This is a genomic window from Candidatus Zixiibacteriota bacterium (genome assembly GCA_034439475.1).
Lineage (GTDB): Bacteria > Zixibacteria > MSB-5A5 > GN15 > FEB-12 > JAWXAN01.
Map to the genome: position 1 here is coordinate 115,344 of JAWXAN010000042.1, position 57,671 is coordinate 173,014.

The window sequence follows — 57,671 nt, forward strand, 5'->3', positions numbered from 1 at the left end:
GCCCTTTATCGTGAGTGGCAGTCGATCCATACAAGTCATCGCCAGCGGTGAATGCGGAGCAGATACCTGCGCGTTTACGATCTCAGCTACAATTAATAGGGCTCCGATTGTGACCCTTGGCAAAGACAGTGCTTTGACGGTCTGTACTTTGAACCAGATTTGTGTGCCTTTGACTATTCAAGATTTCAATAGTAATATTCGAACGATAACGACCACACTTGGGACAATTCAGGGCAGCCAGCTTTGCTTTACCCCAACCACATTCGGGACATTCACCCTAATTGTGACTGCCACCGACTCCTGCGGAGCAAGCGGCAAAGACACGATCAAAGTGACTATCAACAAAGGCGCCTCGGCTGTTATCACATGTCCCGATAATCTCCAGTTCGCATCGCTTTGCAAACCAGACACGATCTGTATCATTGCGCCCATAACACCCGCAAATGCCATTGTCACAATTCTCCCAGCTGGAACGTACAATCCATCAACCGGCACGATCTGTGTGTATGCTGACAAGAGCGGCACCTTTCCGATTAAGATTATCGCATCCGCCCCATGCGGCACTGATACGTGCGACTTCAATCTTCAAGTCACACTGAACCAAAAGCCGGTTATTTCCTGTCCCGGAGCAATTGATACGCTTCTCTGCATTGCTTCGCCGACGACGCTGTGCTTCCCAGTGACTGTCACAGGAACAGGAGTCAGTGTTACGGTCAAACCGTTTGGAACATACTCGGCCGGAACGGTCTGCCTGCCGATATCAGCTGTAGGGACATTCGCAATAAAAATCATCGGAACAGGCGTCTGCGGAGTAGACACCTGCGAAACTTCGGTGACCGTCCGCAAGGATGAGGCCCTTCGCTAACCGTCCCCTCTGGACTTAGTTTCGAACGCTGTCCCGAGGATTCGACTCCAATCTGCGTCGATGGAATATATGGCGATGACAGCCGTAGCGCCGTGACATTGAGCAAAACATGCGGCATAGGCTCGCTGGTCCTCAGCGGCTCAGATAGTGGCAAAATATGTTTTGTTCCAGACACGACCGGCATCTATACCTTCTGTGTTCAAGCTACCGACGGCTGCAATGTGACGAAAGACACCGTGTCTGTAACGATTTTGCCTAAAGATGATTGCGATGTTTGTGTCCGCTTCTCATTTGACTACGGTGAATGTTCACCTGTGGGCGTGCGCAAGAAAATAGCTCTTAATATCGAATCAAATCAGCCCATCGGCGGTTTTGAGCTTCTGTTGAGTTTCGATGCCTCGGTGCTCAGTTTCGTTGGAGCCTCAACAGTTGGAACCGCAATTAAGGATTGGGAGTATTTCACATGGAATCTTAAGAGCGCAGGTTGCGGCTCATCGTGTCCCTCGGGACTTATACGGTTTGTGGGAATAGCGGATATTAATAACGGAGCCAAACACCCACCCCTGTCGGCCTTCTCGCCCAATGGCGCGCTTGTATTCATTGAATTCCAGATTGCCAACAATCAGAACCTCGGAGATCAATTCGTTCCGGTTTCCTTTGTATGGTTTAGCTGCGCTGACAATAGTGTCTCCGACCCAACGGGAAGCACTCTGTATGTCGATAGCCGAATCTACAATCCGGGCGGCATTCTGCTGTGGGACGAATTCAATGATACCGTTTTCCCTGAAAGTAATCGACTGTTCGGTCTTGGAGCGCCAGACAACTGCTTTACCGGCGCTGGCAAGACGCCTCCGCGGCGGTGTATTGAGTTTATCAACGGCGGAGTTTGTATTATTCATCCGGATTCGATTGATGCTCGCGGCGATGTCAACCTTAATAATCTCGCGTATGAGATAGCCGATGCCGTGCTCTTCTCAAATTACTTCATCCACGGGCTCGGCGTTTTCACTCTTAGCGTCCCCGGACAGATTGCCGCGACCGATGTCAATGCTGATGGTTCCACGCTTACTGTTTCTGATTTGACATACCTCATTCGCGTTATTGTCGGCGATGCCGATCCGGTGCCCAAGACAGATCCGTATGCTGAAAACGCATCGGTAGAAACCGAAACAAGCAATGGGCAAATGACAGTTTCAACCGAAACAGTCGGGGATGTCGGCGGGGCCTATTTTGTCTACGCACTTTCAGAGAACATGGTGATAGAATCTGTGCAGTTGACCGATGCGTCCTCGCAGATGGACCTCATGTACGGAGTAGAGAACGGCCAGTTGCGAATACTTGTCTGGAATATTGGAACAGCACGAATCGAAGCTGGCAAGCATGATCTTCTCAAAATCAACTACGCTGGCGAGGCAGATGTACGGCTGGACAAGGTAGACATAGCCGATTATCATGGACGGCCATACGTCACAGGTAAGACCGCTGGAGCTGTTCCGGAAAGCTACACGCTCCAACAGAACTATCCGAATCCGTTCAATCCGACGACTACAATCTCATTCAGTCTGCCCGTATCCGGCGTGTGGAAGCTGAGCATATATAATATCAGAGGCGCGCTTGTGAGACAATATACCGGAAGTGACGAAGCTGGCTCAACGAATGTCGTCTGGGATGGTAGAACCGAACAAGGTGAAACGAGCGCATCTGGCATGTATCTCTACCGTCTGGAGGCGGCAAGCTTCTTGAAGACAATGAAAATGATACTATTGAAGTAAGCAATCCCCTCTTATCTTTCCTCTAAGGCGCCCTGCATCCGCAATCGCAGGGCGCCTTTTTTTATATCTGCTATTTGTGGTAGGCAGTACCGGCAAGAATGGTAAAGCCACGATAAAGTTGTTCAAGCAGAACCAGACGAACCACCTGATGAGACATGGTAAGGGGAGAGAGGGAAAGGACGGAATTTGCCGAGGTGAGAATCTTGTCGTCAAGGCCATATGCCCCGCCGATAAGAAAATTGACTCTCCCGCCGCTCTCGATGGACAGCCGCCTAAGCATATCTGCGAAAGCCAGCGAGTCGACGGGTTTGCCTGAATCGCTCAATGCAATCGTATAACCGCCCCGTGACATTTCCTTGGAAAACAGTTCGCCTTCCTGCCGCTTCAGTTCAGGCACAGGCAAGGCAGAGGCATTCTTGACAGAAGGCAAAATTGTAATTGAAAGAGCAGCGTATTTTAGCAGAAGCGTCTTGTAATGTTCGATACCCTCGGTTATCCAAGGATCTTTGTCCCGGCCCACAGCAATTATTGAAACTTTTAGCATGACTTCATGCCTTAAGCAGCTTGAGAATAACACGCCTCGTTCTTGGTCCATCGAATTCGCAGAAGTAAATCCCTTGCCACTGGCCAAGGATGAGTTTTCCACTTTCAACGATGACTGTGGCCGATGAACCCACAAGCGCCGTCTTGATATGCGCATCAGAGTTTCCTTCGCTGTGTTGGTAGCCGTCCTGCTGAGGAAACTCTCGTTTCAGTTTGTGCAGAATATCCCGTTTAACGTCGGGATCGCTGTCTTCGTTGATTGTGACCGCGGAGGTCGTGTGGGGAACAAAACAAACGACTACGCCGTCGGTGAATGCAGCGTCTTCGATTGCGTTCTCTACCTGCAAAGTGATATCAATCATTGCCTCGCGTGAGGGCGTCAATAAAGAAAATTCAATCATGAGGCGAAAAGGGCTTCGGCAAATTGTTTGGAGTCAAAGCGCTGGATGTCATGGATCCCCTCACCCAGCCCGACGAAATCGACCGGCACGCCTAATTCCTCGGCAATGGCTATAACCACGCCCCCTTTTGCTGTCCCATCAAGTTTGGTGATGATAAGTCCGTCACACCCGACGGCCTCCGTGAATACTTTCACTTGTTGCAGAACATTCTGTCCGGCGGTTCCGTCGACAATAAGTTTTGAAAGAATAGTGGCGTCGGGGGCGGCTTTTTCAATCACCCGTTTAATCTTTTTCAGTTCATCCATCAGATTGCTTTTGGTGTGAAGCCGTCCGGCAGTGTCGATGAGTAGAATATCTGTTCCACGTGCCCTAGCCGCCGATGCCGCATCGAAGGCCACGGAGGATGGATCCGCGCGTTCTTCGGAACGAATCATTTCGACGCCGCTCCGCTCAGCCCAAATTGCTATCTGGTCGATGGCGGCGGCTCGGAAAGTATCACAGGCTCCGATCATAACTTTTTTACCTTCGCATGAGAAGAGAGTTGCGAGTTTGCCAATAGTGGTTGTTTTGCCAACGCCGTTGACACCGGTGATGAGCCAAATGACCGGCTTACTATCGGATTTTCTGGCAAGCTGAGCGTCTTTGCGAGACAGGATTAGGGTGATTTCCTCTTTCAACAGCGCCATCAGCTCATCACCCTCGGTGATCTTTTTCTGCCTGGCGCTGATCTTTAGTTTGTCGATAAGCCTGTTGGTGGCCTGAAAACCGACATCGGCTTGGATAAGAATTTCTTCGATCTCATCGAGCAATTCATCGTCTATTTTACGGCGCAAGATGACTTCAGAAATTTTGCCAAGGATGGATTCCTTAGTTTTAGACAATGACTTTTTCAGTTTCTCAAAGGGATTAAACATTAGAGCCGCTTATGGTCTACGATTCGTGATCGCCGGATGGAGTCTTCACGCTCGGCTTGAGCCGATCTTGGATCGATTCAGGAACCGGTTCGCCATTGTCGTCGGCTACAGATCGGGTACGCTTCCATAACCTGTTTTCAAAGTTCTGAGGGTCAGATTCAATCACAGTCCGCACAGTGTTTGGTTGGCCATCTTCTGATTCTGTCTCGGCGAATTTTACTGCGACAAGCTTGGACACACCGGGTTGTTCCATAGTGATGCCGTAGAGGTTGTCCGCGGTTTCCATCGTTATTTTGTTGTGTGTGATGGTAATAAATTGCGTCTGCGATGAGAATTTGCGGATGATAGTCAGGAAGCGGCGGCAGTTGGCATCATCAAGCGGGGCATCGATTTCATCGAGAATACAGAACGGCGACGGCTTAACTAGATAGAGTGAGAAGAGCAGAGATATCGCCGTCAACGCCCGTTCGCCGCCGGACATCATGGTAATGGGCAGAAGTTTTTTGCCGTGAGGACGCGCGATAATTTCGATATTGGATTCAAGCGGGTCTTCGGGATTCTCAAGCCGAATCTCAGCCTCGCCGCCGTTGAACAATTCAACAAACAGGGCACGGAAGTTTACCTGAACCTTATCGAGCGTCTCATTGAACAACTGCTTGGCTGTCTGATTGATCTTAGTGATTGTAGTCTGAAGGTTGTTTTTGGCTGTTGTTAAATCCCTTATCTGTTCATCGAGGAATTTCTCGCGCTCGCTTGCTTCCTGATATTCATCCAGCGCAAGCAGGTTAACCGCGCCGAAGCTTTTGAGTTTTTCTTTGAGATCGACAAGATTTGCTTTGGCGGTTTCATCGGTCAGTTCACTTTCGGGCCGGCGAGACTCGATGGTTCTAATGTCAATATAGTAGTCATCGCGAAGTTTTTCGGTGATGCCTCGAGTCTCAGATTCATTTGTGTTAAGACGGATCTCAATCTGATGAAGCTGTTCGCCAAGCGTATCCTGTTCCTCGCGAAGGTTGCGAATTGTACGCTCCTGAGTTGACAAACGTTCGGCAAAACTGCTCTGCTGCTGACGGTACTCGTTCTGTTTTGCTGTATACGCCTCGCGGTGCTCAAAGGATGCTTTCAGTTCGGTTTCAAGCTCCGTGTTCGTCTTTGTGCCGACAGCAATCTCTTCGAGCAATTGGGCAATTTCCCGCTCTTTGACCAAACGGGTTTGCTCGAGTTCGGTTTTGATTTCCTGAACATGTTTCATGCGGCTTTCGGTCTGTTGTAGACGACTTTTGGCTTCGATATGAAGTACCTGAAGTTTAGCCACACGCTCCAAAGCATCGCTTGCGGCCTTTTCGACATCCTCGAGACGAGTGCCGGCCATCTTAATATTTTGAAGAAGATTATCCTTTTGATCGGATAACTGAGTGAAGTCCAATCCGAGCGAATATTGACGGTTTTGAATCCGTGTCAATTTGTCTTTGACACCTACTAATTCTTTCTCGAGGCGTTCGACTTCAGCGGTCAATGATCTCTGTTCAAAACCATGTTCATTGAGTTTATGCTGGACGGCGTCTATTTCTTCCTGGATTGATTCATTGTCAGCCGTCAATGTCCCAGACTGGGCGCGAGCTCCGGCGAGGGTAACTGCCTCGCGATTCTTTTTCTCACGAATATCAGCAAGCTGGCTGGTGAACTGAGTGATGAACTCTTCCTGCTCCTGAACCTTTTCACGACGGCGAAAAAGAGGGAAATGATCGTCGGAGCCGCCGGTGATAAGATTGTTGCCATAGAGGATGCCGTCGGTCGAGACGGCTGTAAATCCGTAGGGGAGATGGGGAAGAATGCTTTCGGGATTGGTTCCTTCGCGGAACACAAGTATGCGAGAGAGTACGGCGTCTTTTAGGGTCTTGAGATAGTCCGGAGCGGTAACAAAACTATCAAGCCAGCCAATCACGCCATCGACGTGGATTTCTGGACGTTTCACCGCCGAGTTGATAACGCCTGTATTGGGAACCAGAATGCCGATCTTCCCCTTTTTTTCAGTTTTCAAAAATGAAATAATTGCTTCGGCAGCGGACTTCTCCTGACAGATAAGAAACTGCGAAATCTCTCCCAATGCAGTCTCAAGAGCGACGTCCATTCCCGCGACCGGCACAAAATGTTCGGCGACAGTGCCCGCGATAGCCGGCCAGCGGCCTCGGTTTTGCATCGCAACGACCAAGCCTGATTCATACCCCTCATAATGGAGCATCATCTCCTCAAGAAGTGTCCTACGGGCCTGGCATGCCTCAAGCGAAGCTGTAAGGTTGGACGCCTCCATTGTAAGCTCGTTTCCATGTTCGACAAGCCGTTCCATCGTTTCAGTCAGAAAAGTTTGGGTCTGCTCAATTTCGGCGCGTTGACTCTGGAGTTCGTTCAGTCTTTTCTGATCCTGATCGACATGGGACAGAATGTCCTGACGAAGCGGATTTCCCTCAGCAAGACGCGCGGTCAATTCGGAGGCAAGCCGTTTTAGTTCATCTTCCTGTTCTTTGAGCGAGCTTTCTTCGGTCTTGCCGGAGGATAATTTTCCTTCGAGTTCAATTAACTGCTGGTTGTCTGTTTCTTTGCTCGAACGGGCGCTGTGCATCCGTCGGTCGGATTCGGCTTGACTTGTCTCGGCCTCGGCCAACTGAGCGGCAAGAATTGTGACTTCCTCTGATTGAGTCGCCAATTCGGTATCCGAGACAGCAAGCTGATCAGAGAGGGTGGCAACTCTCACGGCAGCAGTATTGATATCAGCTGTATTCTTCTCAATTATCTCATTGGCGTGGGCGGTACGGGTGCGAAGCACCGCAATCCTCTGTTCAAGCGAGTGGGCTGACTCAGATGCCGAGTAGATAAATTGTCCGACCTCGGTCAATTGTCGCTCAATCTCGCTCAATGACTGCCGATCCCCCCCAAGACTCGCTGCGGCGCTGTCCAGAGCAGTGGCCCTGCCCAGCTTTTGATCGGAGAGTTGTTTGGAAGAGCCTTTTAGCTCGCGCTTTTCCTTGTCAAGAGAGTGCACTCGCTGAGTGGCGAAGTACAGCTCCCAATCCTTTATTTCGTTGCGAACTTCGCTGTATCGCTCGGCCTTTTTCTGCTGGCGATGGAGCGAATTCACGCGAGTCTTGACTTCTGAATGAATATCTTTCAGACGAAGAAAATCATTTTCGGTTGCTTCGAGCTTTCTCAAAGCGGCGCGTTTGCGATGTTTGTATTTGGTGATACCGGCCGCCTCCTCGAACAGGAAGCGACGTTCCTCGGCTTTATCCGAAATGACTGATTCGATCATATCCTGTTGAATTACCGAATACGAGTGCGCGCCCATCCCCGTATCGACAAAAAGCTCGGTGATATCTTTCAGACGGCAGGGAATCTTATTCAGCAGATATTCGGATTCGTCGCTTCTGAAAAGCCGGCGGGTAATCTGAACCTCGTGGTATTCAGTTGGCAAAACCCCGCGATCATTGACAACGGTAAGCGTGACTTCGGCCATGCCCAACGGCTTCATTTCACGTGTGCCATTGAAAATAACCTCTTCCATCTTGCCACCCCGCAACAAAGTCGGTCTCTGCTCGCCCAGCACCCAGCGAAGGGCATCGAGGATATTGGTTTTTCCACACCCGTTCGGGCCGACAATAGCAGTCACACCCTCAGAAAACTTCACGACAGTTTTATTTGGAAATGATTTAAAGCCGAGTATTTCTAATTGCTTTAGGTACATGGTCCCTTTCTTCAGCCGTTGGTTGCCACAGGAGAGCCATCGAGAGTCCGATTCATAATGGCCGCCAACGTTTCAAGCAGCGAACGATAAATATTCCGTTCATCGCGAAGATATTTCGATTTGATTTCGAGGTTGTAAAATGGCTCTCCGATATGATTTCCTCGTCCGATACGAACGGCGTTTGGGAAATGGAGGAGAACCGTGGATGTAAAGTTCGTTTGTTCCAGACTCAAGTCCATCACAAGGTCAAATTTGTACTCCTGGAGTGATTTCAAAAAAGTCGGCTTCGGAAGTCCAGCCCAGGTCAGTTGGTCCATAGCAGGGGTGAGCAAGTGGAATCCCTTCCGTGGATAAATGTCCGTCACCTGTACCCCGGGCACAGCGAGGAGTGTGATGTCGGCGGTCTTAAAGAGACTTGCCAGTTGAGGAAGGAATTGCTTTACAAGAGTCAGCTCGCGCAACCCTGGAGGAAGACAAACAAGAATATGTTTTGTGACCATGAGATCGCCCGGAAAGGAGCGGCTGGTTGGCTGCATTTGCTTGCGGAAACGTCGCAGATAAAAATCGGCCACAATTTTCCTGATGTTGAATATAGGCTTTTTCATTTATCTCCCTGCTCCTTGTACGCCGCTTTGGAGTAGTGTGTCGCCCGCTCGTCCAAGCATCGTATCACTTTGGGATTGAGAAATCTCCTCGGGCATGAGGAAGGATGTATAATTGCTTCGATTGACTTCGACCCGGGTCGCCCTACGCGTGCCTGGATCGCTCAGATCAGCTTTTTTCCCGTTGAGACGAATATCCACAGCCTCCGGTATTCCAATACTGATTATTAACACCTCCTCGGCATCAATCTGATAGTCTTTGCCAATCACAAGGTCCCCGTTTATGACCGTGTCACCGTCGGCCAGAATCATCGCTGAGGACTGCACACGAGTCATGATGCTGAGGGTGAGTCCGCTTATTGAATCCAAGGGGGGATTGAAATTCTGTTCGTTTGAATTGCCCGCATTTGACGAAGATCTAACCCCGGGGCTGACAGAGCTGCCATTCGAGGCCTCTGTTTTATCCGTCACCGAACGGAACAATGCAAGCCCTAGTATACCTAACACGATAAAAATGAGAATCAGCACCCAACTGCTTTTCTTCGCTGGTTCAATAATATTCTCCTCGATCTTTTGGAATCTCGACTTCTTTGATCTTTCGGGGGGCGCAGGAGGCGGGGCGTTTGCTGCGCGCTCGGCGTCTTCTGCGGCCTCTCGTTCGCCAATCTCCTCGCGGATGGCATCGACAGTACGGGTGTAGTCGATACCAAGGTAGGTCGCGTATGATTTCGCAAAGAGCATGAAGTACAGTTCGGCAGGTAGTTTACTCGCCGAGCCGTCTTCGACATAGCCGAGATTCGTCTCGCTGATTTTCAGTTCATTAGAAATCGTGGACAACTCAAGTTTGCGATGGAGTCGCTCCTGCTTGAGAAGATTGCCGATTTTTCCATATAATTCATTCATGTCGCATCATTCTATCACCCAATTTTGAGAAGTACTTCCCCCGCCAGACGATTGAGCAGAACACGGGGTAGACCAATGACAGTATCAAGATTCCCCTCGATTCTGTCAACTAAAAACGTCCCCATCCCTTGAATTCCGTATGCCCCAGCTTTATCCATGGGCTCGCCTGTTGCCACATACTCCCACACTCTGTCGTTATCAAGTATATGAAACCGGACTTCGGTGGTATCGTAACCGCTCATGAGAGGAATACCGTCGGCGGCTAAGCTTAGGGCCGAAACGACAGTGTGAGATTGTCCCGATAGAGCCATCAGGGTGTGAAACGCATCAGCTTTTGTAACTGGTTTCCCGAGTATTTTGTTCGCCAGAACAACAATGGTATCACATCCAATTACCACAGCATTTGTGGTGATTCGCCCGAAAACTTCGCCAGATTTTTCCTCTGCCAAACGCACAGCGTATTTGCGCGGATCTTCCAAATCACGGGTGGATTCATCAATTTCGGGAGCAACTTGAGTGAATTCTATGCCTGTTTCCTGGAGCAAAGTGACTCGGCGAGGTGAAGCGGAACCGAGGATTACCGGGCGGAGAGTGGCGAGACGGCGAAGCTCTTCATACATCATGGTCGAGAATAATTGTCACAGGGCCATGATTTGTAAAGGTCAAATCCATTTTTCTGCCAAACTGACCGGTTTGGGTGTCAAGTCCCGAAGTTTTCATCTTTTCTACAAAGATATTATAGAGTTTCGCCGCTGCAACAGGTTCCATGGCGTCAGTGAAGGCCGGGCGTCTTCCTTTTCGGGTGTCGGCATAAAGCGTAAACTGCGACACAATCATAATTTGAGCCTGTAGGTCTAAAACCGAGAGGTTCATTTTTTGCTCGCTGTCTTCAAATATCCGCAAGTTTATTGCTTTGTCAGCCAGTGAGGTACACGATAGCTCATTGTCGCCCGTTTTGGTGCCAAATAATATTAGAAGACCTTGTGCGATAGAGCTATAAAGCTCTCCGCCGATCCATACCTGACATCCTATAACTCGCTGTAATACCAGTCTCATTAGCCTGATCGTTCCTTTGTGTTCAGTATAACAGCCCGCAAGGAACTAGGAAATGTTTATTCAGTGAGTTCTAGACAAGAAAAAGGCTTGCTGGAACCTTGTTTTCCTTGCATTGTTAGAGTAGTTAATAGGAAAGAAACACAATTAGCGTAGATAGCGAGGCATTTAGTATTTATGAAAAAACCGGTAGACATAACTGATGACAGCTTTGAGATGGAAGTTATCCAGTCAGGAACGCCCGTTATAGTCGATTTCTGGGCTACATGGTGCGGTCCATGCCGAATGATAGCCCCAATCCTGGAGGAAGTGGCCACCGAATTGGGTGATAAGGTGAAAATCGCCAAATTGGATATTGATCACAATCATGTGATAGCCGGGAAGTACAATATTATGTCGATTCCGTCGCTTCTCTTTTTCAAGAACGGCGAGGTTGTCGATCAAATGACCGGAGCTTTTCCAAAAGCACAGATTCTCGCCCGTCTTCAAAAGGTGCTCGTTTAACTCCAATCGGTTACAACGATCCAAAATAAAGCTGACCGCAGACTCCTAAATAGAGTCCGCGGCTGGCTTTTAGTATTCTCGATGCATAAACGACTCTCAGTCATGGCTAATGTATAGATCCGTCACAACAGATTTATGAATCTTAAAGAAAATACTCCTGAGTGAGAGTCAAAATCGGTCTAAAAATAGGATAAACACAAACCAGAAGACTTGGGCGGGACTGTATCTCGATGCTCAGACTGCCGATAGAGTAAACTATATGTGGAAGAACAACCGATATCGTCCTGAAGGCGGCCTGTCCATAGGCCCGGGAGCAATCTCTCCATTCATTAAAACGATGTTAATCTTTAACATCGCGGTTTTTGTCCTTCAAATACTCATTCCCGGACTGAGCGAGATTTTTGGACTGAGTCCGGCGGTATTCTTTGAGCGTTTTCCAAATCTGCTCTATCAACCGTTTACCTATATGTTCCTCCACGGCGGCTTCGGTCATATTTTCTTTAATATGTTCATGCTGTGGATGTTCGGCACCGAAGTCGAGCACTCGATGGGTAGCAAGTCATTTGGGCGGTTTTATATACTTGCTGGGCTGGCTGGAGCATTGTTGACTTTGATAGTTCATCCGAGCCAAGAGGCAGTCATGGTCGGAGCTTCAGGAGCAATAAATGGTGTACTCGTTGCCTACTGGATAATGTTTCCCACTCGCCTTCTCTATATCTATTTTCTTTTCCCGGTTCAGGTAAAATGGGCAATTCCAGGTCTTATGTTGATAAGTTTTCTCTTTGGAGGATCAAATATCGCCCATATGGCTCACCTCGGAGGAGCTGTGTGCGGATTCATTTACCTGAAAGAAAACTGGCGCTGGGCTTCTTTTGGAAGCAGATTTAAAAACTTGCGCTACCGTCGTCAATCCGCGAAGCTTGAAAAGAAGCGGCAGGAAGCGTCAGAGATTATGAAACGAGTAGATACGATACTGGATAAAATAAACGAAGTCGGCATAGAAAATATTAGCAAGGCCGACCGTAAGTTTCTCGAAGACGCCTCATCTGAATTGTCGAAACAGAAAAATTTGTCCAAAAACTGAGCCTGTCCCATGCGAAAAAAAGTTCTTCTTGCAGAAGCATCTGAGTCGACCCGCAGAGTCGCCGATTTAGTATTGAAGCAAAACGGCTTCGAGGTTATCGCCGTGGCAACCGCCGAGCGGGCCAAGGAAGTCCTTCAGTTCACGCGTCCGGATATTCTTGTCATTGGCTCAGGACTCACCGGTTCCGATATGCAACCTTTCTACGAAAAAGTGCAGGCCGATTCCAAATTGACATCAATTCCCATGCTTCTGATTCAGTCACCGCATTCGAGCGATCTTCCCTTTCCGCCAGAGGTTATAATTCCACAGCCGCTCGAACCACATGACTTCATTGCACGAATACAGACATTTATTGGACAGTCAACCTCGGGTGGGAAGGCCTCCGAAAAAATCTCTTTTGAATCTCCCCATATAGACGACAATACGCTTGATGAAGCGCTGGGAATAGGAAGTATCGAGGTGACAGACTCTGAGGTTATGGATCGGACATCCACTAGTACTCCGAGAAAGCCGAAGACTTCAGAGAAAATGATAGGATATGACCATATCGAGGAACACACTGATCAGCATATAGATTCGATGAGCATCAGAGACAACGATCTGAGTTCAATCCGCTCGACAAATTCTTCACGTTCCGCCGATCGTGGCACGGGCCAGATTGAAATTGTGAGAGATCAATATGGATTGGTTGATGCGCCGGAGCCGCAACGAGCCTCTCATGGCCCGTCGGATTATGATTGGTTTGTCAATTCAATGCAGCAGGACAATACCGTGGCACCGCCCAAGCCTGTTGCGCCGAAGCACGCCCGATCAGCGCCCGTAGTCGATTCGGGTAAGCTCCGCATCAAGGAAACGTCCACGATTATCAATCCTGTCACAAAGCCGATCACCCAACCAGTGCCTACCTCCCAGCCGCCTGTTCCACAGAATGATTCACGGCACACCACAGGTGTCGAAAAATTCATCGACGAATTCAAGAAAGAAATCGAATTATTCAAATCAACAGAACCTGAGAGCGTGGTGGTTCAGGAAACGGATTCACTCAAAGCGCCGCCCTCGGGTCCGACATGGGAAGAAAAGATAGAGATAACCAGTACCGACCAGATCTCTGTCTTTACCCGTCAACTTTCTGCAGACCTCGCGGAACGGTTGGCTGAAAAGATTGCCTCCAAAATCGATCCTGATAAATTGATTCAACTTATTAAGTCCGAGCTTTTGGCGCGTCATCTCAAGCCCTGATATTTTTTAACTGGTGACGCCTCTGCTATCTGAATCCCAACATTAGTTCGCTGCGTGACTTATGGGCGGCCATATATTTTGAGGAGGATTGTTCCATGGAATTATTTGTAAAAACATCTCATGACACTTGACTGAATCATAGTAGCTTTTTATATTCTTATCAGAAATAACCATCAACGTCTGGTATGGAAATGATGACTTCAAAGAAGAATGGATCAGTAATTGCAATCTGCGTTCAGGAGCCCTCCGAGGATGGTTCTCGAATGGATTTGGGCGCCATCAAAGGTGAGGATCTCCATTTTCTCCACCAGGCTTTTATTACCGACACCGTGGCCAATGCGCTGAGTATTATCGCGACAGAAGTGCGGCTTTATCATTCCGATCTTCAGGAACAGAAGCGCTTCATTGCCATGATCGACGATCACCTCTGTAAGAAATTGAATGGCGCGAAAGCGCAGGGACTTAAAGATAGATTTACCACCCACGAACTTTCGCATGAAGGATGGGGAAATCGAATTGAGAAAGTTTTCAAAGACTGTTTCAGCCAGGGATACAGCAGCGTGCTTGTCATTGGCAGCCGTACTCCGACGATCACGCCGAAAATGATGAAGACAGCCCTCAAGATGCTCAAAGAGTGCGATGCCGTCTTCGGACCTACACCGGAAGGCCGATATTATATTATCGGAATGTCCGGCTCTGCGCAGATAAATCTCTCTGAATTGGATTGGACGTCGCCGTCGGTTTACCACGACGTGGCCGCGGCCTTTACGCAAAAACATCTGACCTGGTCAGAGCTTGAGATCTGGTATGCTGTCGAAAGCGCCGATGAGCTTGAATTTTTGGCGCGCGATATCAATCAGTACCGGTTCGAAGGGGACGAGGAAACCGCGAGAGAGACCGAAGCCGTGATGGAGCGGATAATAGCCCGGATGTAATTTACATGGAAAGACAGCTTCAGAAACTAAGCTGGCTGACAGTCCAGAAACTTGTCCCCGCTTCGATAGACACGCTCATTCTGCCGGTCGGCACCGTCGAAGCTCATGGCTCGGCCTGTCTTGGAACCGACAATTTTATTCCCGAAACAATTTCAGATGGTATTGCCGAACAACTCAACGCGCTTATTGCGCCGACAGTGAACTACGGAATAACCCGTTCGCTGGCGCGCTATCCTGGCGGGTCAACAATCAAACCGGAAACATTCTCACTCTATATCAGAGATATTCTTGATTCTTCAGCTAACAGCGGATTTAAAAACATAATCATCATGAATGGACATGGCGGCAATAATTCGGCGCTGAAATCGACGGCACTGGATTTTCATTACGCCAAAAAATGTAACGTGGCCGTTATTCACTGGTGGGAACTGTGCGCTCAGATGACCGAGCAATTCTTCGGTCATGCCGGAGGACACGCAGGAACCGATGAAACGGCGATGGTTCATGCTGTCGACCCGTCCCTCGCCGGCAGATCGACCTACTCGCCTGAACTCGCTTACACCTTCAGGGCGGGCGCGGATATATATCCTGTCCCGGGCACTATTCTTCTCTATAAAGAAGGGGAAGGATATCCTGAATTTGATGAGGAGAAGGCACGCCAGTACCGCTTGAAAGTCATCGAGACTGTCGGTGCGTTTTGTGTGTCGGTGGTCGATCGCTGGCGCAAAGCCGGGTTTTAGCTCTTTATCCAATACTATGCCTTTATCCTGTCAGTCTCCCAGTGAGATAGAGTAGGACAAAGGGGCAGTTCAGTTTTAATCTATTCGCGCGGTACGTACCGGTTTGCGCGTTCAGATTAAAATCACACCACCAGGCAAGCCTGCCCGCTATGGCGGGGTTTGCCATAAGAAATCAAGATAGAATGTACATCTTAAAAATGGTCGATATAGACGATTCGCATCTCACGGGCGAAGGTCTCTGCTTCTCGTCGGTTCACAAAGAGATCGCGTGCCATGATTTCAATTTCAAGATTTTCAGTGAAAAGCCATTTGAGCGACATATTCATGTAGCCGCGTCCCCGACCTGAAATTTCAGAGAATGTCCCGTTGTCATCATTGAAGGCGGCATCGTATTCGACAAGGAAAGCCATGTTGTCGTAGAAGGTGGCATCGAATCCTGCAAAGAGATTTACTTCTTTGTCAGCGTCTATTTTATTCTCAAGCGAGTAATTTATGCCAAGGTGCCAGCCTGACGTCCAATTGAAGAAATAGAAATTGCGGCTCGCGACAGCGTAAAATCCGCGAGACTTAAAGGTATATCTCTCATAGAGGTCACTGTAGTTTCCCATCCCTTGGTCGGTGAAGCCGACGGTCATGGCGGGCAGATAGGCCAGTTCATCGACAATGCGGAATTTCAGACTAAATCCGATTCTCGGATTTGAATTTAGCGTTCTATTTGACAGGACATTGTCGCCCCCGAATGAAATGCCAAGCTGAAATCTATTGGAGAGGCCGATATCTGTATACCCAAGTCCGCCACCATTTTGATAGAGACGCACACCGATATTAAAGTTGGCGCGGGGAAGAGTGCCCGCGGTCGGCAAGTCGACCAATGTTCGGGGCGGAATGTCGTAAAGGGTGTGACGGCCGTCATTAACAGACGCAGGCTGACGATTGTCGTATGGCTCCTGGGCGCTGGAGAACTGGAATAGCGAGAGTAAAAATATTGTGCTCGCCCCAAGTAAAGACAGTGTTCGCTCTCTAATATTCATAATAATTGAGTATAGAGAGGATGCAAAAAGTTTGTCAATTAAAACAATTGAGGAAATGACCGTACAAAAGATTTTTTTGACTAAAGCCGGACAAGGTGCCTAAACTCTTGTGACAACGAATCGGTCACAGGCCCCGCCGGGAATAAACTTACTGTATTACTGTGCTTGAGCTTAGCAACCCCCACAATGAGTTTTAAAGAGCTCGATATGAAGATTTCATCCGCTTTGAGAATTTCTGTGAGGGTGCCGCTTTTCTCAATTAAACGAAAATTCAATTTCTGACAGGCCTTAAATACGTGCCGCCGCGTCACCCCGTCAAGACAGCCATCGTCAAGCGAGGGTGTGTAGATGCGGTTGCGTTTCACCCAGAAGAAATTAGCAGATGTTACTTCGGCGGCGTGTTTTTTTTCGTTGAGCATAAGCGCGTCATCGCACTTGTGTCGTTTGGCCTCATCGAGAGCGGTCGCCTGAATGGCGTATGAAATAGTTTTTATCCGTCTGAAAATTGATTTCTGATCGACCTTAAAAGTTGAGAGGAAGAGTGTAAACGGGTTGACAGGCATTGTGTGACTCGCCGCGCTGAGAATGATTTGCGGCGCGCCCTGCGTGCCGAGCCACCGGGCAGATTCTCCAGCGGTTATTGTCAATCGCAGTTTTTTGATTCGCGACGGATGTGCTTTCAACGTAAGATTCATCCACTCAATCAGCGTTGTCTTGCTGATCGGTATTTTGAGATCGATAACTTTCGCCCCTGTATACAGACGCTCCAAGTGGTCGCTGACAAATATGATTCGATTATCAATCACCAAAAAGGTTTCAAATAACCCCTGTGCATAGAGGAGAGCGTTGTCGAAGACAGAAACGACAGCCTTTTCATGTCTCACCAGTTTTCCATTTATCGAAGTGGCCACATCTATGCCGCGAAGTGAATCTTTCACAAGGTTGCTCCAACTGCCAGGAGTTGATTTTTTGCTTTGAGCATCATTTCGGCGTACTCCGAGTGAGCATCGCTATCGGCGACAATTCCGCCGCCTGCATGAGCGGTATAGATGCCGTTGCGGCAAGTCAGAGTTCGGATGGCGATATTAAATTCAGCGGTTTCGGCGGAAATATATCCAATTGCCCCGGTATATACCCCGCGAGGCTCGGATTCATTTTCCAACAGTATTTCCGCCGCGCGTTTTTTCGGTGTGCCCGTAATCGAGCCCCCCGGGGCAAGGGCTGTCATGATTTGACCGAGTGTCACATTGTCCGGCAATTCGCATGAAATATCGGCAACCAGGTGGATAAGGGATGAATATATTTCGCAGCCGTACAGACGGTCCACAGACACCGTGCCGGGCTTGGCGAATTTTCCCAAATCGTTGCGCACAAGGTCGACGATCATCAGCAGTTCAGCCCGGTCTTTGGCTGAACTTAATAAGGTGAGGACATTTGATTCCTGCGCTGCCAGTGTAGAGCCGCGCTCGATTGTCCCTTTGATGGGTGATGATGTCAGCCGTGTTCCATTTTTCTTCAGCAGTCGCTCCGGTGAAGAAGAAAGAATCTGGTAGGTGCCACAGTTGAGATAAGCCGAATACGGCGCAGGGTTTAATTGTCGCAGGCGATTGTAGACTGTCAAAGGATCGGTGTTGCTCCTAATATTAAAACCGGCGGTGAAATTTGCCTGATAGATGTCACCCTCGTATATATGTCGTTTAAGCAATTTTACCGAGCGTTCATATTCAGGCCATTTAGGGTGTGCCAATAGGGTGGCAGGAGATTGAGTCGGGTCGCCTGCGATTGACTCTTTTTCACCATGTTCATGACAAAAATTGTCGGAATGTGTAGTTGTTTTGTTTTGAGAACTTTCATGTGCTCTATGTTCGAAACTCATAACCGAATCATATAGATAAAAACATGCCGAAGGAAAAGAAGATTCACGCTGATTTGTTGTGAGGTTAATCAGTGGCAGCATACCTTCGTAACTGATAAAGCCAAGGGCAGTTTGTTTGGAATTTCGTATGATTGCTTCAAGATAATCAAGCAGTTGCGTTACCCCGCCTTTTGTAATTTCGCGCAAAACCCCTTTTCTTCTTTCAAGAACGCAACCGTTTTGAACTCTTAATTCGGCTGTTGGGTTACATGCAATAAACGACTGGCTCCCTCGATCGCCGATTTTCAGCGATGAGTCAAGCCACACCGCGCCGGGCCGGTGTGAAAGCGGACGAAAGAGTTCCAAGGGGCGGCTCTCTTGTACATTTTTGTCATGAGCAAATGTTCGCATAGTTGGGGAAATCTATCGCGCGTCACACGAATGTCAAGTTCATTCATATGATTCATTGACTTTGCGTTTTTGTGAGATTTATTGTCCCGATGGATGGACTCAAGCTTCTCGTAATTTTCATCGTTATCCTGTACGCCCTGTACCGCAAATTTTCAGTCGGTGTGACGATGCTCTTTGCCGCGGTACTGACCGCCTTGCTCTATCAGGTGGAATTTCCACGACTTGTGCAGGCTATGAAAATTTTGGTTCTCTCAGGAGATCTTCTTCTGCTGACAGCTATTGTCATTCTTGTCACTATCCTCGGCGCCCTTTTGAAAGACCTTGGTTATCTTCAGAGGCTTTCACATGCCTGTCAGGGACTCTATGGCGGCAAACGAACTGCGGTGACTATCTTGCCGCCATTAGTCGGTCTGATGCCTATGCCCGGCGGTTCGCTTCTATCTGCGCCGCTTGTTGAAAATGTGCTTGCCGACGGCAATTACTTACCGGAGTTTAAAGTATCAGCCAACTATTGGTTTCGTCACATGGTCGAATTTTCATGGCCAATCTATCCGGGGATTATATTGGCCCATGCCATCACTGGTATGTCCATCGGTCAGATTGCGCTCCTACAATTACCGCTGGCGATTATCATGCTCGTGCTTGGTCTGATATGTTTCACACGGAAAATTGAGCCATCGAAAAACCGTCCGGTAAGTCTGCCCATTACCATAGTCGGGATTCTTGAAGCGATTTGGCCGATTGGACTGGCGATGGCTCTCTTTGGTGTTTTTGGAGTGAATTTGTCGCTCGCGCTTGTTGTGTCGATTGTGTCAGTGTTGCTTATCAACCGCCCGAGCCGCAAGAGTACTACAGCTTCGTTCAGAAGCGGGTTTTCTTATTCGCTTGTCCTGCTTATCTTCGGTATTCTGACTTTTCAAATGGTACTGGATCTATCCGGGGCGGTCGGTTCCATTCCGGCTTTGGCGCAAAGATACGCCCTTCCGTCTGAACTTGTGATTTTTCTGGTCTGTTTTACCATTGGACTGCTGACATCGATGTCATCCGGGGTTGTCGGTTTGGGCTACATTCTATTGGCCGGATTTCTGTATGACCCGATACTCTCGCCATCGTCTATTCTGTTAGCCTATTTGTCAGGGTATATTGGTATGATGCTCTCGCCCACGCACCTTTGTCTTGTTCTTACCACTGATTATTTTAAGGCAAATCTTGGGGCCGTCTATAGAACCATAATCCCACCATTATTATTGCTCTCTGGATTAGGATTTTTATTGTATTTAAGTCCGTGGGGGCGTATAATTAATAGTTATGTTGTTGTAATCAAATAACTTAGATCAGAGTTCTTGGCTTTATGGAGTGTGCAATCACATTCAGGTCTCAAAGACCTATATTTTGTTGGAACTACTCAGAGCTTTTCGGGTACGAGATTAGAATAAGACCTACTACAAGAGGGTTCGACATGTCAAAAGGAACAGAAAAAGATATTGATTTTGCGCTTATAAGGGCCGTCCAGAACGGGGACATGGTTGCCTTTAATGGTTTAGTGGATCGGTATAAAGAACGTCTCATGAATGTCATCGGCCGCATGCTCTCCTCCACGGAAGAGGCTGAAGACATTGTCCAGGAAACCTTCGTTCGGGTTTACCAGCATCGCCAATCATTTAATTTTCAGCATTGTTTTTCCACGTGGATTTACACGATTTGCTTGAATCTTGCGCGAAACGAACTTCGCAAACGCAAGAAATTCAAATTTTACGATATCAATGAAATGCAAGGGAACGAAGCGGAGTTTGCCGTTGAAGCGAAGCTTCCGAGTCGGCTTCCGCAGGCCATTGACACCGCGGTAAAGGGTCTTCCCGAGAAATACCGGCTCGCCTTTATTCTCCGCGATGTGCAAGAAATGCCGTATGAAGAGGTTGCACAGGTTCTTGGGGTACCGCTGGGAACTGTCAAATCACGTGTCAATCGGGCACGTCTGATTTTGCGTGATAAATTACAGCCGAGAATGGAGGAATATAATGCACTGTCGAAAAGTACGCTCCTTCCTGTCAGCTTTCTCTAACGAAGAAATGACCGGTCGCGTACAGCTGGCCGTTTGTGAGCATCTCTCGACATGCTCCGCCTGCCGAGCTGAGGAGGGGAGATATAATTCCTTGAAGCATGCTGTTTCGGAATTGCCTCGAACGAACCTCTCCCGTGACTTCAATACCCAGTTGTTGAACCGCATCGGACACGAACAATTTGCTGAGACACGAACAAAGGCTTATATGCCGCGTCTCGCACCGCGTTTTGCCTGGCGGTCGCTTGTACCCGTAACTGTCAGCGCGCTCGGAGTTGCAGTTGTTTTTGTTGGACTTTTCGGTGGGGAAACCTTCTCAGGTTGGAAATCTTCTACGGAAGGCTTCAAATTAGGCCAGAATGATGCCTATATCACCGCCGAACCGACTTTCAACCCGAATATGGCTAAGGATTGGTCTCTGGATAAATCAATGGCCCAGAACGAACGTTTGTCTGCTTTGACGAATGGGCTGATTTTACAGTCAGGCTTTAGCGGCCAGTCTCTGACATCAGGTTACGGTGGCTACTCGGTATATGATAACTCCAGGGCTCCGTATATAATGAAAACCTACCGGCTCCAGCCGGTCTACAGGATATACCACTTCTCAGGGAACTCACATTCTCGGGGGGTTGGCTCGGAATTCTAAGATGATAAATTTTAGTCGTTGGACAGTCCGAAACCTAATGTACGCATTATTTCTGGCGGTCTTTTTTTCATACAGCCCCTCTCAGGCTCAATCACCTCTGAACAACTTGGAATCGGGACTTTCCGATCTGGTCGTCCGTTTATCGCAGTCTATCGTTACAGTCGAAGCAGCACAAACATTCGAAGCTGGCAATCTTTCTGCGACAACCTCAAAAGCGTTTCAGCGTCTTATTGCATCCGGAATTGTGTGTGACACGTCTGGTCATATCATTGTTGCCGCCTCAAGCGTACATGGTTATGATCGATTCACGATTATTTTCGAGAACCGCAAAGTCGCCGCCAAGCTGGTTGGGGTCGATTTCTGTAATAGAATCGCTGTACTCAAACCAGAACGGGCAATTGGCCAGCCGGTCAAAATCGCGGAACGTCAGCTTTGCGCTGGTTCAATGGTAATCGCGCTTGGAAATGCCTATGGTCTTCGGGCCTCACCCACACTTGGATTTTGCGCTGGGACTCGTCAGGATGGCAGTCTTCAATTTTCGCTTCCAGTAACCTCAGGAAGTGCTGGCGGCGGGGTTTTTGATCTTTCGGGCAGGTTGCTTGGTGTTATAACCGGGGGAGTGGATCAGGATGACCGTCTCGCCGTAGCTATCCCGTCGATTCAAATCCCAAAAATTGTAAGTTTTCTGATAGAGCACGGAGACCGGCAGGCTGGCCACATTGGTCTGTCATCAGCCGATGTTGAGATATCTCCGGCCTTTGATATTAAATCCTCCTTGGTGATGGCCAAATCAGGAGGTCAGCCCTCGATTCGTATTGACCGGGGAGTGGTTGTGACTGGTGTGGGTAATCAGTCACCGGCTGAGCGGGCTGGACTAAGAAAAGGTGACATCGTTATCGGCGTCAATGGTCGACCGATAACTCTGGCCGCTGAGTTATATAACATTGTTAGACAAAGCTGTCCGGGGAATTCGCTCGAGATTGATCTTATCAGAAATAGTCATCCTCTCACTATAGCTGTCGTAGTGGGGAATAAGTCGATAAAACCCCAATCCGCGGCCCAGTCTTTTTCAGCAAACGAATCATTGGCCGCAGATTCACTTCTCAATATCCTCAATTTCCTCAAGGCTGAAATCACCAGACTTGAAGAGCGATTAAATATCGTCGATTAGTTTACAATTGCCATCCGCGATAATCGGACGTTACTTGTTGGGATGTATAGTCCTGCAAATAATAACGCCTTCAGGGAGCGTCTGCGCTCAAAACCCGCATCATCAGATCAATCGCATTTTCAACCATTGCAGCTTTGCCTTTATGCTGCGTCGATTGCCTTCTCAGACGAAGAATCAATGTCTCTAAGCGTTATGTCGGCGCGTGAACATAAAATAGCACGAACGGCGTTATATGAAGTAATGTTGCAATCCTATTTGTTTCTTGGATTTCCTCGAATGCTTACTGCCGCCGAGAGTCTTGCGGAATCATGGCCGGAAGAATCTAACGATTCGACGGTAAACCAATACACAAGCAAAGAGACGACAAAATGGTTTACCGAAGGGACTGAATTGTACAAACGGGTCTATGCAGGCAATTTCGAGAAACTCCAGCATCGAATTACTGGTTTTGCCCCTGAGGCTTTTCGGTGGATGATACATGATGGTTATGGAAAGGTACTGAGTCGCCCAGGCCTCAGCATTATCGAGCGCGAACTGGCAATAATGGCCTATCTCATTGTTGATTTCCGTCCGAGGCAATTGGTCTCACATATCCGCGGAGCACTCAATCTCGGCGCACAGCCAGACCTTGTATTGGATGCTATCACTGTCCTGGGTACTGAAACGGGCGAGGGCTTTCTTTTTGCTCAGGATACGCTGAAGAATCTTACGGTGTCAGGATGAAGCTCTTTTTCAAGGTTCTGCTTGTCGGAATCTGTATTGTATTTATTGGAATAGCCGCTCTGTCATACTATCTCATAAATGCTGGCGGCATAGAGCGTCTCACCATCTCTCAAATCAACAAACTGCTCGGGGAGGACTCTCGATTTATCGTATCATTGGGCTCTATCGGAGGAAATTTCTACTCTGGGATATCTGTCGATGATCTTTCCGTCAGATACAGCGATTCAGATATTTCCTTTACGCTGCTTCAGGTTCCTCGTGTGACGGCAGATTATTCTATCATGAATTTGATCGATGCCGATTACCGTTTCAATCTCATTTCGCTGGACTCACCCATAGTTGAATTACATCGAGACAGCTCAGGGCGTTTTATCGGACTTGCTTCTCTGAACCAAAGGCCGGATTCAGCGCCTAAGGGAACACCGGCGATTGTCATTAGTGATTTTCGTCTGAAGAATGCATTCGTATCCCTGATCGATCCGGCTGATTCTCTCACAATCTATGATCTTAATCTCAATGCCGAGCTCTTGACAGAAGGCGGAACCTATACAGGAAATATCCGTGAGCTCTATTTTAAATCAAATCGCCCAGGACTTGAATTGACCGATGCCGGAGGCAAGCTAACGGTCGCGGAGAAGAATATTGTATTTAAGGACTTGCGGCTTGTCCAAAATGAGTCGAGAGTTAAGCTTGATGGCGCACTTGCCCTTGGCTCGATGAGCGGGAATGTGACGCTCGATGCCAACAATTTGAACTTGGCCGAACTATCTCCCTTGATCCGGGCAAACCTCAAGGGGATAATTGACCTTACTGGAGATATCGAACTCGATTCTGGATCTATTCGTGGCTCACTGTCTCTCGGCGGAAAATTCCAAAAAGTCGATCTGGAAAACCTCATGATAGATTTTCGGTATGCAAACAAGCATCTCACACTGGATACGGTCTATGGCACAATCCTCGGATCGACAGCCGTCGATGGACGGGGAGAAGTAGACTTCTCGAAGTCTGACAAAGAGTATTCTGTTTCAGCATATGTGAGCAACTTCAATTTGCAGTCACTCATCTCGTCCAGCTTTGTATCTGACCTCAACGGCCAGATTGAACTGTCTGGCCGGTCATTCAAGACATCTGAACTAGAGCTTTCAATAACTGTAGATATTCACGAATCATCGTTTGACAACTATCCGATTCACTATACCAGTGGTGATATGGTGGTTACCGCCGATTCAATCTTATTTGTCGAGGGATTTCAGGTTAATTTCTATGAGAATGAATTTGTTGTAGGCGGAAAAGTGGAATATCGGGATGAGATAGATTTGCGTGTCGATGCCAGGCTGGGAAGTCTCGAGAGGTGGAAGGACAAGTTTTTTCTTAAGGATATTGGCGGCCGTGCTGAGGGGAACGTTTGGTTTACGGGTGAGACAAAAAATCCAAACATTTCCGGTGTTCTGCGCTCAGACTCAATCAGGGTGTACGGACTATTGACCGATAGTCTCACATCTGAATTCAAAATCTTACGCATGCTTACTGCGCCTGCTGGCACTGTTCAATTCAACACCGCAAGCGGCAGCTTATGGGCTTTGGCTTTCGACAGCAGTTCGGGCTTGCTCGAGGTTGATTCCGGTTCAGTTCATTTTGATTCTCTTGATTTATACCTACCGTCGGTTGCATTCTCTGCGGGAGGAAACGTTCAATTTGAAGGACAGCAGAAAAGAATCACGGTTGACAACTTTCAGACAGTGCTTTTTGATCGCACACTTCACAATCGTTCTCCGCTTGTATTCGAAGCCGACGACAAAGGCTTCGATTTTAGGCGCTTCACTGTAGGTGACACGTTATCCGAATTGACTGTAACTGGCAGACTAAACTTTAACGAGTCATTGGATCTTCGTCTATCCATCGCTTATCTCCCTTTAGAGCACTGGCTTTCTTTGTTGAAGAGAGAGATTCCGCTTTCAGGAAACCTGACAAGCGAAGCATCTGTCAGAGGGAGCTTTAACAATCCAATAATAAGTCTTTATGCCTCGGTTGATTCTATGGTTTATAACCAACATTATGTCGGCATGACTACCCTGTCAGCGATTTATGAAAACAATCTCGTGACTCTCGATACCTTCAAAATTGAATCTTCGCCGGGTGATCTTGTAGCGAACGGAACATTCTCAGCCGATCTCTCGCTACGCAACGGTGTCGAGGAGCGGTTGCTTGACAGGCCGATCGATCTGACGGTGAGAGCAAGCCAGAACAATTTTGATTTGTTGCTGCTTGCGCTCCCTTCAATCGAAGAAATGGGCGGCGATTTCTCAGCCCAATTCAAGCTCAGCGGAACTCCAAATGACCCGCACCTTCAGGGAAAGGCGCTGTTGAAAAACGGCTGGCTCAAGTATCTTGATTTGGTCGATACGCTCTACTTTGATTCAAGTTTGATAGAGATGGTCAATAACCAGGTCGTTCTTGATGATGTGTCATTCTATATTAAAAACCCGCGCCACAAAAATAGAAAGAGTTATGTCGACCTTGACGGCAGTCTCAATGTACTAACGCTTGACAGTCTCTACCTTGATATCAATGTCAGTCTTCCGCGTGAAGTTCCATTTCGCTATGAACTTGAGGAGATAGACGGTGTCGTCGAGGGAGACCTCCACATTGAAGGATTTCTCCCGCCTAAAGTTACCGGTGATCTACAGATTCTCTCGGCCATGTATAGAGTGAACTTTGCCGATGCCAACCAGGGTTCGCCGCTTATGTCGGCGCTTTCATCTGGCGACCGGAGCTGGGACTTTGACCTCAATATTGAGATTATCTCCAATTATTGGATAAAAAACGATGACATCGACGCCGAATTTTCTGGAAATGTCAATATTATCCGCACCAATGGAAGTGACAGACTTCTCGGAGAAATGGAAATTCTGCGAGGAAAGGCTTATCTGTTCGACAAGACATTCCAGCTTGAACCGGGTGGGACTGTAGCGTTTACGGGAAGTGAGGCACTCAATCCGAATTTGGATATTGTCGCATGCACTCGCATTCCGGGGCAGCGTTTAGACAGCGCGGAGTCATCGGAGCAGCTTGAGTTGTGCATCCACGTTACCGGAACCCTCGAAAATCCTGAGATTAATCCAGCCGAAGATTCTCCTTTCAATCGGGAAGATATCTTCCCATTGCTGGTTGCAAATTACTATGCGGGCGATTCGACCCGGGCTCAAAATAATATTGAACAAAGAATATCTACCATAGTCTCTAATCAGTTTTCGCAGCTTGGAACGAGGCGGTTGGGCCAGTTGGTCGGCGTAGAAACTTTCGAAATAGATCCGACATCGAGCGGCAGTTTTGATCTAAGAAAAACATCGGTCACGCTGGGCTTTTATACTGCGCCGAACCTCTACGTCTATGGCAGATCTGCAACAACCGGGCAGGAGGTTGGATTCGAGTATCGCTTCCGAAAGGGATTTACATTTGAGGGCCGACGAGACGATGAAGACCTCTATCACGTGAACCTCAAATTGCATTGGGAGTATTAGTGCGAAAACTCCTTCTTCTGCTGCTCATTGCTGGGCATTATCCATCCTTCACCGAGGCTCAAACTGTCAATCGCGCGTTTTTGCGATGGATGAGAAGCGATCCGGTCATCAGAAAGATAGTAATAGAGGGGAATAATTACTTTGAAGATTCAGAAATCAAAAAGCGACTTTATAGTGTCGAGCGTAACTTTTGGCAGTCTGTTAAGGGGGACAGGCGAAGCCGGGTCCAGGCAGAAACGCAGGATCGTGATACTCTTGAGGTAAAATATCTATATCTGACAAGTGGATTTCTCAATGTAGAAGTAAATCACGTAATTGAGGTTATTCCCGAAGATTCATCTGCGCGTATCCGGATTCAGGTAAAGGAGGGGGATTTCTTTCGATATGGCAATGTCCGAATCACAGGCAATATGCAGGAGGAGCTCCGCGAAGAAGCCGCTGAGATAGCCGAGCGTCTTGTGCTTGGTCAGCCAATGAATCCGCTTCAGATGAGCCAGGTTTCCACGGATATAAAGACAGTATTTGCCAATGCTGGTTATCCCTATGCAGCAATAGATATCCAGCTTGATACCGCATCTTCAATTCCGCGCAGTGATGTCATTCTGGCAATCGAGGCTGACTCTCTGGTGCATTTCGGTGAGGTTGAAATCACCGGAATACAAACCTACCCCTCGTATACAGCCGAGCGCGAGTTGGTTGTTCAGGAAGGAGACATCTATAAACGAGACGCAATTCTCAGATCGCAGAGAAGACTCTACGAGTCAGGTTACTTTACAACCTTGCGGTTGGTACAGGCCGATAGTTCAACAGACAGGCTCAATCCGGATTTTGATTTGAGGGTACGCGAGCGCAAACCGCGTTATATAACCATCAAAACCGGTGCGGGACAATCAACAGTTCGTGATTTGGAATGGGACTTTTCCGCCGGATTCGGCAAGAGAAATTTCTTTAGCTCACGCCGGTATGATGTTACCGCGCAGTATTCGTTCGGCCTGGGTGAAGACTCGCGCTTGCTGACACATCGCTATCTCGCGAGATACACTGAGCCATGGCTTCTCAAACTGCGTATCCCCATTACGATTGGTCTGGAATACAGTCCACCCTTGCGCGATGAGGTGCGTGATTTCAAAGTTCGGCTTTTCGGAATAACCCTTGAAACCAAACAGCGTTTCGGAGATTATATTCGAACCACCCTTGGCTTTGAATACGCCTGGGTGAAATTCTCAGACTTTAGCCAATCGATTGATTCTATCAATGTTAGATCATCAGAACCCCAGCGGAGAAAGCTGTACGCTGATCTGATTCGTGACTCAAGAGACAATCTCTTTTTGCCCCGAAGCGGCTCGGTGGCATCGCTTTTATCAGAATATTACGGCGGTTTTTTGGGAGGGGATGGTACATTTGTCAAAATTCAAACCAGTCTATCGGGTTACAAAGTTGTCTGGCCGGGCTGGATTTCAGCGAGTAGGGCGCGGTTCGGTTTGGCGCGTCAATTCGGCAGTTCCGATTTTGTATTTAGCGATGAAGCGCAATATATCGGAGGAGCAAATTCTGTGCGCGGTTTCGACGAAAACCAGTTGGGTCCTAAAGACGCGACCGGAACCCCGATAGGCGCCCGGTATATCATAAATTTGAACCAAGAGTTTCGATGGAAAACTGTACAAGTTGTCCGCAAAGTACCGCTCATCGGCGGCCTCTTCGAGAAGCTCCCGCTGTGGCAATCTATCTTTTTCGATATCGGAAATGGATTTCTTACCCAATGGGAGATTGCGCTAAAGGATCTCGCGTACACCTATGGAACCGGTTTTCAGCTTCTCACCCCGGCAGGACCGGTCCGGCTTGACTATGCCAGAATCATTAAAAGCGAAAAATTTGATTTTGCTGATCGCTGGCACTTCACTATATTGTATGCGTTCTAATTTTTGACAAACGACTGCGTCTGCATGACTGTTGAATTTTGAGCCTGCGATACATGAGGAAGATTGAATGAGCGAACATATCTATTTAGATCATAACGCCACGACACCTGTCGATCCCAACGTCACACAGGCGATGCTTCCCTATTTGGGCGAAACGTACGGCAACGCCAGTTCGGTGCATACTTTTGGCCGCGACGCCAAAGTTGCGTTAGAGACATCCCGCGAAACAATTGCCAACTTTATTAACTGTGATCCAGCGGAACTGGTCTTTACTTCAGGGGGTACCGAGTCGGATAACATGGCCGTTATCGGTTCAGCCTATCATTTGCGACAGCGTAAAAATCATCTGGTGGTTGGGGCCGCGGAACACCATGCAGTAATAGAGCCAGCCGAATATCTCCATCACAAAGAAGATTTTGAACTCTCGCTCTTGGCGGTAAATAGCGAGGGATTCTCATCAGCAGATGAACTTCGGCGGTTAGTCACTGACAAAACAGCTCTGGTCTCAGTTATGCATGCCAATAATGAAAACGGCGCTATACAGGATATTGCAGGAATGGCCGAAGCCGCCCATGAGAAGAGCGCCCTTTTCCATACTGATGCCGTCCAATCAATAGGAAAAATCCCGGTAGATGTTCGGGCGATGGGGGTCGATTTGCTTTCTCTGACTGGCCACAAGATTTATGGCCCAAAAGGGACAGGCGCGCTCTTTATCCGGTCAGGGGTAAAAATTGCCCCACTCTTTTATGGCGGGTCACATGAGCGCCGTCGTCGGCCGGGAACAGAAAATGTTGCTGGCGCGGTCGGATTGGCAACAGCGCTCGATATTACTTCGCGTCGTATGGCCAATGACTTCAAGCATATGACCATGCTTTCCGATTATTTTCTGGATAAGGTGCTCTCGACCATTCCTAACAGTTCACTTAATGGTGCCCGAAAGAACCGGATACCGCAAACGATGAACATCTCTTTTGTCGGGCTTGAAGGCGAACCAATAATTCTCTCTCTCGATATGGAAGGCGTTGCTGTCTCATCCGGTTCGGCATGTACCTCAGGCGCTACCGAAGCCTCGCATGTTTTGACTGCTATGGGAATCACGAAGGCAGTCGCTCATGGGGCCGTCAGATTTTCAATGGGACGGGCGACGACACAGGGCAATTTGGATTATGTGTTGAATATACTGCCCGGAATAGTTCAGCGTCTTCGTGAGCTATCACCATCGTATAATCATGCCGTTTAATCGAGGCCTTTATGAATCGATTCACCGTTGGTATTTCGTATGAATAAGCGCGTATTGGTTGGCATGTCCGGCGGTGTGGATTCTTCGGTCGCCGCTCTGTTGTTGAAACAGCAGGGTTACGAAGTCATCGGGGCGCATATGAAGCTGTGGGATTATGTCGAAGTCGGGGGTGATATCCACAAGGATGGGCGCTGTTGCACGATCGATTCTATTACAGACTGCCGTTTTGTGTGCGATAAAATCGGCGCCCCCTTTTATGTCCTCAATCTCTCCCGGCATTTTAAAGAGCAGGTTATCGATAATTTTGTCTCAGAGTACAAGGCCGGACGCACACCTAATCCATGCGTTCGCTGTAATTCTGAAGTGAAATGGGATGAATTTTTGATGAAAGCAAAATCTCTTGGCTGCGATTACATCGCGACCGGGCATTATGCCATCGTCGGGCAGAATTCGGAAAACCGCTGGCAATTGCAAAAAGGGATTGATTCAACGCGTGACCAGTCCTATGTACTCTGGGGGCTAAAACAAGAGGCGCTTGCTCGGACACTGATGCCGCTGGGTGGGATGCTTAAATCAGAAGTACGCGCTATCGCTCGCCAGTTTGACCTCCGAACAGCAGCAAAGCCTGAATCGCGCGAGATCTGTTTTGTATCTGACAATAACTATCGTCGTTTCCTGACAGATTTTGAGGCACGGCGAGGGAATGCATTTGAGACTGGTGATATTGTCCACGTCGATGGAAAAACTCTCGGGCGTCACAATGGGACGGCTTTCTACACTATCGGTCAGCGCAAGGGGCTCGGCATTACCCATCCGACTCCGCTTTATGTGCAGGAGATTGACACGGTGGCCAACCAAGTGATTGTCGGAGACAACGACACGCTATATAAATCTGAGACGGTTGTAGACAGTATGAATTGGATGGCGATTCATCCCAAAAGCGAACCGTTTGAGGCCGAGGTGAAGATCCGTTATTTGGCTGAGCCCGCTCGGGCCATTATAACCCCAATGTCGGACTCCCAGGCAGCCATTTCCTTTACCGACAGCCAGCGCGCTATCACACCGGGGCAGTCGGTCGCTTTCTATCGGGGGGATGTCCTGCTCGGTGGCGGATTAATCGTCAGCTAAGCGACAGTTCGCTAATGTTCTTTCGTTTTCCAAAACAACTTTAAGACCATAAGCAACACAGACATCATTTGGGTATGAACTATATTCTCATACTTTCGATTGGTTTTGAGAAGAAAATGAGAATTAGCGGGTAAGTGTGTCCGGAGTATGTGGCTGATATTGACCACATTTCTTGTTGATTGAAGCCCTGAGTAGTTATACCATCAAAAATTGTATAACCAAAACCAGTACGGGGTGTAAAAGAGAATATGAAACGATTTCTGAAAATAGCTGCTTGGACACTCGGCATTGTGCTGGGTTTATTTGTGCTCTTAATAATCGGTATAAAGCTATTCTATCCGATGGAGAAAGCGAAGGCTTTCGCCATCGAAAAAGGTATTGAGGCTCTTGGGCGGCCTATTACCATCGGCGAAGTTGACCTCTCTATTTGGGGCGGACTGGGTGTTAATCTTAAAGAGGTTGGCATCGGCAACCCGCCTGAAATAAGCGATGAGCAAGAATTGTTGACTGCTGAAGCTATAGATGTAAAGCTTCAATTATTGCCCCTGTTGACGGGAAACTTTCGCATCGACAAATTTATAGTGGATCGGCCAGTAATTTACATGGTCAAACAGGCCGATGGCTTCACTAATTACTCGTTTGAGACTGCCGATTCTTCGCTGCCGCCGGAAGCCGCCAATCTTCCTGATGAGCAGAAGGCCGCGGCGGCAATCGTGTCATTTGATGAACTCGAAATAAAAGATGGATTGTTTGTTTTTCAGAATGACTCATCGAATACAACACTGACAATCAATGGTCTCGACCTAACCAGTTCTTTACAGACGCCATCGCAGAGTGTCTATAACTCCTCGGGTAAATTTAGCACTGACAGCCTGTCTATGAGCGGCGATGATGGCTTTTCATTGAGCGCAGTAAGTTTGAATTACGAGGCCGGTTATGACCTTGAGGCCCGTCAATTGCTTGTCGACCGCGCAGATCTTGTTGTTGGCGGCTCGGTCATGCGCTTTACCGGACAAATAAATGATCCAGCGGAGAATATGAAGGCCAAGGGAAATCTCATTGCTGACGATATTTCGATTTCGGATATGTTTGCCATTCTTCCGTCGAAACGCCAAGCGATGTTTGAGGACTATAATGTCAATGGCCGATTCTCCATGAATTTGGACTTCACCTACGACAGCGCTGCTGTACCTGCGGTGGGGTACTCAGGAACTGTGGTCCTCAATGATATAGCCATGTCAAAAGAAGGGATATCCGGAAAGCTTGAGATGCAAAAAGCCCTCCTTGATATCAAGCCCGATAATTTACGGTTCAATATTGAGGATGGTCGATTTGATGGTCAGCCGCTTCGCGGTTATCTGGCGGTTGATAATTTCTCGAATCCATCAATTGCCGGAGAACTCGCCGGGTCACTAAATCTTGCCTTTGTGCAGCCATTTTTGCCCACAAAAAACAATCACCAGATAAGCGGTCAATCTCATTTCAATATCCAATTTTCTGGAAAGCTGAAACAAGTCCAGGCAATCGACTTTTCCGGAACGCTTAAAGTTGAGAATGGGACCTACTCGTCAGAGATGGTCCCCGAGCCGATAGATGATTTGGCTCTTGATATATTTATGGACAGAGAAGTGCTGACAATCAACGCATTAAGCGGCAATTTTCCGTCCGGCCAATTCAGTCTCACCGGCCGCGTTGAAGATTTTATTCCTTACATGCTGGCTGACTCGGTACAAGCACTGGCTATTTCTCCTATTCTCGATGGTCAGTTTAAGGGAGAGGTTAGCATGAAGATGGCCGAGAAGTATCTTCCGCCTAACGGAAAGCCTGAACTTGATGGACGGTTGGTAATGGATATGCGTGTGCGTGGCCCTATCTCGAGACCTGCCGAACTACGACCCGCAGGGAAATTATCAATTATCGATGCCTCATACAACGATTCGCTTCTGCCCGAACCGATTAAAAAGCTCAACGCCGAAATGTTGATAAATTATGACACGATTACGGTGCAGAGGATGGATGTTCAGTTTACCTCGAGCGATGTATCATTCAACGGTCGACTGACTAAACCATTCCCGTATCTTTTGCCGATACAGGACTTAAATCGCTCCCAAATGCAAAAGCCGTTCTTCTCTTTCACACTCTCATCCAACCGGTTCGACTTTGATAAGCTCTTTCCTGAGGCTGCCCCCGGAACGGAAAGCAATCGCGCCAGTGCCGCTCCCGATTCTGTTTCAATGATACTTCTGCCTGATATTGATGGACAAGGGACATTTTCGATTGATACGCTTATCTATTCAAAGATTGATTTCACTCAGATAACCGGCAAAGTGAAAATCTATGACAGAAAGATTGAGTGTTACGATGTGAACGGGAAAGCCTACTCTGGTTCAGTCGCTGGAACCACTATCATTGACCTGAACGATATGTCGGCCCCTGGCTATTCGGGTGAATTCACAGCATCGCAAATTGAGGCCAATGATTTTCTGACTCGATTCACAAAATTTGGCGGCCACCTCTTTGGAAAAGTTAATCTTCAAGGCGCATACAATGCAAAAGGCTGGGAGCCTGAGCAATTTCTCAATTCGCTGACATTGAATGGCGAGGGAGATGTTGACAATGGGAAGCTTGTACTTTCGGGAGAGATATTGTCTACATTTAACAGTCTGGCAGACAAGCTTGGAATTGCATTCGACAAAGAGCAGGCCCTCAAAGATCTGTCGACCTTAATCAAGGTAGAAGATGGCAAGGTGCAAGTGAGCAATCTCAAAACCACCCTTGGCAGTCTTGGTAATGTCTCGATTGGCGGATTCTACGGTTTTGACGGTCAAATCGGATATACAGGGACTATTGACCTCAGTCGCGAGGCCGCTGAAAGTCTATCTTCCAGAGGCGGAGTGCTCGGTGGCCTCGCCTCGGTACTTAAAAATAAAGAAACAGCGAGTATCCGGCTGCCCCTAAAAATAGGAGGTACTTTAGACAAACCTGTTGTGGCTATCGATTACAACGCTCTGACAAATTCTCTCAAAGAGGGCCTTGGCGCAGAGGCTGGCGGACTGCTTCAGAAGCTTTTCAAGAAATAGATATCCCCCGGAAAATCGATTTAAGGTTTAGCGCCATTCCTATTGTAAAAAATTAATCTCTACTACTGCCATTTTAGCTCAATATTCTGGTCTTATTAGCCGATGATATTTGAAGAGAGAAAGAATCATAGATTGTTTAGCATCATGCATATTTTTAGCCCGGGGATGCGATGTCAAAAGAGCAGACAAAAACGCCCGAAACGACTGCCGTGGAACCTCGAGGGGTCAAACGCTGCGCGGTCTGCAAAATCGATCTCAAGGGACGATTTGTTCTGGTCAATGACGAGGCCGAACGGATTATTGGTCTCACAAAAGAGGAACTGTTTGGCAGATTCCTCTCCGAATTTTTGCTTGAATCCGACCGTCAGATAATTCAGCAAATACTCCGACAACGCAACCATTATGACAGCTTTTTTGAGACAACGCACGTAACACTTATTGATACCAAACAAAATCCACTCGTTGCCAAGATTTTCATATCGCTCAATTACATTGCTGGTAATCCCGCGAATTACCAAATAATTTTTAGCGTGGACGAGGAAGAATTGGCATCCGGCCGGTCTCTCCACACGACAATTATCAGCCGCAGCCTGCTTCATAGACTGGCTCGAATAACACCGTCCAATCAGTGGGCAGAAGTCTCGAAACTCATCATCGAATTTGGTTCCATCCAGACCGTACTTGTATACTCTCTCAATGCCAAACACTCCCTCACTCCAATTGCGGCTGTCTCAGTTATTGGTGACAGCCTTGACTCATGCGCGTCCAGATTTCCGACGGGAAAGCTTCATACATTTGCGGCATCGTCTGGGACTTCGTATAGCTGCACGAACGATGAAGATGTCAGACTGTCCATCGAGCGGGAAGGTGCCGCGCCACATGAATTTGTGACGGTTTTAAAGAGCGCAGACATGGAAAGTGTCCTCCTGCGCATTGTCTTTGAGGCCGGAACAGAGTCTGCTGAAATCATTGAACTGGTCGGCCTTGCTCAAGCAGTCATGCGCTTCGTCGGTGCTGGCGGCCAGTCACAAATTAAAACAGGTTCGAATCAGCTGGCTCCATCGCTCCTGGTAATCACTGAAAAACTTGTCAGTGACCTTGGTGGTCATATGGAAGTGCATCAACAAGAGGGCGAAGGCATACTTGTGACATATCAATTGCCTGCGGCCGCAGACAGTAAATAATAAATTCCATGCGCATTTTAGTTCTCGAAAACAACCGCTATCATTCCCTGCTGATGGAGCGCGAACTGAGCAAACGCTATCCTGAGTGGGTTGTCTCGTTTTTTACCTCGGCCAACGCCGCTTTGGAAGAATTGACCCTTGCTCACTACGACGTATGTGTTGCAAGCATTTCTCTTTTAGGCAATAGACTCGATACAATGGTTGATGTGGTATCGGCTTATAATGGATCGACACAATCACTCATTTTTCTATCGACCTGCACAGAAGAAAGTAAGAGAGTCGCACATATTCATAACAGTCATTCCTTGATGAAAAACGAGTTCTTCTACCTTAGACTGCCAAACATTATTGACATGATTCTTGTGAAACTTCAGGGCGAAGCAACACATAATGAATTTGCAGAAGCAAGGGTGACGCCGGGTGTGGTCGTTATCCCGGTCGGCAAGAACGCTCTGGCCCACGAAATGAATAACCCGCTCATGGCAATTCTTGGAATGGCGGAGTTGCTTGCTTCACCTCAATACCACCTTTCACCATCGGTAGAGAAGAAAACATCTTCCATCTATCACTCCGCACTGCGTATCCAATCATCGGTGGAACGACTTATCGTTATGAACGAGGGCGCTTTACAGCCCCCTACGTCATCGACCATTGGACCCGCATCGCCTTTGAAAAGAACCTCTCGTCTCCGGAAATCAGAGCCCCTCAAGATTATAAGTTGACATTCTCGGTCATATCTCTATATTTGCGCCCTTTATTCCATAAGGGTACTTATATATGTATTCGATGACCGGGTTCGGGCGTGCCGAACTAAAAAGCCGCAAAGAAAAGTTTCTGGTTGAGATATCAACCGTGAATAATCGTTTTTTGGAGTTCTCACTCCGCCTCCCGCGCCACCTTTCACCACTTGAAGCAAAAGTACGGCAGTTACTTAACGAACACCTCGAGCGCGGTAAAGTGCATTATTATCTATCCCTTGAGGATGCCGATGACGCACCAAAGAAATATCAGTTAAACACAACTGCCGCAACCGCCTATGCCAAGCAGATTCGACAATTGCAGAAAGAGCTCAAACTTACAGGCGAGTTGACTGTGTCTGACCTCCTTGTTTTCCCCCAAGTCGTTCAGGCTGACACTGAAGATGTGGATTTGGATGTCGTGTGGACTTCGCTTAAAAAAGTGACTGAGTCCGCGATCACTGAGTTAAACTCGATGCGGAAAAGCGAAGGACTGGCGATGGCCGCCGATATGAAAAAGCGGCTTGACCTTATGGCTAAATTGGTTGATACAATTGAAAAGACTGCTGAGAGTGCGGTTCCGAACTATGCGGAGAAACTGCGCCTGCGAATAAAAGAGCTCCTTGAAGTGCCGCTTCGTGAGTCAAGTAGGCTGGAAGAAGAGATTGCAATGTTTGCTGATCGCACCGATATCACAGAAGAATGCGTGCGCTTCCGCTCGCATGTAGACCAGTACCGCCAAGCGTTAAAAGATAAGGAAGCCGTGGGGCGGCGCCTCAATTTCATTTTACAGGAAATGAACCGCGAGGCAAACACCATGGGTTCCAAATCGGCTGAGTTTGGCGTCTCAACTTTGGTTATATCGCTAAAAGAAGAACTCGAGAAAATTCGTGAGCTTGTTCAGAATGTCGAGTAGGCATCAGGGGATTCGGCGTTGAGCAGCAAAAAACTGGGTCGTCTTGTGATTCTGTCATCTCCGTCCGGGGGCGGAAAGACGTCGATCTGCCGTAAACTCCTGACTTCGACCCGAAAGAGATCAGGCTGGACGTTTTCAGTATCGTATACCACCCGTGCGCGTCGCAAGGGAGAGCGTGAGGGCCGAGAGTATTATTTCATCGATGATGCTAAATTTCAGGAATTGGTAAGCAGAGACTTCTTCGCGGAACATTTTAAGGTGCACTTGTATAACTACGGAACCCCACGCCATCCGATTGACAGTGCTCGACGCTCAGGCGGAGTGATGTTGCTTGATGTTGACGTCCAAGGGGCGGCCCGTCTGAAACAGGCCTATCCTGATGCGATTGCGATTTTCATTTTACCCCCTTCGGCGGTTGCGCTGAAGAAAAGACTTCACCGGCGAGGAACCGAAACGAAGGAACAGCTCGCTTTGAGATTTCGGAACGCAACTAAAGAAATGCAGTCATTTCGTGATTATGGATTTGATTATGCGGTAATAAATGACGACCTTAAAACCGCTGTCCAAAAAGTACTTGCCGTAATCGAGGCGCACCCCTGCCGGATTGAACGGCTTGACGAGGAACAATTAGCTAAACTCGCTCGTTAGAGAGCGCATACAAGAGGAGAAATCATGCCTTATCTGTCTATCGATGGCCTGGAAAAGGTCACCCGTAACCGGTATGAAGCCGTAATTATTGCCGCTCAACATGCCCGTCATCTTAACTCTCAGCGGCTACTCAAGATGGCAAAGCTTGAAGAAGGCGGCTCTTTCGACATTGACGGAAGAAAGATCACGATGGTCTCACTTCAGGATCTTATGGACGGCAAAGTAAAGTTTGTACGTCCGGAGTCGAAGTAAGTACAATAGGTCTCCTTAGGTAGTCGCTTACTTTCACACAGGAATGTGGTTATGGCTAAAAACTTAGTAATAGTTGAATCTCCCGCCAAATCCAAGACCCTTGCGAAATTTCTGAGCAAGGATTTTGAGATTCTTTCAAGCGTGGGACATGTCGTCGATTTGCCAAAATCGAAAATTGGCGTCGATGTCAAAAATAACTTTGAACCTCAATATGAGATAATCAAAGGAAAAGAAAAGATCATCGCCGAACTCAGGAAGGCCGCCAAGTCCGCGACAACTGTCTATCTTGCCCCTGATCCTGACCGCGAAGGAGAGGCTATTGCATGGCATTTGGCCAATAGCCTTAAAGGAAAGGGAGTCAAGGCATCGTTTCTTCGTGTGACATTTAATGAAATCACAAAATCAGCCGTGACTGAGGCAATCAAGAATCCTCGAGATATCGATATCAATTTGGTCAATGCCCAGCAAGCCCGCAGAGTTCTCGACCGGCTCGTCGGCTATTCTGTTTCCCCATTCCTCTGGAAAACAGTCGCGCGAAATCTATCGGCTGGCAGAGTGCAGTCGGTAGCGCTTCGACTTATATGTGAACGTGAAGAAGAGATTAAAGCATTCATCCAGGAAGAATACTGGAAGATTTCCGTGCAGCTTGCAACTGGTAAAAAGCAAAAATTCACCGCGCAACTGTTCAAAATTGACGGCAAAACTGTCGTAGGAGCAGGCGAAGCCGGACCCAAGAAAATTGTCATTACCACACAGGCGGAAGCCGATAAGATTGTCGCCGAGCTTAAAGGACAAAAATATACTGTCTCTGACATCACCAAGAGCGAGCGCGTCCGCCGTCCGCTGCCTCCTTTTATTACTTCCACACTTCAGCAGGAGGCCGCAAAAGTATATGGCTTTTCACCAAAGCAGACAATGAGTGTCGCGCAGGGGCTTTACGAAGGAATCGAAATTGGCCAAGACGGCCCGACGGGTTTAATCACCTACATGCGTACCGATTCTACACGCGTCTCCGATGAAGCGCTCAAAAATGTACGGGCCATGATTGGCAAAGAGTTCGGCAAGGAATATCTGCCAGAGAAAGCAATCCAGTACAGCAGTAAGAAGAATGCTCAGGATGCTCACGAAGCCGTTCGTCCGACCTATCTGGATTTGAGCCCTGAGAAAGTGAAGAAGCATCTTTCTCCCCAGCAATTAAAGCTCTATACATTAATTTGGAATCGTTTCATCGCATCGCAGATGAATCCGGCGATCTTTGACGTCGAAACTGTCGATATCACCGCTGGCAATTATCTTTTCCGCGCCTCGGCACAGAAAATCCGCTTTGATGGTTTCCTTCGTATTTATCATGAGGGACGCGAGGCCGATGAGAGTGTCGACGAGGATGATAGCCAGAAACTACCCGACTTGAAGGTTGATGAGCTATTGACCCTTTTGAAGCTTGATCCGGTGCAGTCCTTCACAAAACCGCCAGCTCGCTATTCCGAGGCCATGCTTGTAAAACGGATGGAATCCGATGGTATCGGGCGACCGTCGACTTACGCAAGTATTATCTCGACGCTCAAAGATAGAAAATACGCCGAACTTGAGCAGAAAAGGCTCCGTCCGACAGATCTCGGCACGACTGTCAATAAGATTTTGGTTGAGAATTTCCCTGATCTGTTCAATGTTGCATTTACTGCAAGCATGGAAAAAGAGCTCGATTTGGTCGAAGAAGGAACAGATGATTGGGTGAAAGTTCTGAAAGACTTTTATAAGCCATTCATCAAAACCCTCAATGGGCTCAAGGGTAAGGAAAAAGATATAAAAGCGTCAATGACGGAAGTCACTGACATACCGTGCGATAAATGCGCCCAGCCGATGATTATCAAAATGGGACGCAATGGACGCTTTTTGGCCTGTTCCGGTTATCCGGAATGCAAGTCCACAAAGCCGCTTCCTGAAGATGAAGCAAAAACGCACAGTGATGAAAAATGCGAAAAATGCGGCTCTGCGATGGTTATTAAAACTGGACGGTTTGGACGTTTCCTTGCCTGTTCCGGCTATCCGGAATGTAAATCAACCAAACCGGTCACTCTTGGTATCAGTTGCCCGAAGCCTGGCTGTGGCGGTAAGATTCTTGAAAAGCAGACAAAAACCAAACGGCTTTTCTATGGTTGCACAAGTTATCCTAAATGCGATTTCGCTTCATGGGATAAACCAATAAATCAACCCTGCCCGGTCTGCAAACATGTCTATGTGCTTCAGAAAATATCTAAAGCCAAGGGCGATTATTTCCGCTGCCCTGAATGCAGACATGAGATGTCTGAGGACACACCAGTCGTGAAGACCGTCGCATAAGCGTTTCCTCATTTGCCCTCATACATTTGACGCCTGCACTGACCGGGCTTTCCCTGTGATAATCCAACGCGCGTGAAACCGCTTGACCAGCGTTGAGGTTTGCGATATTCTCACACTATGCTACACAAGGCGTTGGGAGAGTATTTAAGGTTTTTAGGGACTCAAAAGAGAGCTTCAAAGACAATTGAGGCTTACACACGGGATTTGACACCGTGGCTTGAGTTCTGCGAGAGTCAATATACACTGCTACCGACATCGAAGAAAAATGATCCGCTTTTCCTCCGGTTGTATCTGAGAAAACGATCCGAAGCCAAAGTATCCAATCGTTCCATAGCCAGATTTCTCTCAGCAGTTTCATCATTTCAACAATTCCTGGCGACCAAGCCGCACACGAAGGATTATATCTTCGTATTGCCGAAAATCAAATACTCTTCGGCTTTGCCTTCTTTTGTATCGCAGGCCGAAGCCGCAAACTTCTTCTCGCATGAGAATACGCGCGAAGACAAATCAACATACAGTTATGTTCGAGATTACACGATGCTTGCTCTGTTGTATGTTACCGGTTTGAGACGAGAAGAGCTTGCCGAATTGACAGTCTCCAGACTTGATCTCTCTCGCGGTCTTGTGACAACGATCGGTAAGGGAAACAAAGAGCGTATAGTGCCAGTCGGCCCGGCAACGGTGACTGATTTGCAGAGCTACATTACGAAGCGGGAAGAGTTTTTAGCGAAACTACACACAAACTCAGGCAGACTTTTCCTGAATAAGGACGGGGAGGGTTTGTCAGTTAGATCAGTTGACAGACTTGTCAAGCAGTTTGCGAAATCATGCGGAAGCAGTCTGACTCCGCACACGCTGCGGCATTCGTTCGCCACTCATTTGCTTGAAAATGGCGCAGATTTGGTATTGATTAAAGAGATTCTGGGACACTCTTCATTGTCGACAACACAAAAATATACCCATGTGACAGTTGAAAAAATGAAGCAGGTTTATCGCACGGCTCATCCGCGCTCAGGGTCGAAGACCTAACTATGGAAAGAAAAATGCAGAAGACGAGAAGCACAACAATCATAGCAGTGTTGCACAACGGCAAGGCCGCCATTGCAGGCGACGGCCAGGTTTCAGTTGAAGACACCATCATCAAACGCACGGCCATGAAGATACGCACGATAAATGACGGAAAAATACTGGCCGGCTACGCCGGAACCGCAGGTGATGCCCTCGCGCTCTTTGAGATTTTCGAGAAAAAACTTGGAGAATACTCAAACGATCTTCAGCGGGCATCGGTCGAACTTGTGAAGGAATGGCGCACCGACAAGGCCCTGCAGACGCTTGAAGCTCTCATCGCCGTGACCGACGGCAAGCATGTTTTGCTTATCAGCGGAAATGGGGACGTGGTTGAGCCGGACGACGGTATTGTCGCCATTGGCTCTGGCGGCGTCTACGCCCTTGCCGCTGCGCGGGCAATTATCTGGGCGAATCCTAAATTGACGGCTGATAAGATCGCACGGCGCGCATTGGAAATCGCTGCCGATATATGCGTTTACACAAACAATCATATCAGTGTGGAAACTATTAAATGAACAAATACCCCACGCCCAAAGAGATAGTTGAACACCTTGATAAATATATTGTGGGCCAGGATAACGCAAAAAAATCAGTCGCGATTGCCCTTCGTAACCGTTGGCGGCGCCAAAACGCCGCAGAAGATATCCGTGATGAAATCATGCCGAATAATATTATTCTCATTGGACCCACCGGAGTCGGCAAAACAGAGATAGCGCGACGATTGGCCGATCTGGCTGGTGCGCCGTTTATGAAGGTCGAGGCCTCAAAATTCACCGAGGTGGGTTATGTAGGACGAGATGTCGAGTCAATGATCCGCGATTTGATTGATATCGCGGTGAATATGGTCAAGACTGAAAAGTTTGAGTTTGTAAAGGAGAAAGCTCAAAAAAGAACAGATGAACGTTTGCTCGATTTGCTTATGGGGCCACCTTCAAGAACTTCAAGGGCGAGGCAAGCATCCGATCAGCTGATTGATTCACGCGTCGCGACTCGAGCCAAGCTTCGGGCAAAGCTTTTCTCAGGCATGCTTGATGAACATGAGATCGAGCTTGATACTCCTCAATCAAATTATCCTGTATTCGAGATATTTTCTCCGATGGGGATGGAAGAGCTCGGGATGAATGTTCAGGAAATGTTCAGCGGGATGATGCCGAAGAAGTCAAAGCGGCGCACGATGGTAATAAAAGAGGCCCGAAAGTATCTGCTCACGGAAGAGATGGGCAAACTGGTCAATATGGACGATGTCATCACCGAAGCTCTGGGCCGCGCTCAACAGTCAGGGATTATCTTTATTGATGAACTTGATAAAATTGTTAGCGACGGCACTTCCGGCGGTCCGGATGTCAGCCGCCAAGGCGTTCAGCGAGATATTCTGCCTGTTATCGAAGGGTCAACGGTTTCAACCAAATATGGTTTGGTTCGCACCGACCACATTCTTTTCATTGCCGCCGGTGCCTTTCATGGTAAAAGTCCGTCGGACTTGATTCCTGAGCTTCAGGGACGTTTTCCAATCCGTGTCGAACTCGATTCGCTTACTGGTAAAGATTTTGTGCGAATCCTGACTGAACCCAAAACGGCTCTCATTAAGCAATACCAGGCATTGATGCTGACTGAAGGCATTCAGTTGGAGTTTACTGACGGTGCAATTGCCAAGATTGCAGACATTGCCGAGCGGGTTAATCAGCAGTCAGAAAATATTGGCGCGCGGCGGCTTCATACGGTAATGACAACTTTGCTTGAAGATATTCTCTTTGAGCCGCCGCTCAAAAAAAAGAAACTGACTATTACCGACAAAACTGTCGAGTCGCGACTGTCAAATATTGTAGAAAATCAGGATTTGAGTAGGTATATCCTGTAGATCATTAGATCGTAATAATTTTGATTGCGCCCACGAAATGATTTGTGGAAATATATAATTTAGAGTCAGCGGTCGCATAGTTCGAGGTTTGCACATCGACATTGTTTCCAATGCCCGATGATTTCTTGCCAAATATTTCCAATGATCCCGCAAAACTTGAACTGTGCGAGTATATCGGTAGGTCAGCCGGGGCGAATATCACGATCTCACCCATGAATCCAGAAATAATTAACCTATTCAATCCTTTCGAAAGCCTGCACCCGTGGAGCCGTATCTCAACTGATCCAAGCACGGTTGAGACCTCGACATTCTGCATATCCATCCCGGAGCAATCGACATACAAATCCCCCATGAATTTATCGAAGATTATTTTCCCGGACTCTTTGACTCGCGGAGCCTCGGAAAGTCTGGTGTTGCTCGAAAAAGGCGGAATGGAGGCGCCCGGCGAATACAGAGGCGCAATCGGGATGTTTGGCGACGATGGCTGAGGTATGTCTGGAGGTATCGGTCCTGAAAGAATACTCGGGATTGGGGTCAAAACCCCGGATTGGTTTGCAACTCTGCCGGGCATTGTCTGCTCATTTTCGAGGAAGCGCCGTTTTCGAACCATCAACCAAGCTCCGACAGATATGAATAATAGCGGCCAGAAAAAGCGATGGAGTTCGCTCAAGTCGAACCATAGAATATCAAGACTTCGGAGGAAGAGTAATCCTCCGACGAGAATGAGAATTATGCCAAAAGTAACTTTTTGTGTCATAGTAACAGATACGTAATATCGAGTGCAGAGTTACGTTTGGCAAGCTGTTATCGGCGCAAAGAGGCAGCCGATTATTCTCCGTAAAGTCTGTGATTAGCAATTCGACCATAAACGAGATAGACCACTGCTTGACATTGGCTCTTTCAGCCCATTTATTTTGCAAAAATTGATTCAGACTAGTTATCCGTATAGGAGATTTTCATGGCTCGCTCACTTACTCGCGAAACTGACCTCTCATCTAAAGAATGCCATCAACTGTTCGATCTTTGCGCAAAGATGAAAAAGAAAGAGATTGCGCCACGGCCATTGGAGAATAAATCCGTCGCCTGCATTTTCACAAAACAATCACTTCGCACCCGAATCTCATTTGAAGTCGGAATCTCCGAACTCGGGGGCTCGCCGATTTATATTACTGATGGCGAGATACAACTCGGCAAACGTGAAACTATTGCCGATGCCGCAAGGGTTTTATCCCGCTATGTCGGCCTCATTATGATTAGGACATTCGCTCAGTCCGATGTCGATGAGCTTGCAAAATATGCCTCAGTGCCGGTGATAAATGGCCTGACCGATTTATTACATCCGTGTCAGATATTTGGCGATTATTTCACCGCCATCGAGCACCTCTCCAAAAAAGAAAGATTCAGCATTGCCTATCTTGGAGACGGCAACAATATGGCCAACAGCTGGCTGAATCTTGCTTCCTTAATTCCTATAGACCTTCGCATAGGCACCGATCAGGATTGCCAGCCTGAGCCTGAGCTGGTCGCGCTTGCAAAGACCAACAGTCAAAGTAAAGTGACCATTACCGGCGATCCTAAAGAAGCCGTTGCCAATGCCGATGTTGTCTATACCGATGTTTGGGCCTCAATGGGTCAGAAACATCTGGCTGAAGAAAAAGAGAGGAAATTAAGGAAGTTTCAAGTAAATAGCTCGTTGTTGGCAGGGGCGAATCGATCGGCAATTGTTATGCACTGTCTTCCGGCTGAGAGAGGAAAAGAGATAACCGATGAGGTCATGGATGGCCCGCAATCTGTTGTCTTCGACCAGGCCGAGAACAGGCTTCATATTCAGAAGGCCATCATGGTTTTTCTGTTGCAATAGGCATCGACGCGCTATCCGGCTAATGGAGGGCACCACTTTTTGAAAGGAGTCGCTCTATGCGCGTCCGCACATTGTCCCAACTGCGGGGTTTGGCCCTTCTTATTGTCTCGGTTACCGTCATCTCAGGGTGCGGCGACGATAAGAACAACCCTATCGAAACACCCCTTGGCTTTACTGACGAAGCCGCCTATGTGGCCGTAACGGCCGAAGTCGGTCAATCGGTTGATAACCTGCTTGGGCTTATCAACGACGGATTTGAGTCAGCAACACCGACTTCAATCGAGGATCTTGATGATGTCCTGTATAACCCTCAGCCCGCTGACTCAGTAGATACCGGTGGCGGGTGGACGGTTCTCTTCCTCAGCAAACTTGCCCTCGGAACGACCACGATCAAAATTGATTCCATCCAGTATCTCGAAGGTGGCAATCCTCAGTCCAACGCAGTTGGAGCAGATGCCGTTAGCTACCGTCATATCCTCCAGCAGAATATCACCGATACAACAGTCAGCTATCGCATTGGTCAGATCCGGTCAAGCGTCGATATTACGGACTTAGACACCGATATGGCCACAGTCAATGGAACAAAATTATTTGAGTTGTCCCAGAAGAAGGTGACTGGCGCTTCAACCGAGTGGTTTGACTTTGATATGGACGTTACTGTGAGCGAACTGATGGTTAGCCGAGGCGAAGGAAATTGGAATCAAGGTTGTCCGACATCGGGTACGGTGCAGGTCAACCTCGAATATACCTACGATAACCTCGTGATTGCCCCGGTTTCGACCTCATGGACAATCGATGTTGTCTTTGATAATGGTTCAGCTACAGTTACCGTGACTCGCGGCGAACAATCAGCTAACTACGTCACAGATTTCTGCACTGTCGCAAACTAAGACAAATGTGTCAACGACTCGTAAAGCCCCGACCGCGGGGTTTTTTTATTTGTTTTTCAACTGATGAATGACAAGTTTTAAGGCAATTCTATGAAAGAAATAATCAAATACAGCGGTTGTTTTATTTGCGGTGATCTCAACAACAGCGGCGTCAAGGCTCGGTTCTATTACGACGGCGATAAGGCATTCACGGAAATCACTGCGGATATCTTATTCGAAGGATATAAGGGAATTTTTCATGGCGGTGTGATGGCCGGTCTGCTTGATGAAGTCATGGTTAAAGCTTTGTTGGCCCGAGGAATATATGTAATGACCGCTGAAATGACGACCAACTACTTGCTGCCGGTTAAAACTGGAGCTTCGTTGACTATTACCGGCAAAGTTATTGAGGAACGGGGAAGACTCTTCCTCTGCGAAGCCAACGCTGTTGGCAAAGACTCAAAAGTGTATGCGAAAGCGACCGGGAAATACCTTCGGGTCAAAAACCATCTGCACGAGCTTCTGCTACATTCAATCGATTAGCTGACGTAAACACTGTTCTGGTCACGGTCAGTTCTGTCGGATCCAAAATACTTATAGTTGAAAAGCCCTGAACTTCTACGTAGGTTGTGTAGAAATAAAAAAGCCGTTCCAAACGATGATATTGGAGACGGCTTGGAAATCTTTGAGAACTCCAGCTTGAAGCCTAAAGATGTTAGCTAAATTAACCGAGCTTCTGAATAAAGAGAGACAACCGCGATTTATTGCGGTCGGCATTCCTTTTATGTATAAGACCGCTTGCGGCGGCTTTATCAAGAATGACAGTAGCTTCGGAGAGCCTTTTTGTCGCTTCGCTCTTGTCTTTTTCGCCTCGAACTGCTTTGAGCGCCGAACGGAGGGCTGTTCGCATCGATCGATTACGAGTACGAGCCCTCTCAGAGGTCTTCATACGTTTTTTGCACGACTTATGATTTGGCAAATGGTTATCCTTTCAATTTCACACAAACTATTCAATTATAACCTACAAATATATACAGAAGTTTCGGCTTGTCAATGAGTAAACTAACCACAAAGTCATTTGCCCGTTCTGTTGGGTTGGTCTCCATCGCGACCTTTGTCTCACGTATAACCGGGCTAATTCGTGAACAGGTAATAGCTTACTATTTTGGGGCTTCCACAGCGACCGATGCCTTTTTCACGGCATTTCGGATTCCCAATCTTTTGCGAGATATGTTCGCGGAGGGAGCTCTTTCATCGGCTTTTGTGCCGGTTTTCAAGGAAAAGCTGGTAAAATCAACTGAGCCCGAGGCTTTCAGACTCGTCAATGTCGTTATGACTTTTCTCATCTTGGTCGTCGGCCTTGTTACGTTGCTCGGTATTTTGGCGTCACCGGCCATAATATTTCTCACAGCTCATGGCTTTACCAGCGACCCAATGAAATATGAACTCACCGTTTCTCTCACAAGAGTAATGTTTCCTTTTTTGCTTTTAGTTTCGGTTGGCGCCTTAGTGATGGGAATCCTAAACTCATTTGGACGGTTCGGCGTTCCGGCTTTCTCATCGGCGATGTTCAATATCGGTTCGATTGCCACATTGATTATTCTCTACGCCTTTATGGACACGCCCATCTACGCGCTCGCCATTGGCGTTCTTGTCGGGGGATTTGCCCAGCTTGTTATACAACTGCCTCAGTTACATAAGATTGGTTTCAGGCCCCGCTTTCGACTTGAGTTTTTTAACGAAGACCTCAGAAAGATTCTGCGCCTGTTCACGCCGATAGTGATAGGGCTCTCAGCAGGCAGAATAAACATCCTTGTGAGTACATTGTTGGCCTCGTTTCTTATTGAAGGCTCTATCTCTTATTTGAACTATTCCTTTCGCCTCATGCATTTTCCACTCGGCGTCTTTGCAGTAGCCCTTGGGACAGTAGCGCTTCCCCGACTCACAGAGCTTGTCGTCAATGGTAAAATCACAGAACTCGCGGACTCGTTTGAGAAGACCATCAATGTGAATATGCTTTTGATTATCCCATCGACTGTCTTTCTGGCAATCATGGGCCGCGATTTGGTCACTCTTATTTATCAATGGGGAGCGTTTACGGAGACGGCAGTTGATGGCACGGCGCTTACACTTCTTCACTATTCCTACGGCCTGATAGGCTTTGCGGCGGTCCGAGTGACGGTTCCGATCTTTTACGCATTGGGCGACTCAAAATTGCCGATGATCGTCTCGGTTATTTCAGTTGGTGTCAATTTAGCATTATATTACCCACTTATCCGTATACTGGACTTCGCCGGACTCGCCGCCGCTACTTCGCTGGCCGCTCTGCTGAATTTCGGTTTGCTACTGTATCTGCTCCCTCGCAAAGGCGTCCCTGTCCCGGTTGAGCGGCTCATGGTTGAATGGCTCAAAATATTGCTTGCCTCACTTCTGGCTTTCTATATCGCAAACCTGATTCCAGTCGATCAATTTGTTCACTCATCAGTTCTCGTTGAAAGAATGGCAAATCTGTTTATCCCGATGTTTGTTGCTCTGCTTCTATTCGTCGGCCTTGGCGCTGCATTAAAAATACATTCGCTTAATAGTCTCGCCCAGCGAATCATAAAACTCAAACGGTAGACGGAAAATGAAATGCTGAGGAAGTTTCCCACTCTTTTCCCTTTGGTGATGCTCGTGCTGGGTATTACCCTGGCGGACAGCATCAGCCTTTCGGCGTGGACATACCTCTTGTTTGGACTTATTGGCCTAGTCGGCGCCTTGATTTTCTTTACGAAGGATTTACAAACGGCTTCTATATTCTTTTTTGCCTTTGCGCTCTGTTTTTGGGCGGGTTCATATTACACGGTGCGGGTTGTCGATCACGGACCGAATAATATCAGCGCCGTGATAAATGCCAAAGAAATCGTTCATATTTCGGGTAAAATTGTTGAGTGGCCTGACATGAAAGCAAACCGGACAGAATTGACAATCGAAATCGACTCGGTTGCTTCTAAAAGCAGCGTGCGTGTCAACGGCCGCATTTTGCTTAAAGTTGCCGATACGACAACGGCGCTCCAGCGGGGGGACCGGGTACATTTCTTCGGGCGTATCTATCCGGTAAGTTCAAGAGAGGTAAAGACAGGTTTTAATTATGGCCGTTTTCTAAGGCTTAAAGGAATATCTGGCACGGTCTATCTTTCCAGCATCTTGAACGTTAAACTTGAGCGCAGGTCACAGAGCGGTTATTTTGCGGCAATAGATAAACTGCGAAACGGTACCCTCAATACATTCCAATCAACCTTGTCACCGCAAGCCGCAGCGCTTGCATCGGGTTTTCTTATTGGTCATACCCGCGATATTTCCCAAGACGTCTATACGCTTTTCAGGGAGACTGGTACTTTGCATTTGTTGGCGGTCTCCGGATCGAATGTAGCCTTGGTACTTCTTTTTTTCATGCTTATCATGCGTCCGTTTCCGATAAAACCCATCAAGCGAGGCATCGTTCTGCTTATTGTGCTGCTTCTCTTCACCTTTGTTTCATACAGCGAACCGTCGGTCGTGCGAGCGTCGGTTATGGCCGCTCTGGTTATTATCGCAAGGCTCATGGGGAGAAAAGTAAGTCTCACCAACATTATTGCCTTGGCCGCACTTATTATTCTGGTCTATGATCCGGGCCAACTATTTGATATTGGCTTCCAGCTTTCTTTTGTAACAGCGTGGGGACTTATACTACTCGTACCGCCTATAATTGAGGTTTTGGGCAAATCCAAGCAGCGTGGACAGGCACTCTGGTTCCGGTTCCTGATGATTCCGCTTATTGTTTCGTTGGTCGCGCAAATCTGCTCGGCTCCATTGATAGCCTTTTATTTTGGTGCCGTTCCGCTAATCTCGATTGCCGCAAATATTTTTCTCGTGCCGCTCGTTTCATTGGCTGTAATCGGCTCACTGGTTGTCATTGTCGCTTTTCTTGCCTGGCCGGGATTGGGTTTGTTTCTTGGCAGTCTGGTTAATGCTCTTCTGGTTTTCGGGCTGTATCTCCTAAATATGTTTGGACATGAGCACCTCCCAATGCTACGGTTTGGCGGTGAGAACGAAAGTATCTTCGGAATTACAGCCTTCGCTCTTTTATATCTTTTCATTGTCCTCACAGTTTTCTCGTTGGGCAAAAAGTCCATTCGCCGCTACGCAGTTATCGTGTTGTTCGTGCTTCTGAATACATTATTTGTACCGGCGGTTATGAGCGCCAAACGGCATCAGTTGGATATTATCGCCGTGACAACCCTCCAATCAGGATTGGCTGTCATGACAGGCAGGGAAGGAGCCGGCACAGCCGATCTATACCTTACCGGAATCGTAGCACGGGATTATCTTCAGGATGAACGGATTCTTCTACCGCTTATTACTGCAGAAAAGTTTTCAGCCTTGAAAAATCTATTTGTTGTGACCGCCGGCTTTGGCGGCATCGACGATGTTATCCGTCTGGCCAACAAGACATCAACAGAAGCGCTCTGGTTTCCAAATGATCTTCAAGCAAGCGTAACCGATATTCTTACCCGAGATTTCTTCTCTGCGAATCAATTCAACATTCAGTATTATTCTCGAGGCCCCTTGAGTCAGCCTGTCAACTCTGTCGGGCATTTTCCTGGCTTATTAGGGGTCATTCGAAATGACAGCATTTCATTGCTGATTGTGACGCATAAACTTACGCCGGAGCATTTTCAGGTGGTCTTGCCGAAAAAACAAACAATTCTTGTCATCGGCTCAGGCTCTCGGTTGTCGGCTGACGAGTGGATAGCCCTCCACGAACTCGGCTATGACCTTCTGATTTGTTCAATGATTGAACAGAGTGAGTTCTCGACATCCGACGCATTGTCAGTCAGTGTTGACAATGAGCCTCCGCAGTATGTGATTGATATGCGTCGTCGGGGCTCAATCACCTTTCGAGCGCATTCCCAAGCAGGCTATATAATTCGCTGACATCTAAACGGTCTTTTCGCTTAAGGAATATGTCTTTTCGCCCGATACTTAATTCGAGTAACTCGGAATGGACTAAGTATGTAAAAATCTGGCCGAATGGAACTAAACGATGAGCCTATCCGGAAATCTTAAGACAGTCGCTTTCCCCGACATTCTTCAATTGCTGGCGACGGGCAAGAAAACAGGTATTCTTGAATGCAGAACCAATACCCGACAGAAGGAAGTCGCATTCAAGGATGGCAACATCACCTACGCATCAAGCGTCAACAGCAGTGAAGATCTGCTGGGGCAAATGCTTCTCAAACGCGGGCGCATTTCAAAGACGGATTTGGAGCGCGCGATTCTCTTACATAAGCAGACCGGTCGCCAGTTGGGCACGACGCTCATGGATATGAATCTCTTCGAAAAGCAGGAAGTCGGAGAGTGCTTAAAGCTTCAGATCGAAGAAACAGTCTATAACTTATTTTCGTGGAGAGAAGGAGACTTCATCTTTCATGAAGGAGCGTCTCCAAAGAATGCCCAGTTTTTCATTGAGCTGAGCACGATGACTGTCATTATGGAAGGCACCCGCCGAATAGATGAGTGGCTTGAGATTCAAAAGGTGCTCCCGCCAGACGAATCCTTGCTTCGTCTATCATCATCTCCTAAAACGCATTCGGATGAAGTTGTGCTGACTCTCGATGAATTCCGAATGTTGGCTCTCATAAACGGCGAACGCACGATGACTGAGCTCATCGACCACTCGTCAATGGGCGAGTTTGTGACCTGCCGCGCCTTGTACAAGCTTATTGTCGATAACCTCGTAGAGGTGGTAGGGCGTCGCGAGACAGTTGCAGAAGTCCATCACGAGGATGAAGAGGAAGTTATACTTGCGGTTGTTTTCCAGCTTTACAGCAACTGCTTTTTCCAAATCAGATCGCATGTCCAGGAAATGTTCGGAGAGCATAACTCAGGCTTCTCGAATTTCGCAAGTCAATATCGCAGCGGGATTCTGAATTTCTTTACGGGTGTCGATCCACAGTCAGACCTCATGCCGCCTTTCGAAAAATTTCTTACCGCAGTGCGAACAATACCTCAAGCGATACGATTCTATACCGTCATGTCTTCGCTTGATCGCATGCTTTGCGAGCAACTGGTGTTTGTATACCAAACGCTTGGCGAGGGAGCGTTCAAAAACGCTGTGAGCGATGTCAAGAAAGAGATTGCCGACCCGCTCACTTTGCGACGCGATGCTGTCAAACGGTTCAATCTTGAGGATAGTTTCTATACGAGTATAAAACGCGCGGATAAAGTAGTAAAATTAGTGAGAGGTTAATGATGAAACAGATTATTCTTTTGACAATTTCGGTAATCGCAATTTCAGCAGAGCAAGCCAGCTCGGCTAATATTGCGGCCATTATTCAGCCCCCGGCTTTTCTTAGTCTGTTCATTCTGGTCGCGGCCGCTGCCTGTGCTGTCGTCTGTTTCCAGGTTGTCCAGTTGGTCCGGGGCGGACATCTGAGCAAGAGCTGGCAGATTTTCCTTGGCGGGTTCATTGTTCTGGCGCTCAGCCAATTCTTTACTCTGTGCAACAATCTCGAACTTTTCACTACTCCAGGTTGGATTGTGCCCGTTCTTTTGCTGGCAATGAGCGGGCTGTTCTTTTACGGGCTCTTTGAATTGCGTCGGATTTTAGAGTAGAAGGTTATTAAAGTTGACACAACCAATTGGACGGTTTATCATTGCCAGTTCAGATGCGACGAGGTTTCGCTAAGGCAGTGTTTGGAAAGACATTACATAGTATTGAAGTATGATAGATTCGACTTACATTGACGTGCGAATAGAGAAGTGCCAGAAAATTCTGGAAACAGACCCGAATTCCCAAATTTTTGCGGCTTTGGCAGAAGCGTATCGGAAAAAAGGGGAATTCGAGAAGGCCTTTCGCATTTGTCAGAGTGGATTGCGAATTCATCCTTCATATGGTTCAGCGCACTTGGTCATGGCAAAAATTAATTTAGACAGAGGCTTGTACGACTGGGCTGAAGCTGAGATAAATAAAGCTATCGCAATCGATGGCAACAGCCGGGTTATCGAGCTCCTGTTGGCGGAAATATACATCTATAGGGGCGAGTTCGATGCCGCGATTAAACTTCTTCGACGACTTCATCAGTCTGATCCGAATAATGATCAGATAAAGAAACTGTTGGAGATTGCCCTCAAGATTCCTTCGGAACTGGACGTCGGCATGAGTGGGTCGGGTACAGGCCGCCAAAAGATATCCAAAGCAGTAATTGAAAAGGCGGTCAATGTTGAAGCTGCCTCGGCTCCATCTCTGACAGCCCATCAGGTTGTCAGCCGCGCAGTCGCTATACCGGATATCCAGGCCGCACTATTTATTAACCCTGACGGACTGCCCGGAGACTCTGAATGGTCAATTCCTCTTGATCCCACTGTCTGTGCGGCGTCAATTGCCGAACTTGACCGCTTCCTGACTCAAGAGCGAGTCAGAATCCTCTTTGGCGCGGGCAAGACTATTATGTTAGAATCTATAGGGCCATTGCTGTATATGGTCCATGTAAATGGCGGATCTTTTCTGTTTGCCTGCGATAAGAAAATAAACCTGGGCACACTTCGTACAAAGATTGCCGCCCTTACCGATGGCTATGTGTCCTGATGACAAAGGAGCGAGTGTGAGAACGACTGCGAAAACATCCAGTGAAAGTAGACGATTGCTGACGCTTTTTTCATTGGTGTTGCTTATAGTGCCGATGATAGTATTTCCAGACCAGTTCGGAATGGATCTGGCGAGATTTTCGATGCCCGTAGTTGTCCTCGAATTCATTTACTTTGGGATGGCGAGCTTTTTTCTCAACCATAAATTGTCGTCATTTGAAGTCTTCAAAACAGCCGTTTACTGTTTTATGTACCGAACCGGACTCGGTGTAATTCTTGGGCTTCTTATTGCTCTGACGTATTCCTTGTCCATAGGTAATGCCATGACGCTCGCTCTGTGGAGTTATCTCCCGGCGATGTTTCTGCATATTGCTTCGACTCCCTTTGTCATGAAGCAAAGCATCGCTGATCTCTATCGAACAAACCGTGTCCGTCCAATGGTCGATCCGGTTATCGCAGAGTCAAATTATTCTCCGCGTCCTGGCGCATCGGTTTCAAGACCGGCACATGCGCCGTCCTCAATGCCGATATCCTCCGGCCATGTCCCGGTCTACCTTAAAGACGAAGCGCGATCTCAGACATCATGGACTTCGCCATCAAGCCAGCTGAAAGCCAATGTCGAGCCGAACGGTTTTGAGCGCGCCACCCGGTATATCGGAGAGCATGGCTCAGTACTTCTCGCGGCGGTCGTTGATAACGAAGGCTTACTCCTCTCCAATTTTACACGCGGAAATATGAAAGCCGATGACTGGTCCCCATTGTCGCTTGTGCTCTTTGATTCAAGTGCCCAGGTTTTGTGCAAAGGAGATTTCGAGAGCGAGAGACTTGAGAAAGTTGATTTGATTTTTAAGGATAAACGATTAATCGCCGCTCGCGATCGCAATTTTACGCTTCTTGTCATTGCCGAGCGGTATGGTGATGACGTGCTTAATATTCGCACTCACCAAGGAATGGAAATTATAAGCAAATATCTCAACGAGCGATATAGATCGTCAGAAGAGATAAACGCGGAGAATGAATATGTATCAAGTGCTCAGTGAATTGAACAAAACGCCTGGTATCACCGGATCGATGGTGGTCGGTAACGACGGCATTCTTATTGCCGCAGACCTCGAAGCCGGTCTTGAAGGAGAGACCGTGGGCGCCTTGGCGGCGTCGATAACCGCAAGTATCCAAAAGTCACTGGATCGTTTGCACATTAGTCCCCTGTCACAGGTGACTATAGAGACCGAAGACGCCAAGCTCTTTTTTACCGATGCCGGACTGGGCATTTTGGTGGTGACGGCTCAAAAAGAGGTCAACATTGGACTTATACGGCTCGAAATAAAGCATGCTATCAACAGACTGAAGGTAGCCTGTTAACAACTCGTTAACGATACAGGGTAAAGAACTATGGTATCAATAAATTATTCAGCGCGAGAAGTCTGCTGCAAGATTGTCTACTATGGACCCGGATTGTCAGGTAAGACGACAAATCTGCAGTATATTCACGCCAAAGTACCCCAGACCACACGCGGGAAACTTATATCGCTTGCAACCGAAGCCGACCGGACCCTCTATTTTGATTTTCTGCCAATCAATATAGGCACGATCAATGGTTTCAACGCGAAATTCCAATTATATACCGTGCCAGGACAAGTGTATTACAACGCCACGCGTAAGTTGGTGTTAAGAGGTGTCGACGGACTTGTTTTCGTGGCTGACAGTCAGCCGGGCAAAATGGATGAAAATATCGAGTCCCTGACAAACCTCGAGGAAAACCTTTGCGAGTACGGCTACAATCTTGATGAACTTCCGATGGTCATCCAATACAACAAACGAGATTTACCGGGAGTTCTCTCAGTCGAAGAGCTGAACGAACGTCTGAACGTACGTGGCCGTCCGACGTACGAAGCGTCTGCGACAATCGGAAATGGCGTGTTCGATACACTCAAACTGATTATCAAGCTGGTGCTTGATAAGGCAAAGCAAACGAGTGTGCGCTCGGCGCCGGCATCTATGGTCACCGCTGCTGAACGTCCGTCGCCTGAGAGAGTATCGGCAGACTATCCCACACCCACGCGAACCGAAGTGAGTCCTGCCGCACCTGCGGCGTATGCCGCTGAGCCGGCCGGTAAACCTGCCCCGGAACCATTTCGGCCATATCCCGGCATGGGTCAGACTGGAAAAGTTGAGAGAACAACTGGGTCTGGGGTTGCTGTAGCCCGGAGACCTGAATCCTCTACAGTCTCAGCGATTGGAGACAAGCGAATAAATGAGAGTGCTCAAGACAGTGGCGCCGGTTTTGGAGGAAAAACTTCTCCACATATGGCGCCGTCCTTACGCCGTCGCAACGAAGTGAAAAAGCGCGGCTTCTTAAAAAAATTGTTTGGTATTAAATAGCAAGTCTGGAGGCATACGTGGCTGACGATAGTTTGATAATTTACGAAGAGGAGATCACGAAAATCGATGCTCTTCTCAACAAAATGCTCAAGGGAGCCGATGCAAAATGCGCGCTTCTTGTTGACAAGGACGGATATCTTATAACCCGACAGGGGTTCACACATTCGCTTGACACGACCGCCCTGGCTGCATTGCTGGCTGGATCATTTGCGTCGACCAAGGAAATCGCCCGTCTCGTGGGTGAAGCGGAATTCTCGGTCTTATTTCATCAAGGTAAGAAAGACCATATCCACATGTCGATTGTTGGCGAGCGTTCGATTCTCGTGGTCATTTTTGATGACCGGACTACAATCGGTATGGTGAGACTCTATGCCAAGGAATCCGCCATCGAGCTTGGCAAGGTTTTCCAGGATGTCTCGACCAAGAGCAAACCGCAGGAACTTTCGAAGGACTTCGGGGATATTGCTCAAACCAAGTTGGATGATATTTTTCAGGATTAGCCAATGCCAGTGATTTTTATCTGAAAAAGCATATCTCGGCACCATGACACTTTGATTGCGGAATAAATAACTATGTCTGCTGAACTCAGCGCAATGCTCGTCCAAGCCGGTAAAATAACGCCGGAACAAGGGGAGAAAGCGCTTTCCATATCCAAAGAAAAGAAAGAAAAGTTCGAGACTATTCTTGTTCAGCTCGGCGCGGTTACCAGCGAAGAGGAGATATCAACTTTTATCGGTAAGCATCTCAAAATAGGCGCTCTCAGATTAGGCGATGTCGAACTCAACCCTGACATTGTCAAACTTATTCCGTTAGATATTGCCCGCAAATTCAAAGTCATCGCTATCTCCAAAATCAACAAGACCCTTCTTGTTGCGGTCAGTGATCCGAATAATATCTACGTTCTCGACGCCATAAAGTTTATAACCGGATGTACCATTCAGCCGGTCATATCTCCGGAAAAGGCAATCGAGAAAGCGATTGACGCCTACTATTCTGATAAGGGCGGATTATCTGAAATAGTGAGGGGAATGGAAGAAGACGGCGGACTCGAGGTTCTCGAATCTGAGTCCGGACCAACCGATACCGATCTACTCTCCGCGATTCAGGATAAGCCGCTTGTCAAACTGGTCGATTCAATCATTGGCGATGCCATCCGCATGGGAGCCTCTGATATTCATTTTGAAATGTATGAAAAGCGAATCCGCGTGCGGTACAGAATAGATGGCGATCTTGAGGAGATGGCACCTCTTCCGTTTAAATACCGTGCGGCGATTGTTTCGCGCATAAAGATCATGGCCGAGCTTGATATTTCCGAGCGGCGTCTGCCGCAGGATGGTCGTATCAAAGTCAAGATTTCAGGTCGAACGGTTGATCTCCGCGTATCATCACTGCCGACCATTTTTGGCGAAAAAGTGGTGATGCGAATTCTCGATCCTATGGCGCTGAAAGTCGATATGACCAAGCTTGGATTCCGCGTTGAGGACCTTTCAAAATTTGAAGACAAAATACGCCTTCCGTACGGAATCATTTTGGTTACCGGACCGACAGGATCAGGAAAGACCACCACGCTCTATTCGGCATTGCAGCAGCTCAATACGGTAGATGTCAATATCATGACTGCCGAAGACCCTGTGGAGTTTAACTTTGAAGGTATAAATCAGGTTGCCGTTAAATCAGAAATAGGGCTGACGTTTGCAGCGGCTCTACGCTCGTTCTTGCGGCAGGATCCGGACATCATAATGCTTGGAGAGATTCGTGACAGCGAAACGGCTGAGATTGCAATCAAAGCCGCGTTGACCGGGCATTTGGTCTTCTCCACGCTTCACACCAATGATGCCCCGTCGTCGGTGACTCGTCTCATTGATATGGG

51 protein-coding genes and 1 pseudogene (2 of these 52 cut by a window edge) are annotated in these 57,671 nt (G+C 47.8%); 39 read left to right on the plus strand and 13 right to left on the minus strand.

From position 1 onward, the window contains the following. Both SGI97_06130 and SGI97_06135 read left to right on the plus strand, forming a co-directional pair. Window positions 1-865, plus strand: partial view of a hypothetical protein gene (locus SGI97_06130; protein ID MDZ4723463.1) — the 3' end only. Its footprint begins 7,490 nt before the window's first position; the window shows 865 of its 8,355 coding nt (coding positions 7,491-8,355); its start codon lies beyond the left edge, outside the window; its stop codon occupies window positions 863-865. Between the two features lie 92 nt (window positions 866-957). Further along, on the plus strand, window positions 958-2,637 hold the full coding sequence (locus tag SGI97_06135; protein ID MDZ4723464.1) for a T9SS type A sorting domain-containing protein: 1,680 nt from the start codon (window positions 958-960) through the stop codon (window positions 2,635-2,637). A 70-nt stretch (window positions 2,638-2,707) separates the two neighbouring features. On the opposite strand, the gene SGI97_06140 is transcribed toward SGI97_06135, so the two are convergent. From SGI97_06140 to dtd, 8 genes are read right to left on the minus strand one after another with little or no spacing between them, the layout of a single operon-like run. Then, window positions 2,708-3,181, minus strand: a complete 474-nt coding sequence (locus SGI97_06140) for a 23S rRNA (pseudouridine(1915)-N(3))-methyltransferase RlmH (GenBank protein MDZ4723465.1) — start codon at window positions 3,179-3,181, stop codon at window positions 2,708-2,710. Window positions 3,182-3,185: 4 nt separating this feature from the next. After that, window positions 3,186-3,581 (minus strand): secondary thiamine-phosphate synthase enzyme YjbQ, encoded by a 396-nt coding sequence (locus SGI97_06145; GenBank protein MDZ4723466.1) that lies wholly within the window; start codon window positions 3,579-3,581, stop codon window positions 3,186-3,188. After that, the gene (gene ftsY, locus SGI97_06150; GenBank protein MDZ4723467.1) at window positions 3,578-4,495 is read right to left on the minus strand and encodes a signal recognition particle-docking protein FtsY; all 918 of its coding nucleotides are present in this window, start codon (window positions 4,493-4,495) and stop codon (window positions 3,578-3,580) included. Before ftsY ends, SGI97_06145 begins: the two co-directional genes overlap by 4 nt. Before the next feature lie 16 nt (window positions 4,496-4,511). Then, window positions 4,512-8,234 carry a chromosome segregation protein SMC gene (gene smc, locus SGI97_06155; GenBank protein ID MDZ4723468.1) on the minus strand — a complete coding sequence of 1,241 codons (3,723 nt, stop codon included), beginning with the start codon at window positions 8,232-8,234 and terminating at the stop codon, window positions 4,512-4,514. 11 nt (window positions 8,235-8,245) lie between these two features. Further along, window positions 8,246-8,839 carry a hypothetical protein gene (locus SGI97_06160; protein MDZ4723469.1) on the minus strand — a complete coding sequence of 198 codons (594 nt, stop codon included), beginning with the start codon at window positions 8,837-8,839 and terminating at the stop codon, window positions 8,246-8,248. Further along, a complete protein-coding gene (locus tag SGI97_06165; protein MDZ4723470.1) occupies window positions 8,840-9,739 on the minus strand; it encodes a DUF4115 domain-containing protein in 900 nt (299 codons plus the stop codon). A gap of 14 nt (window positions 9,740-9,753) precedes the next feature. Then, entirely contained in the window at window positions 9,754-10,362 is a 609-nt protein-coding gene (locus SGI97_06170; protein ID MDZ4723471.1) for a nucleoside triphosphate pyrophosphatase, read from the minus strand. Next, complete coding sequence (dtd, locus tag SGI97_06175) at window positions 10,352-10,795, minus strand: D-aminoacyl-tRNA deacylase (GenBank protein MDZ4723472.1); 444 nt, start codon at window positions 10,793-10,795, stop codon at window positions 10,352-10,354. The genes SGI97_06170 and dtd overlap by 11 nt, the downstream gene beginning before the upstream one ends. Window positions 10,796-10,969: 174 nt before the next feature. Between dtd and trxA the strand changes: the two genes are divergently transcribed. The 5 genes from trxA to SGI97_06200 all read left to right on the plus strand — a co-directional run bounded on the left by trxA (window position 10,970) and on the right by SGI97_06200 (window position 15,294). Continuing rightward, entirely contained in the window at window positions 10,970-11,296 is a 327-nt protein-coding gene (gene trxA, locus SGI97_06180) for a thioredoxin (protein ID MDZ4723473.1), read from the plus strand. 259 nt (window positions 11,297-11,555) lie between these two features. Further along, window positions 11,556-12,380: a rhomboid family intramembrane serine protease gene (locus SGI97_06185; GenBank protein ID MDZ4723474.1), complete on the plus strand. Its 825-nt coding sequence runs from the start codon at window positions 11,556-11,558 to the stop codon at window positions 12,378-12,380. A gap of 9 nt (window positions 12,381-12,389) precedes the next feature. Then, window positions 12,390-13,619: a hypothetical protein gene (locus tag SGI97_06190; protein MDZ4723475.1), complete on the plus strand. Its 1,230-nt coding sequence runs from the start codon at window positions 12,390-12,392 to the stop codon at window positions 13,617-13,619. A gap of 263 nt (window positions 13,620-13,882) precedes the next feature. Further along, window positions 13,883-14,554 (plus strand): DUF2064 domain-containing protein, encoded by a 672-nt coding sequence (locus SGI97_06195; protein ID MDZ4723476.1) that lies wholly within the window; start codon window positions 13,883-13,885, stop codon window positions 14,552-14,554. Between the two features lie 5 nt (window positions 14,555-14,559). Next, the gene (locus tag SGI97_06200; GenBank protein ID MDZ4723477.1) at window positions 14,560-15,294 is read left to right on the plus strand and encodes a creatininase family protein; all 735 of its coding nucleotides are present in this window, start codon (window positions 14,560-14,562) and stop codon (window positions 15,292-15,294) included. Window positions 15,295-15,485: 191 nt separating this feature from the next. Here SGI97_06200 and SGI97_06205 read toward each other — a convergent pair whose 3' ends face one another. The 3 genes from SGI97_06205 to SGI97_06215 all read right to left on the minus strand — a co-directional run bounded on the left by SGI97_06205 (window position 15,486) and on the right by SGI97_06215 (window position 18,591). After that, window positions 15,486-16,325 (minus strand): YjbH domain-containing protein, encoded by an 840-nt coding sequence (locus SGI97_06205; GenBank protein MDZ4723478.1) that lies wholly within the window; start codon window positions 16,323-16,325, stop codon window positions 15,486-15,488. 80 nt (window positions 16,326-16,405) lie between these two features. Beyond that, window positions 16,406-17,263, minus strand: a complete 858-nt coding sequence (locus tag SGI97_06210) for an aminotransferase class IV (GenBank protein MDZ4723479.1) — start codon at window positions 17,261-17,263, stop codon at window positions 16,406-16,408. Continuing rightward, window positions 17,260-18,591 carry an anthranilate synthase component I family protein gene (locus SGI97_06215; protein ID MDZ4723480.1) on the minus strand — a complete coding sequence of 444 codons (1,332 nt, stop codon included), beginning with the start codon at window positions 18,589-18,591 and terminating at the stop codon, window positions 17,260-17,262. Before SGI97_06215 ends, SGI97_06210 begins: the two co-directional genes overlap by 4 nt. An 89-nt stretch (window positions 18,592-18,680) precedes the next feature. Here SGI97_06215 and SGI97_06220 point away from each other — a divergent pair, with 89 nt between their 5' ends. From SGI97_06220 to hslU, 19 genes are all read left to right on the plus strand, one after another. Further along, a complete protein-coding gene (locus SGI97_06220; GenBank protein ID MDZ4723481.1) occupies window positions 18,681-19,919 on the plus strand; it encodes a DUF401 family protein in 1,239 nt (412 codons plus the stop codon). 131 nt (window positions 19,920-20,050) lie between these two features. Beyond that, a complete protein-coding gene (locus SGI97_06225) occupies window positions 20,051-20,653 on the plus strand; it encodes a sigma-70 family RNA polymerase sigma factor (protein MDZ4723482.1) in 603 nt (200 codons plus the stop codon). Window positions 20,654-20,858: 205 nt separating this feature from the next. Next, window positions 20,859-21,296, plus strand: a complete 438-nt coding sequence (locus SGI97_06230) for a hypothetical protein (protein ID MDZ4723483.1) — start codon at window positions 20,859-20,861, stop codon at window positions 21,294-21,296. 37 nt (window positions 21,297-21,333) lie between these two features. Continuing rightward, window positions 21,334-22,467 carry a S1C family serine protease gene (locus SGI97_06235; GenBank protein ID MDZ4723484.1) on the plus strand — a complete coding sequence of 378 codons (1,134 nt, stop codon included), beginning with the start codon at window positions 21,334-21,336 and terminating at the stop codon, window positions 22,465-22,467. Window positions 22,468-22,644: 177 nt separating this feature from the next. Beyond that, a complete protein-coding gene (locus SGI97_06240) occupies window positions 22,645-23,190 on the plus strand; it encodes a hypothetical protein (protein ID MDZ4723485.1) in 546 nt (181 codons plus the stop codon). Continuing rightward, window positions 23,187-26,711, plus strand: a complete 3,525-nt coding sequence (locus SGI97_06245; protein ID MDZ4723486.1) for a translocation/assembly module TamB domain-containing protein — start codon at window positions 23,187-23,189, stop codon at window positions 26,709-26,711. The genes SGI97_06240 and SGI97_06245 overlap by 4 nt, the downstream gene beginning before the upstream one ends. Next, window positions 26,711-28,630 (plus strand): BamA/TamA family outer membrane protein, encoded by a 1,920-nt coding sequence (locus SGI97_06250; GenBank protein MDZ4723487.1) that lies wholly within the window; start codon window positions 26,711-26,713, stop codon window positions 28,628-28,630. The genes SGI97_06245 and SGI97_06250 overlap by 1 nt, the downstream gene beginning before the upstream one ends. Window positions 28,631-28,697: 67 nt before the next feature. Then, the gene (locus SGI97_06255) at window positions 28,698-29,870 is read left to right on the plus strand and encodes a cysteine desulfurase family protein (GenBank protein MDZ4723488.1); all 1,173 of its coding nucleotides are present in this window, start codon (window positions 28,698-28,700) and stop codon (window positions 29,868-29,870) included. Window positions 29,871-29,909: 39 nt separating this feature from the next. Then, a complete protein-coding gene (gene mnmA, locus SGI97_06260) occupies window positions 29,910-30,998 on the plus strand; it encodes a tRNA 2-thiouridine(34) synthase MnmA (protein MDZ4723489.1) in 1,089 nt (362 codons plus the stop codon). 248 nt (window positions 30,999-31,246) lie between these two features. Next, the gene (locus tag SGI97_06265) at window positions 31,247-34,078 is read left to right on the plus strand and encodes an AsmA family protein (protein ID MDZ4723490.1); all 2,832 of its coding nucleotides are present in this window, start codon (window positions 31,247-31,249) and stop codon (window positions 34,076-34,078) included. A gap of 170 nt (window positions 34,079-34,248) precedes the next feature. Further along, window positions 34,249-35,262 carry a PAS domain-containing protein gene (locus SGI97_06270; protein ID MDZ4723491.1) on the plus strand — a complete coding sequence of 338 codons (1,014 nt, stop codon included), beginning with the start codon at window positions 34,249-34,251 and terminating at the stop codon, window positions 35,260-35,262. An 8-nt stretch (window positions 35,263-35,270) separates the two neighbouring features. Beyond that, complete coding sequence (locus tag SGI97_06275; GenBank protein ID MDZ4723492.1) at window positions 35,271-35,984, plus strand: histidine kinase dimerization/phospho-acceptor domain-containing protein; 714 nt, start codon at window positions 35,271-35,273, stop codon at window positions 35,982-35,984. Window positions 35,985-36,039: 55 nt separating this feature from the next. Beyond that, on the plus strand, window positions 36,040-36,915 hold the full coding sequence (locus SGI97_06280) for a YicC/YloC family endoribonuclease (protein MDZ4723493.1): 876 nt from the start codon (window positions 36,040-36,042) through the stop codon (window positions 36,913-36,915). An 18-nt stretch (window positions 36,916-36,933) separates the two neighbouring features. Then, a complete protein-coding gene (gene gmk / locus SGI97_06285) occupies window positions 36,934-37,563 on the plus strand; it encodes a guanylate kinase (protein MDZ4723494.1) in 630 nt (209 codons plus the stop codon). Window positions 37,564-37,587: 24 nt separating this feature from the next. Next, the gene (locus SGI97_06290) at window positions 37,588-37,815 is read left to right on the plus strand and encodes a hypothetical protein (protein ID MDZ4723495.1); all 228 of its coding nucleotides are present in this window, start codon (window positions 37,588-37,590) and stop codon (window positions 37,813-37,815) included. A 51-nt stretch (window positions 37,816-37,866) separates the two neighbouring features. Continuing rightward, window positions 37,867-40,155 (plus strand): type I DNA topoisomerase, encoded by a 2,289-nt coding sequence (topA, locus tag SGI97_06295; GenBank protein ID MDZ4723496.1) that lies wholly within the window; start codon window positions 37,867-37,869, stop codon window positions 40,153-40,155. 117 nt (window positions 40,156-40,272) lie between these two features. After that, a complete protein-coding gene (locus tag SGI97_06300; protein MDZ4723497.1) occupies window positions 40,273-41,184 on the plus strand; it encodes a tyrosine-type recombinase/integrase in 912 nt (303 codons plus the stop codon). A 14-nt stretch (window positions 41,185-41,198) separates the two neighbouring features. Further along, window positions 41,199-41,738 (plus strand): ATP-dependent protease subunit HslV, encoded by a 540-nt coding sequence (gene hslV / locus SGI97_06305; protein MDZ4723498.1) that lies wholly within the window; start codon window positions 41,199-41,201, stop codon window positions 41,736-41,738. Next, a complete protein-coding gene (gene hslU, locus SGI97_06310; protein MDZ4723499.1) occupies window positions 41,735-43,081 on the plus strand; it encodes an ATP-dependent protease ATPase subunit HslU in 1,347 nt (448 codons plus the stop codon). The genes hslV and hslU overlap by 4 nt, the downstream gene beginning before the upstream one ends. Before the next feature lie 4 nt (window positions 43,082-43,085). On the opposite strand, the gene liaF is transcribed toward hslU, so the two are convergent. Beyond that, window positions 43,086-43,838 (minus strand): cell wall-active antibiotics response protein LiaF, encoded by a 753-nt coding sequence (liaF, locus tag SGI97_06315; GenBank protein ID MDZ4723500.1) that lies wholly within the window; start codon window positions 43,836-43,838, stop codon window positions 43,086-43,088. A gap of 201 nt (window positions 43,839-44,039) precedes the next feature. Between liaF and argF the strand changes: the two genes are divergently transcribed. From argF to SGI97_06330, 3 genes are all read left to right on the plus strand, one after another. Then, window positions 44,040-44,942 carry an ornithine carbamoyltransferase gene (argF, locus tag SGI97_06320; protein MDZ4723501.1) on the plus strand — a complete coding sequence of 301 codons (903 nt, stop codon included), beginning with the start codon at window positions 44,040-44,042 and terminating at the stop codon, window positions 44,940-44,942. Window positions 44,943-44,998: 56 nt separating this feature from the next. Next, window positions 44,999-45,832, plus strand: coding sequence for a hypothetical protein (locus SGI97_06325; protein ID MDZ4723502.1), 834 nt, complete (start codon window positions 44,999-45,001; stop codon window positions 45,830-45,832). Between the two features lie 90 nt (window positions 45,833-45,922). Continuing rightward, window positions 45,923-46,354 (plus strand): PaaI family thioesterase, encoded by a 432-nt coding sequence (locus SGI97_06330; GenBank protein MDZ4723503.1) that lies wholly within the window; start codon window positions 45,923-45,925, stop codon window positions 46,352-46,354. 181 nt (window positions 46,355-46,535) lie between these two features. Here the strand turns inward: SGI97_06330 and rpsT are convergent, their stop codons facing one another. Then, window positions 46,536-46,790 carry a 30S ribosomal protein S20 gene (gene rpsT / locus SGI97_06335; protein MDZ4723504.1) on the minus strand — a complete coding sequence of 85 codons (255 nt, stop codon included), beginning with the start codon at window positions 46,788-46,790 and terminating at the stop codon, window positions 46,536-46,538. 74 nt (window positions 46,791-46,864) lie between these two features. Here rpsT and murJ point away from each other — a divergent pair, with 74 nt between their 5' ends. From murJ to pilB, 10 genes and pseudogenes are all read left to right on the plus strand, one after another. Further along, window positions 46,865-48,430 (plus strand): murein biosynthesis integral membrane protein MurJ, encoded by a 1,566-nt coding sequence (murJ, locus tag SGI97_06340; protein ID MDZ4723505.1) that lies wholly within the window; start codon window positions 46,865-46,867, stop codon window positions 48,428-48,430. Between the two features lie 12 nt (window positions 48,431-48,442). Continuing rightward, complete coding sequence (locus SGI97_06345) at window positions 48,443-50,767, plus strand: ComEC/Rec2 family competence protein (GenBank protein MDZ4723506.1); 2,325 nt, start codon at window positions 48,443-48,445, stop codon at window positions 50,765-50,767. A 109-nt stretch (window positions 50,768-50,876) separates the two neighbouring features. Next, complete coding sequence (locus tag SGI97_06350) at window positions 50,877-52,082, plus strand: DUF4388 domain-containing protein (GenBank protein ID MDZ4723507.1); 1,206 nt, start codon at window positions 50,877-50,879, stop codon at window positions 52,080-52,082. After that, window positions 52,082-52,447 carry a hypothetical protein gene (locus SGI97_06355; GenBank protein MDZ4723508.1) on the plus strand — a complete coding sequence of 122 codons (366 nt, stop codon included), beginning with the start codon at window positions 52,082-52,084 and terminating at the stop codon, window positions 52,445-52,447. Before SGI97_06350 ends, SGI97_06355 begins: the two co-directional genes overlap by 1 nt. A gap of 109 nt (window positions 52,448-52,556) precedes the next feature. After that, window positions 52,557-53,420 carry a tetratricopeptide repeat protein gene (locus tag SGI97_06360; protein MDZ4723509.1) on the plus strand — a complete coding sequence of 288 codons (864 nt, stop codon included), beginning with the start codon at window positions 52,557-52,559 and terminating at the stop codon, window positions 53,418-53,420. 16 nt (window positions 53,421-53,436) lie between these two features. Then, window positions 53,437-54,459, plus strand: a complete 1,023-nt coding sequence (locus SGI97_06365; GenBank protein MDZ4723510.1) for a hypothetical protein — start codon at window positions 53,437-53,439, stop codon at window positions 54,457-54,459. Further along, window positions 54,440-54,781 (plus strand): roadblock/LC7 domain-containing protein, encoded by a 342-nt coding sequence (locus SGI97_06370; protein ID MDZ4723511.1) that lies wholly within the window; start codon window positions 54,440-54,442, stop codon window positions 54,779-54,781. The genes SGI97_06365 and SGI97_06370 overlap by 20 nt, the downstream gene beginning before the upstream one ends. Window positions 54,782-54,811: 30 nt before the next feature. Beyond that, window positions 54,812-55,390, plus strand: a pseudogene (locus SGI97_06375) (ADP-ribosylation factor-like protein). Window positions 55,391-55,818: 428 nt separating this feature from the next. Continuing rightward, entirely contained in the window at window positions 55,819-56,301 is a 483-nt protein-coding gene (locus SGI97_06380) for a roadblock/LC7 domain-containing protein (GenBank protein MDZ4723512.1), read from the plus strand. Window positions 56,302-56,373: 72 nt separating this feature from the next. After that, window positions 56,374-57,671: the 5' portion of a type IV-A pilus assembly ATPase PilB gene (gene pilB, locus SGI97_06385; GenBank protein MDZ4723513.1), read on the plus strand. It continues 400 nt past the right edge of the window; 1,298 of the gene's 1,698 nt are visible here — the first part of the coding sequence; it begins with the start codon at window positions 56,374-56,376; its stop codon lies off the right edge, out of view.

Excerpts from the sequence above, each read along its gene's own strand:
- SGI97_06140 (MDZ4723465.1), bottom strand. The coding sequence starts at position 3,181 with ATGCTAAAAGTTTCAATAATTGCTGTGGGCCGGGACAAAGATCCTTGG.
- SGI97_06145 (MDZ4723466.1), bottom strand. The coding sequence starts at position 3,581 with ATGATTGAATTTTCTTTATTGACGCCCTCACGCGAGGCAATGATTGAT.
- ftsY (MDZ4723467.1), bottom strand. The coding sequence starts at position 4,495 with ATGTTTAATCCCTTTGAGAAACTGAAAAAGTCATTGTCTAAAACTAAG.
- smc (MDZ4723468.1), bottom strand. The coding sequence starts at position 8,234 with ATGTACCTAAAGCAATTAGAAATACTCGGCTTTAAATCATTTCCAAAT.
- SGI97_06160 (MDZ4723469.1), bottom strand. The coding sequence starts at position 8,839 with ATGAAAAAGCCTATATTCAACATCAGGAAAATTGTGGCCGATTTTTAT.
- SGI97_06165 (MDZ4723470.1), bottom strand. The coding sequence starts at position 9,739 with ATGAATGAATTATATGGAAAAATCGGCAATCTTCTCAAGCAGGAGCGA.
- SGI97_06170 (MDZ4723471.1), bottom strand. The coding sequence starts at position 10,362 with ATGATGTATGAAGAGCTTCGCCGTCTCGCCACTCTCCGCCCGGTAATC.
- dtd (MDZ4723472.1), bottom strand. The coding sequence starts at position 10,795 with ATGAGACTGGTATTACAGCGAGTTATAGGATGTCAGGTATGGATCGGC.
- trxA (MDZ4723473.1), top strand. The coding sequence starts at position 10,970 with ATGAAAAAACCGGTAGACATAACTGATGACAGCTTTGAGATGGAAGTT.
- SGI97_06185 (MDZ4723474.1), top strand. The coding sequence starts at position 11,556 with ATGTGGAAGAACAACCGATATCGTCCTGAAGGCGGCCTGTCCATAGGC.
- SGI97_06190 (MDZ4723475.1), top strand. The coding sequence starts at position 12,390 with ATGCGAAAAAAAGTTCTTCTTGCAGAAGCATCTGAGTCGACCCGCAGA.
- SGI97_06195 (MDZ4723476.1), top strand. The coding sequence starts at position 13,883 with ATGGATTTGGGCGCCATCAAAGGTGAGGATCTCCATTTTCTCCACCAG.
- SGI97_06200 (MDZ4723477.1), top strand. The coding sequence starts at position 14,560 with ATGGAAAGACAGCTTCAGAAACTAAGCTGGCTGACAGTCCAGAAACTT.
- SGI97_06205 (MDZ4723478.1), bottom strand. The coding sequence starts at position 16,325 with ATGAATATTAGAGAGCGAACACTGTCTTTACTTGGGGCGAGCACAATA.
- SGI97_06215 (MDZ4723480.1), bottom strand. The coding sequence starts at position 18,591 with ATGCGAACATTTGCTCATGACAAAAATGTACAAGAGAGCCGCCCCTTG.
- SGI97_06220 (MDZ4723481.1), top strand. The coding sequence starts at position 18,681 with ATGGATGGACTCAAGCTTCTCGTAATTTTCATCGTTATCCTGTACGCC.
- SGI97_06225 (MDZ4723482.1), top strand. The coding sequence starts at position 20,051 with ATGTCAAAAGGAACAGAAAAAGATATTGATTTTGCGCTTATAAGGGCC.
- SGI97_06230 (MDZ4723483.1), top strand. The coding sequence starts at position 20,859 with ATGCCGCGTCTCGCACCGCGTTTTGCCTGGCGGTCGCTTGTACCCGTA.
- SGI97_06235 (MDZ4723484.1), top strand. The coding sequence starts at position 21,334 with ATGTACGCATTATTTCTGGCGGTCTTTTTTTCATACAGCCCCTCTCAG.
- SGI97_06240 (MDZ4723485.1), top strand. The coding sequence starts at position 22,645 with ATGTCTCTAAGCGTTATGTCGGCGCGTGAACATAAAATAGCACGAACG.
- SGI97_06245 (MDZ4723486.1), top strand. The coding sequence starts at position 23,187 with ATGAAGCTCTTTTTCAAGGTTCTGCTTGTCGGAATCTGTATTGTATTT.
- SGI97_06255 (MDZ4723488.1), top strand. The coding sequence starts at position 28,698 with ATGAGCGAACATATCTATTTAGATCATAACGCCACGACACCTGTCGAT.
- mnmA (MDZ4723489.1), top strand. The coding sequence starts at position 29,910 with ATGAATAAGCGCGTATTGGTTGGCATGTCCGGCGGTGTGGATTCTTCG.
- SGI97_06265 (MDZ4723490.1), top strand. The coding sequence starts at position 31,247 with ATGAAACGATTTCTGAAAATAGCTGCTTGGACACTCGGCATTGTGCTG.
- SGI97_06270 (MDZ4723491.1), top strand. The coding sequence starts at position 34,249 with ATGTCAAAAGAGCAGACAAAAACGCCCGAAACGACTGCCGTGGAACCT.
- SGI97_06275 (MDZ4723492.1), top strand. The coding sequence starts at position 35,271 with ATGCGCATTTTAGTTCTCGAAAACAACCGCTATCATTCCCTGCTGATG.
- SGI97_06280 (MDZ4723493.1), top strand. The coding sequence starts at position 36,040 with ATGTATTCGATGACCGGGTTCGGGCGTGCCGAACTAAAAAGCCGCAAA.
- SGI97_06290 (MDZ4723495.1), top strand. The coding sequence starts at position 37,588 with ATGCCTTATCTGTCTATCGATGGCCTGGAAAAGGTCACCCGTAACCGG.
- topA (MDZ4723496.1), top strand. The coding sequence starts at position 37,867 with ATGGCTAAAAACTTAGTAATAGTTGAATCTCCCGCCAAATCCAAGACC.
- SGI97_06300 (MDZ4723497.1), top strand. The coding sequence starts at position 40,273 with ATGCTACACAAGGCGTTGGGAGAGTATTTAAGGTTTTTAGGGACTCAA.
- hslV (MDZ4723498.1), top strand. The coding sequence starts at position 41,199 with ATGCAGAAGACGAGAAGCACAACAATCATAGCAGTGTTGCACAACGGC.
- hslU (MDZ4723499.1), top strand. The coding sequence starts at position 41,735 with ATGAACAAATACCCCACGCCCAAAGAGATAGTTGAACACCTTGATAAA.
- liaF (MDZ4723500.1), bottom strand. The coding sequence starts at position 43,838 with ATGACACAAAAAGTTACTTTTGGCATAATTCTCATTCTCGTCGGAGGA.
- argF (MDZ4723501.1), top strand. The coding sequence starts at position 44,040 with ATGGCTCGCTCACTTACTCGCGAAACTGACCTCTCATCTAAAGAATGC.
- SGI97_06325 (MDZ4723502.1), top strand. The coding sequence starts at position 44,999 with ATGCGCGTCCGCACATTGTCCCAACTGCGGGGTTTGGCCCTTCTTATT.
- SGI97_06330 (MDZ4723503.1), top strand. The coding sequence starts at position 45,923 with ATGAAAGAAATAATCAAATACAGCGGTTGTTTTATTTGCGGTGATCTC.
- murJ (MDZ4723505.1), top strand. The coding sequence starts at position 46,865 with ATGAGTAAACTAACCACAAAGTCATTTGCCCGTTCTGTTGGGTTGGTC.
- SGI97_06345 (MDZ4723506.1), top strand. The coding sequence starts at position 48,443 with ATGCTGAGGAAGTTTCCCACTCTTTTCCCTTTGGTGATGCTCGTGCTG.
- SGI97_06350 (MDZ4723507.1), top strand. The coding sequence starts at position 50,877 with ATGAGCCTATCCGGAAATCTTAAGACAGTCGCTTTCCCCGACATTCTT.
- SGI97_06355 (MDZ4723508.1), top strand. The coding sequence starts at position 52,082 with ATGATGAAACAGATTATTCTTTTGACAATTTCGGTAATCGCAATTTCA.
- SGI97_06360 (MDZ4723509.1), top strand. The coding sequence starts at position 52,557 with ATGATAGATTCGACTTACATTGACGTGCGAATAGAGAAGTGCCAGAAA.
- SGI97_06370 (MDZ4723511.1), top strand. The coding sequence starts at position 54,440 with ATGTATCAAGTGCTCAGTGAATTGAACAAAACGCCTGGTATCACCGGA.